We start from the raw sequence: 54,003 nt of genomic DNA on the forward strand, positions 1-54,003 counted from the left end.
GGCGCCGCCCCCCCGCCCCCCCGCCGTGCCCGCGCGTCGCGCCCGGAGGCGCCCGTGCGCGCCGCGGCCTGGGCGGCTGCCTGGGATGACCGCTCGCTGACGAACGACCACCTGGACGCCGAGATCGCCGGGTTCCGCGCGGGCGGGCGTCGCGACCTGATCTCCGATTTCGACGCGGAGTACTTCTCCCGCATCCGCGACGCGTGGAGCGAGCGGAGCATCGAGCTGGCGCAGCGCCTCGTGATCGGGCTGTTCCCGGCCGGTGACACGCTTGACCCCGTCGACGCGTGGCTCGACGCGAACGCGGGCGCCCCGGCGGCGCTGCGTCGCCTCGTGGTGGAGCAGCGCGACCACCTGGCGCGCGATCTCCGGGTCCGCGCCGGCCAGGCCTAGATCGGCTCGACGGTCATCCCCATGACCGTGCGCACGATCCACGGGTGCGCGCGGTCGTCGTCGATGTGGCGCATGCCGAGCTTCTCGGCGACCCGGCGGGACGCGGTGTTGTCGGGGTGGATGATCGCGGTCAGCAGCGTCGGCGCGAGCTCGCGCGCGACGAGCTCGACGCAGGCGCGTGCGGCCTCCGTGGCGTAGCCGCGCCCCTGGAGCTCCGCGCGCACGTGGTAGCCGACCTCGAGCACGGGTTGCCCGTTCGACGACTGCCACGTGAGGCCGCAGTCGCCAACGAACGCGCCGTCGTGGGTCTCCAGGGTCCACAGGCCGTGCCCGTCCTGCGCGTAGCGCTCGCGCATGCGGACGATCCACGCGGCGCTCTCGGCGCGGGTCTTCGGCGCGGGATAGTAGGTCATCACCGCGGGGTCGCCGAGGAGCGCGGCGAGGTCGTCGAGGTCGTCGTCGATCATCTCGCGGAACACGAGCCGCTCCGTGGGGCGGGGCAGGAGCCGTCGCGGGGCCGACCGCGGTGGGGTGCTCACAGGTCGAGCGTGTCGCCGGGGTCGAGCACGAAGAACTCGCCGCCGTTCTGTTCCGTCGCCCACTGCAGCCGCTGCCGGTGCATGTTCCTGCCGATCACGGACAGCGTCATGTCGTGCGTGCCGAACGCCCGGCGCGGCTTGACGGCGAGCACGTAGTCCATCGCCTCGCCGATCTTGAGCCACGGGCCGCCGAGCGGTGCGGCCAGGGTCTGCACGTCCACGCCGTCCGGCACCGCGTACGAGTCGCCGGGGTAGTAGAGCTCGTCGTTCACGAGCACGCCGACGTTGTCGATGGTCGGGATCGAGGAGTGGATCACGGCGTGGGTGCCGCCGAAGAACCGCAGTGTGAACGGTCCGACCTCGATCGTGTCGCCGGGCGAGACCACCGTGATGTCGTAGCCGTCTGCCGCCCGGGCGACCCCATCCGGGCCGTAGACGGGGGTGCCGGGCGCGGCACGGAGGATCCGGTCCAGCTGCTCCGGCGTCCAGTGGTCGGGGTGCTCGTGGGTCAGCACGACCCCCACGAGTCCGCTGAGGTCGTCGGGCGGCGTGGTGAAGGAGCCGGGATCGATCAGGAGGGTCTGACCGTTGAGGTCGAGACGGAGGGCGGCATGTTCGAACTTGGAGACGCGCATGACACGAGTCAACCGCTCCGTGGCGGTCGCGGCAATCACCGCGACGGCGCGCCACGCCCGGGAGTCGCGCGGACGCGGTGCCGATTTGGCGCGCAGAGAACGGCCGTGCCATACTTGAACGGTTGTCGCGGGACGGAAACGCTCCGCCAGACGGCCCCATCGTATAGCGGCCTAGTACGCCGCCCTCTCACGGCGGTAACGCGGGTTCGAATCCCGCTGGGGTCACACAACACGACGAAAGCCCTCCGGTTTGCCCGGAGGGCTTTCGTCGTCTGCGGCAGGTGCTCATCCCGCGGGTCGCAGCGACAGGATGCGGAAAGCCGCCGTGCGAAGGGGGACGATCATGAGCGCCATCATCGCCCCGCCGAACACCGCGAACGGCACCCAGACCGCGGTCGCCGAGGCGAGCGCCCCGAATCCGGCCATCGCCGCCGGCATCAGGCAGTCATCGCCGAGGCGGGTGAGCGCGCCCATCCGTCCGAGGTAAGCGGTGTCGACCGTCGCGGAGAACGTCGCGCTCAGCAGCACCGAGGCGAACCCTGCGGTGGCGCCGATCACGAACGCCGCCGCTCCCACCGTCCAGGCCGGTCCCACGCCCAACGCCGCGATCCCCGCCCCCTGCACGACCAGCGCCCAGAATCCGCCGTAGGCCTCGCGCCGCGGACGCCACTTCGCGACTGAGACCGCCCCGAGCGCGGCGCCGAGGCCCAGCAGCGCCTCGAACAGTCCGACGGCCTGAGCGCCCCAGCCCTCGTCGTGCGCACGCAGCGCCAGCCCGATGCCCACGGCCGGCCCCACGGCGAGGTTCAACCCCGACAGCGCGATCACCAGGGTGCGCGTGGTGCGGTTCGCCGCCAGGTGCGCGAAGCCGGAGCCGATGCCGTGCAGAGCCGACTGCCGGGCGGCACGCGCCAGGCGGAACCGGGGGCGCAGCCAGAGGGCGAGGAACGCCAGGACGACCGTGAACGTGAGCGCGTTGACCGAGGCGCTGCCCACCAGCCCGGTGTGCGCGACCACCAGGCCACCGGCGGCGGCACCGCCCATCGTCCCGAGCCGAGAGGCCGTCTGCGCGGCGGCCCCGTACGACGGCAGGTCGGACGTGCGCACGAGCTGCCGGGCGATGGTGCCCGCCGACGGCTCGTAGAACGCATCGCACACGCCGAACGCGACCGCGGCGAACACCAGCACGGCGACGGTGGGGGGCGTCGCCAGCACCCACAGGGCGACGGCGACGAGAACGGCCACGCGGGCCACGGTGAACAGCAGCATCACGCGGCGGGCGTCCACGCGGTCCGCGAGCACCCCGCCGAACAGCAGGATCAGTGCCCGGGGGAGGGTCCCGGCGGCGACGATGAGCCCGGCGACCGCGGGGGACGCGATCTGCACCGCCGTCCACGCCAGGGCGATGGTCCACAGCGCATCCCCTGCGTCGGAGAGGGCCTTCACGCCGATCCAGGCATGGACCAGGCGGTCGCGCCGGAACGGCGGAAGCGGCGCGAGCTCGACCGGCTCCTCGACCGCGGTCATCAGGGCTCCGTGGGGAACGCGTGGGCGAACACGAAAACCGGCACGCGCTCCTGGCCGTCGTCCAGTGCGATGCCGCCCTGCCACTCGCGGATGGTCTGCAGCAGCCGCGCCGAGAGGTCCCGCAGCTCGTCGGGGGAGGCCCACGCGGTGGTCTCGGTGTTGGATGCGTCGTACCCGGCATAGGCGGGGTCGTCCCGGTGCCGGTGCCAGCGCTGGAGCCGGTCGATCTGCATGCGGATGCCCTGGCGTTGCGCCTCGCGGGCGAGCAGCGCATCGGCGGGGGAGTCGGCGAAGTCGTCCACCGACCAGGTGAGCCCTCGTCGGGCCACCCGCCACCAGCTGGTGCGGCGGTCGTCCGACTCATCGGGCGCGCGTTCGACGACGCCCGCGCGTTCGAGCATGCGCAGGTGATGGCTGATGCTGCCGACCTGACTGTCGAGGGCGCGCGCGAGCGTGGTCACCTGGCACGTGCCGTAGAGCAGGAGGTAGTCGTAGATGCGGCGGCGCAGCGGGTGATGCACGGCGGTGATCACGGAGATGTCTTCCACGGGCATCACGCTAGGGCGGGGTCCCCGGGTGCACAAGAGTTCTTGTATACCCCGGAAAATCAGGTTTGCGAGTCGGGTCCCTCTCGCCGTCAGCCCTCGTCGCCCGTGCGCGCGGCCGGTGCCTCGGAGCGGTTCCGGCGGGTGCGACGCGACCGACGGATCAGCCAGACCACGAGCACGACCACCGCGGCGACCGCCAGCCAGGGGAGCAGGAAGCCCACCGCGATGACCAGTGCGTTCAGCGACACGACGAGGCCGTTCCACCCCGCGAGGAGACCGTCGCCGAAACCAGCGGGGTCGGCCGTGCTCGGCGCGGTGGCCTTCGTCAGCTGCACCTGCAGCGACGACATCGCCACCTGATCGTCGAGGGCAGCGAGCTGCTGCTCGTACGACTCCAGCTGCGCTTGCCGGTCGGTGAGAGCCACCTCGGCCTCGATGAGCTCCGACACGCTGCCCGACTGCGCCATGAGCTGCGTGAGCCGTTCGACCGACGCCCTGGTCGAGTCGACGCGTGCCCGCAGGTCGATCGCGGTCGACGTCACATCCTGCTTCGACGTGGAGGACGACAGCACCTCGCCGGTGTCGCCGAGCGCCGCGATCACGGCGGTGAGGTCGGTGGAGGGAACGCGGATGCTGATCCAGCCGTACGCGGAGTCGGCGGGCGCGGGCGCGCGGGTGTCGTCCGCCGCGAGCGCCTTGCCCACCTCGGTGCTCTCGACGTAGCCGCCGTGCTCCTCGGCCAGCGCGGCGATGGCGTCCGCCGCGTCGGGGATGCTCTTCACCTGTACCGTGGCCTGCGCGGTCGCGATGATGTCGCGGCCGGCGTCCGCCGTGGCGGCCCCCGGCAGCGCCACTCCGGGCAGCATCCCGCCGCTCGTGTCGGAGCGCGCGCCGTCGCCGGGCACCGAGCCGGGCGGGACCGCGGTGGTGCCCTCCGGCGCGGAGTCGGTCGACGATTCGGTCACCGCGTCGCCCGGGAGGCTCAGTCCCTCGACCGTCGACACCGCGGAGCCCCCGACGCTGTGCAGGATCGGCGGGGTGACGAGCACGCCGATCACGAACGCGGCGGCGATCCCGCCTCCGGTGAGCCAGGCGCGGCGGCGCCGACGGGCCTTCCCCTCCGCCGGCCGCGCCGGAGCGCGCTCCTCGGCGATCTCGGCGAACACCGCGTGCTCGATGCGGGCGATGGCCTCGTCCGACAGCTCGGGGAGCTGCTCGGCGGGAGTCTGTGCGTTCATGCGTCTCTCACTTCCCTCACGGCGCCGCGCAACTGCGTGCGCACTCGCGAGAGACGGTTCCGGACGACGGCGTGCGTGACCCCGAGCTCCTCCGCTGCGGCCTGATAGGCGTAGCCCTCCGCCGCGCACAGCCGGAAGATCTCCCGGTCGAGCTCGCTCAGCGTGCCCACCTCGGCAGCGATCCGCGCGGCGAGCGCGGCCGTGATGACCTGCTCCTCCACGCTGACCGTGCTCGCCAGATCCTCGTCGACCGCGTCCGCCGTGTGCGCCCGGTCGCGGCGACGCTGGCGCAGGCGGTTCGCCGCCTGGAACCGGCAGATCGTCGCGAGCCAGGGCAGGATCGACTCGCCCTGCAGCTCCAGGCCGGGGAGCTTGCGCCACGCGACCACGAACGTCTCCTGGGTCACGTCCTCGGCATCGGCGGGGGAGGCGAGGATGCCCTGCGCGATCCAGTACACGGGCCGCACATGGGCCCGGTAAAGCTCGCGGAAGGCGCCCTCGTCGCCGGCTGCGGCCTGGGCCGCCCACCTCTGATCAGTCGTCTGGGAAGGCATCGGGGTTCCGTTCGGTGTCTCTCACCGGTGAGTGTCACGATCGGGCCCATCGTCTCAGACCCGGATTCCCGACGCGATCGCTCACGCCGCAGGCCGGATGCTCCGGTAGCATGGCTCCGGCGAGAGGGAGTATCCCGGACCCGCGCGTAACGTCATCACGAGCACCGACACCGCTGCTCCGGGCGCGCGACGCACTTCGGTGCGGGGGAGAGACTTTCGGACATCACCGACCCCTCGCGAAAGGTGCAGTGCGCCGTTGGACATCCCCGTCTGGTTCGAGATCACCTCGATGGTCGTGCTCACGATCATCCTGATCGGCGACCTCCTGCTCATCCGGCTGCGGCCGCACATCCCCTCGACGAAGGAGTCGACCCTCTGGGTGGTGTTCTACGTCGGGCTCGCGCTGCTGTTCGCGGTGCTGCTGGGAAACGTCGGCGGCTGGCAGAACGCGGGCGACTTCATCACGGGCTGGGCGCTCGAATACAGTCTCTCGGTCGACAACCTGTTCGTGTTCGTGCTGATCATGGCGCAGTTCGCCGTGCCGCGTCGGCTGCAGCAGCAGGTGCTGATGGTCGGCATCATCATTGCGCTGATCCTGCGCGGACTGTTCATCCTGGTCGGCGTCGCGGTGATCGAGAACTTCTCGCCGATCTTCTACGTGTTCGGCGCCTTCCTGGTCTACACCGCGATCCGCCAGGCCATGCCGGAGGGCGACCACGAGGACGAGGTCAAGCGCGAGAACTTCATCGTGCGACTGCTGCGTCGCCGCATCGACATCAGCGAGACGTACGACGGCTCGAAGATCCGCACGACCGTCGACGGGAAGCGCATGTGGACGCCCATGGTGATCGTGTTCATCACGATCGGCGTGACCGACCTCATCTTCGCGATCGACTCGATCCCGGCGATCTTCGAGATCACCACGAACGGCTTCCTCGTGTTCGCCGCGAACATCTTCGCGCTGATGGGGCTGCGGCAGCTGTACTTCCTCCTCGGCGATCTGCTCGACCGCCTGCGGTACCTCCACTACGGCATCGCCGTGATCCTCGGCTTCATCGGCATCAAGCTGATCCTGCACGCGCTGCACGTGAACGAGCTGCCGTTCATCAATGGCGGACAGCACGTGGAGTGGGTGCCCGACATCGACAACATGGTGTCCCTGGGCGTCATCCTCGTGTCGATGACGGTCGCCACGGTGGCCAGCCTCGTGGCGTCCTCGCGGGAGAAGCGCGCGGAGCGGCGCAGCGCCCCCGTCGGGGACTGAGCGGCCGGGAGGCCCGTCAGAACGACCGCAGGTTCGCCTGCAGCCCGCCGTCGGCGTACTCGCGCCGGAGCAGCCCGCGTCGACGCAGGATCGGCACGAGCTCGTCGAGGGTGCGGTGCAGGGTGACGGGGTGGAAGTCTCCCCACAGCAGCACGCCGTCGTTGCCCCAGTCGCCGAGCTCCTCGACGAGGTCGGCGAACTCGTCCGCGGTGCCCACGAATCCCGTCCGGTCGGAGAGGCGTCCCGCTCGCGCGAGAGCGGTGAGGTGAGCGCGCAGCGGGGCGTCCTCGCCGCGGTCCCCGACGAGCCGCTGGATGCTGCCGCGCGACACGTGGGCACCGAAGATCGACAGGTCGAGCGGTCGGTCGAGGTCGAGCGCGGTGAGGTCGGTCTCCAGGTCGCTCGACTGCTTGCGGGCGATCTGGTGCAGCGCGGCGTCGTCGGGACGCGCGGAGGCGGCGACGATGCGGTCGGCCTCGTCTCTCGATGACGTGATCACGGGCTGGATGGCGAACAGGATCGTGATGTCCTCGGGGCGTCGGCCCTTCGCGACCGCGGCCTCGTGCACTCTCGCGCGATAGTCGCGCACCGACTTCTCGTGCAGCGGGGCGAGCGCGAGCTGCACGTCCGAGTTCGCTCCCGCGAAGCCCAGGCCGCGTCCGGAGCCCCCGGGCGAGACGATCGCGGGCTCCCCGTCCGTGAAGGGCAGGGCGTTCAGCGGTCCGTCGAACGCGTAGTGGCGGCCGCGATGCGCGACGGGTCGCAGCCGACTGCCGTCGGCGTACACGTCGGTGGCGCGGTCGGCGACGAGCGCCCCGTCGTCCCAGCTGTGCCACAGCGACCGGATGCCGTCGAGCCACTCCTCGGCGCGGTCGTACGCCTCGTCGTGCCCGAGCTGCGGGGCGTCGGAGAAGTGCCGCGCGCTCCCGGTGTCAGTGACCACGTTGAGGCCGAGCCGATGGCCGCTCAGGTGGTGCAGCGTGGCGAACTGCCGCGCGGACGTGTACGGCAGCGATGCGGCGGGGTTGACGGTGGGGACCACGCCGAGGTGCCGCGTGGCCTGGAAGAGGTACGGCGCGAGCAGCAGCGGGTCGTGCTTCGGGCCGCCGAACGCGTGGCGCACCCGGAGGTCGATGGTCTCGGGCGAGCCGAGCGAGGGGCTGTCCTCGATGATCACGAGGTCGAATCCCGCCTGCTCGAGCGTGCGGGCGGCCTCCTGGTACACCTCGGGCCGTGTCCAGTCGTAGTCCCAGTCGAGGGACGGGTAGCCCCACCCCTGCGGGCCGAAGCCGCGGGCGAGGAACCAGCCGAAGTGCTGCGGCCGGGTCATGCCACCGTCTCCCGCACCGACTCGAGCACGCGTGCCAGGTCGGCCACGAGGTCGTCGACGTCTTCGATGCCGATCGAGAGGCGCAGCGTCCCCGGTGCGACGCCGAGCACGCGGCGCTCCTCGTCCGTGCGCTGCGCGTGGCTCGTGGTGCCCGGGTGCAGCACGAGCGAGCGCACGTCGCCGATGTGGGTCATGTGCGTGAACACCTCGACCTCCTCCACGAAACGACGCGCGGCGGGGAGGCCGCCGCGCAGCGTGACGGTGAAGATCGAGCCGAAGCCGCCGTCCAGGTAGCGTCGTGCGGTCGCATGGTGCGGGTGGGTCGGGAGGCCGGCGTAGTCCACGCTCTCAACGGCGTCGTGCGCGGCGAGCCAGCGCGCGACGGCGAGCGCGTTGCGCGACTGCCGCTCGACCCGCAGCCCCAGCGTCTCCGTGCCCTGCCCGATGAGGAAGGCGTTGAGCGGGGAGGGGGAGGCGCCGAAGCGCGGCGCGACCGACTCCCGCACGTACGCGATGCGGGCGTTGCCGCCGTGGCGGGCGTACACGCTCGGCAGTCCGCCGCGGCCGGGGAGCACGAGGTGCGGGGCGTTGTGTCCGGCGCGGTCGGCGTCGAAACGGCCGTCGTCGACGATCACGCCGCCGAGCACGGAGCCGTGCCCGGCGAGGAACTTGGAGGCGGAATGCACGACGATCGCTGCGCCGTGCTCGAGCGGGCGCAGCAGGGCGGGAGTGGGGAGGGTGTTGTCCACGATCAGCGGGATCGCGGACTCGTCGCCGATCGCGCTCACTGCGGCGACGTCGAGCACGTCGTTGCGGGCGTTCGCGAGCGATTCGGCGAACAGCGCGCGGGTGGTGGGACGGATGGCCTCGCGCCAGGCGTCTGGATCGGCGATGTCGTCGACGAACGTGGTCTCGATGCCGAGGCGGGCCAGGTTGTCGAGGAAGAGCCCCCGGGTGCCCTCGTAGATGTGGGTCGACGACACGATGTGGTCGCCGGCTCCGACGACCGACAGCACCGCGGCGGTCACAGCGGCCTGACCGCTCGCCACGAGCACCGCGTCCGCCCCCGACTCGAGCGAGGCGAGCTGGCGCTCGACCGCGCGCACCGTCGGGTTCCCGGTGCGGGTGTAGCCGAATCCCGTCCCCGTGCCGAAGTGGTCGGCGGCGTGGTCGAAGTCGTCGAACTCGAAGCCGGCCGTGAGGTAGATCGGGGTCGCGCGCGACGCAGCGGTCTCGCGACGGCGTGCGGCGTGGACGGCACGGGTGGCGAAGCGGGCGGTGTCGACGGTCATGCGGGGCCTCTCGATCGGGCGGGTGAGCAACAGAGTGTCACGGCGCGTCGCGGCGTGTCCGAGCGGTGGTAACCTGACGTCATGCGGACCGTGCTCCTTCTTAGCGGCCGCGGCGAGACCTCGATCTGAGCCCCTCCTCGTCGCGGAGTCCATCGTGGGCCGAACCGCCAGCCACAGGAGACACGCCATGACCAGCCCCGATTCCGGAGCCCCTTCCGCACGCCGCAGGACCCTCGCCGAGAAGGTCTGGGACGACCATCTCGTCGTGAAGGGCGAAGACGGCCAGCCCGACCTCATCTACATCGACCTGCACCTCGTGCACGAGGTCACCAGCCCGCAGGCCTTCGACGGTCTGCGCAGCGAGGGCCGCCCACTGCGCCGCCTCGACCTGACGATCGCGACCGAGGACCACAACACCCCGACGTGGGAGATCGACAAGCCGATCGCCGACCTCACCAGTCGCACGCAGATCGAGACGCTGCGCCGCAACGCCGCCGAGTTCGGGGTGCGCCTGCACTCGCTGGGCGATGCCGAGCAGGGCATCGTGCACGTGGTGGGGCCGCAGCTGGGCCTGACGATGCCCGGCATCACGGTGGTGTGCGGCGACTCGCACACCTCGACCCACGGCGCGTTCGGCGCGATGGCGTTCGGCATCGGCACGAGCGAGGTCGAGCACGTCATGGCGACGCAGACCCTGCCGCTCAAGCCGTTCAAGACCATGGCCATCACGGTCGAGGGCACGCTGCGCCCCGGTGTCACGGCGAAGGACATCATCCTCGCGGTGATCGCGAAGATCGGCACGGGCGGCGGTCAGGGCTATGTGCTCGAGTACCGCGGCAGCGCGATCCGCGCCCTCTCGATGGAGGGCCGCATGACGATCTGCAACATGTCGATCGAGGCCGGAGCCCGCGCGGGCATGGTGGCGCCCGACGAGACGACCTTCGCGTACCTGGAGGGGCGGCCGCACGCACCGAAGGGCCAGGACTGGGAGGACGCGGTCGCGTACTGGCGCACGCTGCCGACCGACGAGGGTGCCGAGTTCGACGCGGAGGTCTTCATCGACGCGAACGAGCTCGAGCCGTTCGTGACGTGGGGTACGAACCCGGGACAGGGGAGCTCCCTCTCCGCCGCGGTGCCGGACCCCGCGCAGATCGCCGACCCGAACGAGCGCGCTGCCGCCGAGCGCGCGCTGGAGTACATGGATCTGACGCCCGGCACTCCGCTCAAGGAGGTTCCGGTCGACGCGGTGTTCATGGGCTCCTGCACCAACAGCCGGATCGAGGATCTGCGCGCGTTCGCGTCGATCATCCAGGGCAAGAAGAAGGCCGACGGCGTGCGCGTGATGGTCGTGCCCGGCTCCGCGCGCGTGCGGCTGGAGGCCGAGGCCGAGGGCCTGGACAAGGTCATCACCGACTTCGGTGCCGAATGGCGCTTCGCCGGTTGCTCGATGTGCCTGGGGATGAACCCCGACCAGCTCGCCCCCGGGGAGCGGTGCGCGTCCACCTCGAACCGCAACTTCGAGGGGCGACAGGGCAAGGGCGGTCGGACGCACCTCGTGTCGCCGCTCGTGGCGGCGGCCACGGCGATCCGCGGCACCCTGTCCAGCCCGAGCGACCTGACGGAAGAGGCCTGACCCATGGAGAAGTTCACGACCCACACGGGCATCGCCGCTCCGCTGAAGCGGTCGAACGTCGACACCGACCAGATCATCCCCGCGGTGTTCCTCAAGCGCGTCACCAAGACCGGCTTCGAGGACGCGCTGTTCCACGGATGGCGGCAGGACCCGGAGTTCGTGCTCAACCAGCCCGTGTACCAGGGCGCGTCGATCCTCGTCGCCGGTCCCGACTTCGGTACCGGCTCGAGCCGGGAGCACGCCGTGTGGGCGCTGCGCGACTTCGGCTTCAAGGTCGTGCTCAGCCCGCGGTTCGCCGACATCTTCCGCGGCAACTCCGGTAAGCAGGGCCTGCTCGCCGCGACGATCTCGGGGGACGACCTCGAGCGGTTCTGGGCCGAGATCGAGCGGAATCCCGGGGCGCAGATGACCGTCGACCTCGAGGCGCGCACCGCGTCGGTCGGCGGCATCCAGGCCGACATCGGCATCGACGATTACACTAGATGGCGGCTCCTCGAAGGGCTCGACGACATCGGGCTCACGCTGCGCAACGAAGACAAGATCGCGCAGTTCGAGGCCCGTCGCGAGTCGTGGCGGCCGCGGACCCTCCCCGTTCAGTGAGACGGAGGGGGCGGGGGAGCCAGGGGTAACCCCGCCCCCGATGAACGAAGTGAGGCCCCAATGACGACACCCGTGCGCGACGCTCTTCCCGACGACGTCCCTGCGCTCACCGGAGACGTCCTCGCCATCCGAGGAGGCCGACCGCTGCGTGGCCGGGTCGACGTCAAGGGCGCGAAGAACCTCGCCACCAAGGCGATGGTGGCCTCGCTCCTGGGAGAGACGACGAGCGTCCTGCGCGACGTGCCGGCGATCAGCGATGTGGCCGTGGTCCGCTCCCTTCTCGAGGTGCACGGTGTCCGGGTGTCGGAGGGCGATGAGCCGGGCTCGCTCGTGTTCGACCCGAGCGACGTGGAGTCGGCGCACTTCGAGGAGATCGACGCCCACGCGGGCGCGTCCCGCATCCCGATCCTGTTCTGCGGGCCCCTGCTGCACCGGCTGGGCCAGGCGTTCATCCCCGACCTCGGCGGCTGCCGCATCGGCGATCGCCCGATCGACTTCCACCTGGACGCGCTGCGCAAGTTCGGCGCGATCGTCGAGAAGCTGCCGAGCGGCATCCGCCTCTCGACCGGCGGCACCCGCCTGCACGGCGCCAACATCCACCTGCCGTACCCGAGCGTCGGGGCGACCGAGCAGGTACTGCTGACGGCGGTGCGCGCCGAGGGCGTCACGGAGCTGCGCAACGCCGCGATCGAGCCCGAGATCATGGACCTGATCGCCGTGCTGCAGAAGATGGGCGCGATCATCTCCTACGAGCCGAACCGCGTGATCCTCATCGAGGGCGTCGAGAAGCTCCGCGGCTACGACCACCGGTCGATCTTCGACCGTAACGAGGCGGCCTCGTGGGCGTCGGCCGCTCTGGCGACGGACGGCGAGATCTTCGTCGGCGGCGCCAAGCAGCAGGAGATGCTGACGTTCCTCAACGTGTTCCGCAAGGCGGGCGGCTGGTTCGACATCCAGGAGGACGGCATCCTGTTCCGGCGCGACGGCGACATTAAGCCGGTCGTGATCGAGACCGACGTGCACCCCGGCTTCATGACCGACTGGCAGCAGCCCCTCGTGGTCGCGCTGACCCAGGCGCACGGCCGCTCGGTCGTGCACGAGACCGTGTACGAGAACCGCATGGGCTTCACGGAGGCCCTCGTGAAGATGGGCGCCGACATCGTCGTGCACCCGCGCGGGCTGCAGGACGGCCCTCGCCGCGTGCCGCGCCGTGACCTGGAGCAGGCCGCCGTCATCACCGGCCCGACGCCGCTGCACGGCGCCGACATCGTCGTGCCCGACCTGCGCGGCGGCTACAGCCACGTGATCGCGGCGCTCACGGCTTCCGGCGAGTCGAAGGTGTCGGGCGTCGACATCCTGGCCCGCGGGTACGAGAAGTTCCTCGCCAAGCTCGACGCGCTCGGCGCCGACTTCGACGTCCTCCGGTGAGCCCGATGGCTTCCCGGTCGCCGGAGAAGACGCGTCCGAGTCTGTTCTGGCCGCTCGCGGCGATCGTCATCCCGCTCGTGTCGCTGCTCGCCAAGATCCGTGTCACCGGTGGTGAGAAGCTGCCGCGCGACGGCGCGTTCGTGCTCGCCCCGAACCACTACTCCGAGTTCGACCCGCTGATCGTCGCGGTCGCCGTGTGGCGCATCGGCCGAGCCCCGCGGTTCATGGCGAAGGAGAGCCTGTTCCGTGTCCCCGTGCTCGGATGGGTGCTGCGTCGCACGGGCATGGTGCCGGTCGCGCGGACGTCGTCGGCGACCGCGGCCAAGCAGACCATGGCGCAGTCGGCGGAGCTCGTCGAGCACGGCCGCGGCGTGATCGTGTACCCGGAGGGCACGCTCACGCGCGACCCGGATCTGTGGCCGATGCGCGGCAAGTCCGGCGCGGTCCGCCTCGCCCTCGCCGACGGGATCCCGCTGATCCCGATGGCGCAGTGGGGTACTCAGGAGATCATGGGTCGCTATCAGAAGGGCCTGAGCCTGTGGCCGCTGCGCAAGCCGGTCCGCGTGCTGGTGGGCGACCCGATCGACGTCGAGGATCTGCGCGGGCGTGCGACCGAGCCCGCCGCGCTGACGGAGGCGACGAGCCGTCTGATGAACGCGATCACGGCGCTGCTCGAGGAGCTGCGCGAGGAGAAGGCGCCAGCGGAGCGGTGGAACCCCGCGAGCCACGGCCAGAAGGAGACCGGTCGACTTGACTCCTAAGAGGAACACACCAGCGGGACCGCGGGTCGCCGTGATCGGCGCGGGCAGCTGGGGCACCACGTTCGGGAAGATCCTGGCCGATGGCGGAGCGCAGGTCACGATGTGGGCCCGCCGCGCCGAGCTGGCGCACGAGATCGACGAGGCCAAGCGCAACTCGCGCTACCTGCCGGGCATCAACCTCCCGCGAACCATGGCGGCCACGCACGAGCTCTCCTCGGCGCTCGACGGGGCGGAGCAGGTGTACCTGTCGGTGCCGAGCCAATCGCTGCGCGAGAACCTCAAGGCGCTGCGACCGCTGATCGCGTCCGGCGATGCCCGGATCGTCAGCCTCATGAAGGGCGTCGAGCGGGGCACGGGTCTGCGCATGAGTCAGGTGATCGAACAGGAGCTGCGCTGCGACCCGGAGCGCATCGCGGTGGCGTCCGGCCCCAACCTGGCGCTGGAGATCGCGCGCGAGCAGCCCACCGCGGCCGTCATCTCGTCGCTGAGCCAGGAGACGGCGGAGGTCGTGGCACGGGCCGCGCGCAACGGCTACTTCCGCACGTTCGTGAACACCGACGTGATCGGCACCGAGTTCGGCGGGGTGCTGAAGAACCTCATCGCCGTCGCGATCGGCATCGTCGACGGCGTCGGCTACGGCGAGAACACCAAGGCCTCGATCATCACGCGTGGCCTGGTCGAGATGACCGACTTCGCGGTCGCGAACGGCGCGCAGCCGGAGACGCTGCAGGGGCTCGCGGGGCTCGGCGACCTGATCGCGACGTGCCAGTCGCCGCTGAGCCGGAACAACACGGCCGGGCGGCTGCTCGGACAGGGCTATTCGTTCCAGGACGTCGTGAAGCAGATGCAGCAGACCGCGGAGGGGCTGGCCTCGGTCGCCCCCGTGCTGCAGCTCGCCCGCGAGGCCGGCGTCGACATGCCGATCGTCGAGCAGGTGAAGATGGTGCTCGACGGCAAGATGGATCCCCGGGATATCGCCCCGCATCTCACGACGGACGACGACACCCCGCAGGGGGAGAGGACCAACCATGGACAAGCAGACGGTGGTGGTGCTCTTCGGAGGGCGCTCCAGCGAGCATTCGATCAGTTCCGCAACGGCGGGGGGAGTGCTCGGCGCGATTGACCGCGACCGCTACGCGGTGATCCCGGTGGGGATCACGCGCGAGGGCGCCTTCGTGCTGGAGGACGACGACCCGGCGAAGTTCCCGCTCGATGCGGCGCACCTGCCCGAAGTGGTCGACAATGGCACGCGCATCCTGTGGCCGGAGCCGGGCGGCGACCGCACGCTCCGCGTGGTGCACCCTGGCGGCGCCGTCGACGGCCTCGGCGAGATCGACGTGGTGCTGCCCATCCTGCACGGACCGCACGGCGAGGACGGCACGATCCAGGGGTACTTCGACACGCTCGAGGTGCCGTACGCGGGCGGTGGCGTGCTCGATTCGGCGCTGTGCATGGACAAGCACTTCATGAAGATCGCCCTGCAGGCCGCGGGCATCCCGGTCGCGCCGTGGGTCACGGTGCGGCGCGCGGCGTGGGACGGCGACCCGTCGTCGGTACGCGAGCAGGCGGCCGGTCTGGGCCTCCCGGTGTTCGTGAAGCCCGCACGGGCGGGCTCGAGCGTGGGGGTGTCGAAGGTGAGCGCCCCGGAGGAGCTCGATGCGGCTCTCGCTGTGGCGTTCGCGGAAGACGACAAGGTCCTCATCGAGTCGGGGGTCACCGGGCGCGAGATCGAGGTCGCGGTGCTGGAGGCGGCGGAGGGTGTCCGCGCCTCGCTCCCGGGCGAGATCGTCCTCACGTCGCGCGGCTTCTACGACTTCGAGGGCAAGTACCTCGGCGGCGACGGGGTCGACGTCGTGTGCCCGGCGGAGCTGAGCGACGCGGAGGTGTCGGCGGTGCAGGAGGCCGGGGTCCGCGCGTTCGAGGCGGTGGACGGCCGGGGCCTCGCCAGGGTCGACATGTTCCTCACGCCGTCGGGCGAGCTCGTGGTGAACGAGCTGAACACGATGCCCGGGTTCACGCCGATCTCGATGTTCCCCAAGTGCTGGGTGGCCTCCGGGCTGAGCTACCGCGACCTGATCACGGAGCTGGTGGAGGCGGGTCTGCGCCGCTGACCCGGGTTCTCCGCGGCGCTCAGCCCGCGGGGAACTCCACGCGGTCCGTGCACTGGGCGGTCGCGGGCGCCAGGCCGGACTGGATGCTCGACGAGAGGGTGTTCACGATCGACTGGAAGTCGATCTGCTCGCCGCGGCGGATGATGACCTCCACCGCGGGCTCGCGCCCGTAGGTGACGAGGCGCTGCCGCTCCTCCTCCTGATCGAGCACCAGCCAGTCGACGCCGCCGAGCGTCGTGCAGACGAGCGCCGATGGCGCGGGGGGCTCCACGCCGCAGCGCAGCATGATCGTGGGGTCGCCCCAGGCGCCCGTGGCCTGCGCGTCGGTCCACACCCGGTCGAACCCGTCGACGCTGTCGGGGAGCAGCACGGAGACGGAGGCGCAGCCCGGATCGTTGGCGTCGTCCGCGGCTTCCAGGTGGACGGTGGTCGAGCATCCGGTGACGACGGCGGCGAGGGCGATCGCCCCGGCGACGGCGGCGAGACGACGAGAACGGGGCATGCATCCAGGCTACCTTTGACGACATGCACTCCCGACCCGATGCCGACGACCCGCGCCTGGCAGAGCTCTCGGAGGGACGCATCCTGCGGTCGATCCTGAGCCGCACGACACCGGGGGCGCACACGCTCCTCGGGCCGGGTGATGATGCGGCCGTGATCGCGGCGCCGTCGGGCTCGGTCGTCGCGACGACGGACACGCTGGTGCACGGTCCCGACTTCCGACTGGCGTGGTCCAGCGGGCATGATCTCGGCTGGAAGGCCGCGGCCGTGAACCTCGCGGACGTCGCGGCGATGGGGGCGCGTCCGACCGCGCTGCTGGTGGCCCTGGCGGTGCCGCGCGATCTGCGGTTGTCGTTCGTGGAACGGCTGGCCGACGGATTCCGCGATGCGTGCGCGGCCCTGGCGCCGGGGTGTGCGGTGGTGGGCGGCGACCTGACGGTGTCCGATGTGCTGACGGTGGCGGTGACCGCTCTCGGTGACCTGGAAGGGCGCCCTCCCGTCACGCGGGCGGGTGCGCGACCCGGTGACGTGGTCGCGGTCGCCGGCGAGCTCGGTCACGCCGCGCATGGGCTCGCGATCTTGTTCGGGCGCTTCCGCGACGGGGACGCGCCGATTCCGGTCGACCCGTCCCTGCTCGGACCAGGGGAGAGCGCGGCGGTGGCCGCGCAGCTGCGTCCGTCGCCGCCGATCGGGCTGGGCGTGGTGGCCGCGGCGGCCGGGGCGACCGCGATGATGGACGTCTCCGACGGGCTGGCGCTCGACGCGCGGCGGATGGCGGATGCCTCGGGGGTGACGATCGCGCTGGAGCGCGCCGAGCTCGGTGACTTCCCGGAGCGGGCGCTGGCGGGCGGGGAGGATCATGCGCTGCTGGCGAGCTTCCCGGACGGGATCCTGCCGCCGGGGTTCCGGGCGATCGGCACCGTGAGGGAGCGCGCGGACGAGAACCTGCTCTGCGACGACCTCCCGGTCGACGTCAGCGGCTGGGACCCCTATCGCGACTGGGACTCCGTGGCGGGCTGATCCTGTTCCGCAGGCGCGGCCTCGCCCGCGCGTTCGCACCACCAGAGCGCGGTGTCGCCATAGGTCTTCTCGCGGAACACGTGCAGTCCCGCCGCCTCGACGTCCGGAGGGGTGGAGCGGCGGGCACGTTCGACGATCAGCACCGCGTCGTCGCTCAGGAGCGGCGCGAGGGCGATCAGGTCCGCGGTCATGGCGGCGTCATCGAGGTCGTACGGCGGGTCCGTGAACACGAGGTCGTAGGGCCCCGTGGCGCGGGCCAGGTAGGAGCGGACGCTCGCTTCGTGCACCCGTGCCGGCGGCCGGCCGCTCGCCCTGGCCACGGCTCCCGCGTTACGGCGCACGACGGCCGCGGCGGGGCGACCCCGCTCGACCAGGTCGGCGGTCGACGCTCCGCGGCTGAGCGCCTCGAGCCCGAGGGCCCCTGAGCCGGCGTACAGGTCGAGGACCCGCGCGCCGTCGATCGCTTCGAGCGACTCGAGCGCGGCGAACAGGGACTCCCGCACGCGATCGCTCGTGGGCCGCGTCCCCGCCCCAGGAACCTCGAGACGGATGCCGCGCGCGCGGCCTGCGATGATCCTGGTCACCCGTTCACGATACGACAGGGGGCGACGACGTCGTGTCGGTCGCGTTCTCTAGACTCGGAGCATGTCGCTCACGCTCGGATCCTCGCTGGAGGAGGCCTTCGGCGCGGCGTCGGCCAAGACGCTGGGTCGCGCCTTCGGCATGAAGACCGTGGGCGATCTGCTCGGCCACTACCCGCGGCGCTATGCGGATCCGGGTGAGCTCACGCCGATCCGCGATCTCCCGATCGGCGAGACGGTCACGATCGTCGCCGAGGTGCTGTCGTCGAGCTTCCGTCGTATGCGCAACCGACCCGGCGCGATGGTGGACGTGGTGATCGGCGACGGGGTGGGCCGCATGTCCTTGACCTTCTTCGCGAAGAACATCGGTGCGGCCGAGTGGCGGTCGAACGATCTCGCGGTCGGCCGACGCGGGGTCTTCTCCGGCAAAGTGGGCGAGTTCAACGGCGTCACGCAGTTCGCGCATCCCGAGTACGAGCTGTTCGATGATGAGGATGCGGCGCGCCGTCGGGCCGACGCGCGGGCGGCGGTGCCCATTCCCATCTACCCGGCGACGTCGGCGATCCAGACGTGGCAGATCGCCCGCCTGGTCGGCCGCGTGCTGGACGGGCTGACCGAGGTGCCTGAGCCGCTGCCCGAAGAGGTGCGTCGCGGCGAAGAACTGCTCACGGCGCGGGAGGCGCTCGAGCGCATCCACCGCCCCCGCACGCGCAGCGACATCGACCCCGCGGTGCGCACCCTCCGCATGCACGAGGCGCTGACCCTGCAGACGGCGCTGCTGCAGCAGCGCCAGGCGTTGCGCGCCCTGGCGGCCACCTCGCGCCCGGCTCACCCCGGTGGGCTCCTCGAACGGTTCGACGCTGCGCTGCCGTACACCCTGACCCCCGACCAGGAGACCGTGGGCGCGCAGATCGCGCACGACCTGGTCGGTGCGTGGCCGATGAACCGACTGGTGCAGGGCGAGGTCGGCTCGGGAAAGACCCTCGTCGCGCTGCGCGCCATGCTGCAGGTGGCCGAGAGCGGGGGACAGGCGGCCCTGATCGCCCCGACCGAGGTCCTCGCGGCCCAGCACCTGCGCTCCATCACGAAGATGCTGGGCCCGCAGCTCGCCCCGCTGCTGATGCCGACGCTGCTCACGGGTCAGCTCCCCGCGGCCGAGCGGCGTAGGGCTGCGCTCCGGGTCGCCTCCGGGCAGTCGCTCATCGTGGTCGGGACGCACGCGCTGCTGGGGGAGAAGACCACGTTCGCCGATCTCGGGCTCGTCGTTGTCGACGAGCAGCACCGCTTCGGTGTGGAGCAGCGGGAGGCGCTGCGCGCGAAAGGATCCAGTCCGCACGCGCTCGTCCTCACCGCGACACCGATCCCGCGCACGGTCGCGATGACGGTCTTCGGCGACCTCGACACCTCGGTCATCCGCACGATGCCCGCCGGTCGCGCCGGCATCGAGTCGTACGTCGCTCCGCTGGCCGAGCACCCCGGCTGGTTCAACCGCGTGTGGGAGCGGGCGGCGGAGGAGATCGCGCAGGGTCGACAGGTGTTCGCGGTATGCGCGGCGATCGACACGGCGGCGAAGACGGCGGAGGCGGGCGAGCAGGAGCTTTTGGCGCCGGAGGGCGGGAAGGGGCCGCGCTGGGGCGTCGTGCAGCTCGACGAGGCGCTGGCCACGCATCCGACGCTCGGCGGCCTCCGGCGCGCGGTGCTGCACGGGCGCATGCCGTCGGAGGAGAAGGATGCGGTGATGCAGTCCTTCGCCCGCGGCGACATCGACCTGCTGCTGGCGACGACCGTGATCGAGGTCGGGGTCGACGTGCCCAACGCCTCGACCATGATCGTGCTCGATGCCGACCGCTTCGGGGTGTCGCAGCTCCATCAGCTGCGCGGACGTGTGGGTCGTGGCGGCGTGCCGGGGTTGTGCCTGCTGGTCACCGAGGCCGAGGAAGGCTCCGTCGCGCGGGAGCGGGTCGATGCGGTCGCTGCGACCCTGGATGGGTTCGCCCTGGCCGAGGTCGATCTGGAGCTGCGGGGGGAGGGCGACGTGCTCGGTGCCGCGCAGGCGGGCGTGCGCTCGTCGCTCAAGCTGCTCAGGGTCGTGAAGGATGCGGCGCTGATCACCCGCGCGAGGGAGCTGGCGGAGGGGATCCTGTCCGACGACCCGGAACTCGCGCGCCACCCCGGTCTTCGCGACGCCATCGGTCGCCGCGTGACCGACGAGGACCGCGCGGCGCTGGCGAAGAACTGACGCCGTTCGGCCGTGCCCTAGGCTGGATGCATGAGCAGCAGGATCGCCGTCGTCCCGGGTTCGTTCGATCCGCCGACCCTGGGTCACCTCGATGTGATCCGCCGCGCGGCCGCCCTGTACGACGAGCTGCACGTGCTGGTGGTGCACAACCCCGGCAAGGAGGCGATGCTGCCGATCGCGCAGCGGCTGTCCCTGCTCGAGCGCTCGATCGCCGAGGACGGCATGCAGGGCAACATCGTGATCGGCTCCTGGAGCATGGGTCTCCTCGTCGACTACGCGCGCGACGTGAACGCGGGCGTGCTGGTGAAGGGCATCCGCTCGCAGGTCGATGTCGCGTACGAGTCGCCGATGGCGATCGTGAACCGTCACCTGGCCGACATCGAGACCGTCTTCCTGCTGCCCGATCCCGCGCACGCCATGGTGTCGAGCTCGCTCGTGCGCCAGGTCGCGTCGCTGGGGGGAGACATCGCGCCGTTCGTTCCGCCGGCCGTCGCGTCGTTCCTCGACACCGGTGCGCGCGGCCTCTGAGGCCGCCCGTCCGGCCCGGTCGCAGGGAGACCCCGGTAGCATTGAGGGGTGCGTTCCCGACTCAACAGCCCCTTCGTGCTCCCCGTCCGTGACATCGTCCGGCGTCCGGGGGAGATGCGCGAGCACACCTTCACGGTGACGCTCCCCGAGCAGTGGGGGGAGGGCATCGTGACCTTCGAGTCAGGCTCCGAGCTGGATCTCGACGTGCGTCTGGAGTCGGTTCACGAGGGCATTCTCGTGTCCGGTTCCGCGGATGGAGAGTACGTCGGCGTCTGCGGACGCTGCCTCACCGACATCTCCGAGCCTGTCGAAGTCGAGTTCCAGGAGCTTTTCGCGTATCCTGGTGAGGAAGAAACTGACTTCGAGGTTCAAGACGACCACGTGGATCTTGAAACTCTCGTCAGGGATGCGGCCGTATTGTCGCTTCCATTTCAGCCGGTGTGTCAGCCGGATTGCCTCGGGCTCGACCCGGTCACAGGCGAGAGGCTGACCGAGAGCACCGGGACGGAGCAGGCCGCTCCCATCGATCCTCGATGGAGTGCGCTCCAGCAGATCACAGACCAAGACGGCACGGCAGAGAGCCGTGCCGCCGAGAAAGAAGAGAGCTAGTCATGGCTGGTAACCCCCCGAAGCGCAAGGTCTCCCGTTCGAACACCCGCTCGCGTCGCGCGCAGTGGAAGGCGGAGGCTCCGGCGCTCGTCAAGACCGTCGAGAACGGCAAGGTCGTCTACAGCCGTCCGCACCAGGCGAAGGTCGTCACCGACTCGCAGGGCACCGAGCTCTTCCTGGAGTACAAGGGCCGCAAGGTCGCCGACGTCTGAGTCGCGTACCGTGACGGAGGTCCCCGGGGGGACGAGACCTCTCCCAGCAAAGCTCCGCGTCGACATCGACGCGGAGCTTCTGGAGTTGGCGCTCACCCATCGCTCCTACGCCTACGAGCACGGCGGCATCCCGCACAACGAGCGCCTGGAGTTCCTCGGCGACTCGGTGCTGGGGCAGGCGGTGACGGTGATGCTGTTCACCACGCACCCCGACCTCGACGAGGGCGAACTGGCCAAGCGGCGGGCAAGCGTCGTCTCGACCGTGGCCCTGGCCGAGGTGGCCCGCGGTATCGACCTCGGAAGTCATCTCTTGCTGGGTCGCGGTGAGGAGCAGACGGGCGGTCGCGACAAGGACTCCATCCTGGCCGACACCATGGAGGCCGTGATCGGCGCCACCTACCTCTCCGCGGGGCCGGAGGCGGCGACCGAGCTGGTGCTGCGATTGACCGAGCCGCTGCTGGCGGATCCGGAGCGCTACGGCGCCGCGATGGACCCGAAGACCAGCCTGCAGGAGCTTGCCGCCCGGGTGGGTGCTACGCCGCCGCAGTACTCGGTCGAGGCGAGCGGACCGGATCACGACCGTCGCTTCACGGCCACGGTCGCCGTCGGAGACGTCGAGATGACCGGCACCGGAAGCAGCAAGAAGACCGCGGAGATGGCGGCCGCGCTCAGCGCCTGGCGCGTGCTCAACGAGCGTGCCTGAGCTTCCCGAGGTCGAGGTCGTCCGCGCGGGCCTCGCCCCGGCCGCGGTCGGCGCGACGATCACGGCCGTGAGCGTCTTCGACGAGCGCGCCCTCACCAGGCACACGGCGGGTGCTGCCGACTTCGTGCAGCGCCTCGAGGGGCGTGCCTTCACGGCGGCGATGCGTCGCGGCAAGTTCCTGTGGCTTCCCCTCGATGACGACGGGGAGTCGGCGCTGATCGCGCACCTCGGGATGAGCGGACAGCTGCTGCTGCGGGCTCCCGACGCTCCGTCCGAGCGCCATGAACGCGTGCGCCTCGGGATCGAGCATCCCGTTCACGGTGAGCTCGCGGTCGTATTCGCGGATCAGCGCACGTTCGGCTCCCTCGCCGTCGATGCCTTGGTGGAGGACGGGCCCTCGCGCGTACCGACGCAGGTGGCGCACATCGCGCGCGATCCGATGGACCCGTTCTTCGACGACGACGCCTTCCGACTGGCTCTCGCTCGCCGGCACAGCGCGGTCAAGCGGGTGCTGCTCGACCAGGGCGTCGTGAGCGGTATCGGCAACATCTATGCCGACGAGTCGCTGTGGGCCGCGCGTATCCACCCCGAGACGCCGGCCGATCGACTCTCGACTCCGGCCGTGCACCGTCTGCTCACCGAGGTCCGCACCGTGTTGGCGAAAGCCCTCGCCGAGGGCGGGACCAGCTTCGATGCGCAGTACGTCAACGTGAACGGCCAGGCGGGGTACTTCGCCCACTCCCTCAATGCCTACGGCCGCGGCGGGGAGCCGTGTCCGCGGTGCGGCGGCGCCATTCGGCGGGTGTCGTTCATGAACCGGTCATCCCACTTCTGCCCGACCTGCCAGCGCCGCCGCTGAGGTCACACCGGCTGGAAGGCTCGCCCGAGGAGCGGCCGCGTCGCCCAGGTGCTCGCCCACACCAGCCCGATCCCGGTGACGAGAACCACGGCGATGGTGGCGATCGAGACGGGCGCCGTGATCAGTGCGATTCCGAGCAGGGGAAACACGAGGAACGCGGCGCAGAGGGCGGAGCCGAGGGAGGTCACGAGCACCGGGGCGACGATGGAGCGTCGGCGGGCGCGATCGATCATCTCCATCGGCATCCCCAGCTGGTGCAGGCTTCGGTGGAGATCTCTCTGATCGATCACGTCCGCAGCCTGATTGACGCCCACGGATGCCGCCACCATGAGGAACGATCCGATCAGGGTGATGATGAGTCCGGTGCGGATGTCGGCGGCGAGCGTCGCGTCGGCCCCGGATGCACCAGGACCGTCGATCTCCGCCATGAGCGCGACACCGGTCCCCGCGAAGACGGCCATGAAGCTCGCCATCGCGATGCCACCGACCTGACGCCACGCAGCTTTCGGCGCATCCAGGACGATGCGGGCCGAGAGCATGCGGTCGGGCTCCTGTGCCCGGCGCAGGCTCGTGCGTGCCCAGATCGACAGTGCCCAGGGGCCGACCAGGTTCAGCACGGCGAGCGCCGCGGCGTAGAGGCCGCACAGCACGATGACGGCGATCATCCCGCCGGCGATGGCGGGAACCGCCTTGATGAGCACGAAGGCGATCGCCAATCCCCCCACGGCGATCACCGCACGGATCCAGTGCATCTTGGTGACGACGGCGCGAGTGCGCACTCCCAGCGGCGAGATCACCACGCGGCGCAGACCGATGGAGGCACTCACCACGGCCAGCAGCAGCACCACGGCGACCACGAGGAGGATCGGAACGGGCGGCAGGAGCACAGCATCGAACCCGAGCGGTGCGCCGCGGAACGGGATCAAGCCGATGAGCGGACTGATCGCGAGGTGACCCGCCACCCCGATCGCGGCGCCGACGGCTGCCACGAGCAGCGACTCGGCCACGGTGGCGACCGTCACCCCCGCGGGTGTGACACCGAGCAGGCGGAGTGTCGACAGCCTCTCGTCGCGACGGCGCGCTGACAGTCGGGCGGCCGCACCACCGAGGGACATGAGCGGCACGACGAGAAGAACGAGAGCGATGCCAGCGAGTGCCCGGTAGAGGGCAGCACTGTCATCGGACCACCGCCAGAACGACTGCGCACCGCCGATCACCGTGAGGACCAGGGTGGTGACGATGCCGAAGGCGACGACAGGGAGCACGAGGACGCTGTTCTCTCCGCGGGCCGGCCGCAGGAGGAGCGTCAGCACGCCGGCGTTCATGCGTCCACCGCCGAGGAGACGACGCGCCCGTCGCGCACGGCGACCGTACGGGTGCAGCGTGCCGCGACGTCGGCGTCGTGCGTGACCACCACCAGCGTGCGTCCCTGGCCGGTGGTCGACCACAGCAGTGCATCCATCACCTCTGCGGAGGTGTGCGAGTCGAGCGCGCCGGTCGGCTCGTCCGCGAAGACGATCTCCGCCCCCGTGGCCTGCGCGCGCGCGATCGCGACACGTTGCGCCTGACCGCCGGAGAGTTCGCCGATGCGTCGATCCTCCATTCCCGCCAGTCCGAGCGCGGCAAGCCAGGAGGCGGCGTGCGGGATGGCATCCTTCTTCGCCACGCCGTTGATCATGGAGGCCAGGGCCACATTCTCGACCGCGGTGAGCTCGGGGATGAGGAGTCCCTGCTGGAACACGAAGCCGAATCGTTCGCGACGCAGGCGCGAGCGCGCGGATTCCCCGAGTGCGGTGACCTCGACGGGCCCGCCGGCGGACGGGTGGAACGTGACGCTGCCGGCGTCGGGGGCCGTGATGCCCGCGAGCACGTGCAGCAGAGTGGTCTTGCCCGATCCGGAGGCGCCCATGATGGCCACGGCTTCTCCGCGCTGCACGGCGAGGTCGATGCCGGCGAGGGCGCGCGTGGCCCCGAAGGTCTTGGTGAGAGCATGAGCTTCGATCACGAATGCGTTCATGATTCCAGCCTTCCCGCGCGCGGCCCCCACGTCGTCGGCCGTCCGGATGACCGTCCCGGAGCGGAGTCATCCAGGAGGATGACTCCGCTCCCGCGGGATCAGAGCTTCTTCTGCCACGCTCCCGCATACGAGACCGGGCGGAACCCGATCGCCTCGTTGATGTCGAGCATCGGCCGGTTCTCCTCCGCGTTGAAGGTGGAGACCACGGTGGCATCCGGCACGAGCTCACGCCAGCGGAGCAGGTTCGCGCACTTCACGATCATGCCCAGACGATGCCCGCGGTGGTCCTTGGACACCAGGGTGCCGAACTGATGCGTGACGCCGGTGCGCTCCGCTCCGATGACCAGCTCGTTGTACGCGACGATGTCGCCGGTGGGTACGTGCTCCACGGCGACGACGGACACCGTCTGCCCGGCGCCCGTCAACCGCGCATCTCGCCGGGCCACCCGGTCGGCGTCCCAGACCTCCGCGACGAAGTCCATGTCGCCGCTCGGAGCGTCCGTCGACAGCCGCGCCAGCACCGCCGCGTACCCGGAGCGGAGCTCGGGCGGTGTGGGCAGCAGCCACTCCACCACGCGGTAGTCGGGTCCTGCCGCCTGCGTGGCCTCGGCCAGAGCGGCCTTCAGAGGAGCGGGGTCCGCGCGCAGGTCGAATTCACTGTTGCGCTCGACCTGCTCCAGTGTGAATCCGTGGGCGTCGACGAGGTCGCTCAGCGGCGTCGCCGGAATGCGGCCCCATCCGGTCCGAGGAACCAGCATGCGAGATGTCTCCTCCGGACGATGCAGGCTCCAGATCTGCAGCACGCTGCGCCCGCGGGCCCGTGCCTCGCTCTCGGCTCGTGCGAGGAGCGCGTCCTCGATGCCTCGGCCCCAGTGTGCGTCAGACACGAGCAGGTCGACCTCGGCAGCGTTCGCGTCCGCCTCCTGCGCGAAGGACACCGTCACCATGCCCACGATGTCGGCACCGTCGCGGGCGACGAAGCCGAGGTCGAGGGAGTCGGTGTCGTCTTGCCAGCCCGGGAGCATCTGCGCGGAATCCGGCGCGAGATCCGGGATACCGACCTGCTCGTCGCAGATCTGCCGGTTGAGTTCGCCGTACGCGCGGAAGTCGGCGGCGTCGTCAGCGTCGAGCGCGGCGGGGACGGTCAGCGGTGAGATGGTCAGTTCCGCGATGGTCATGTCGGTTCCTTCGGGGTGGCGGGCGGCTGCGGGGGAGACGGCGAAGGGCCGTCCACGGTCTCCTCCGCCCACGGACGGGGCGGAGGAGACCGATGGTGCGGTGTCGACGGCGTGCGAAGCGGTCATGCGGATCAGCGCATTCCCCGCTGCATGTCGAACATGAGCATGGCGTTCGACTCCGCTGCGGAGCGGTGACGCTGCTCTCCGACGAGGAACAGGTCGGCCGGGTCGAGGGTCAGCCCTCGGCGCGGCCGCCGCGGCCGCTGAGCCCGCTGGAGCAGCCAGAGGCCGATCCGGAGGGACAGGCGGTCCGTCAGACGGAGCTGTCGCCGTTCGTCGTCGCGGGGGAGGGGGAGGACCTCACGGTCCTCGATATCGGGCGGGTGGGTGGTGCTGCGGTACAGCGTGGTGTTCACGATGATTCCTTCGAGGTTGCGTGATGGGAGGGGGTGCGGAAGCACCGGCGCAGGCCGAGGATCCGGCCGGAGACGGTGCGGACGGTGGCGACCGCTCGGGGATGCGCTGACGCGAGAATGCGAGAGCGCGTGCCGAGGGCGGCGGGGAATCCATGACTCCGCGGTGCGGGTCAGAGGGTGGTGGCGCGGGGGAACCGGCAGGACGGATGGCCTCGGAGAGGCGTCACATCCCGGGCGACGGTTCTAGCAGATCGTGCCGAGGCGGTCGCCGGCGGTTACCGAGTACGCACGGTTCGGCGCGGTGTGCGCGGGCGCGGTGCGGCCGTTGGCCTTCGCGGTGTGCTGAGTGATCATCATCGGTAACCTCCTTTCGTGTGGCGATCCGGAGGCCAACCGTAGCGAAACTCTCAGCCGATCGTCAAGCATTTCGTGCTAGCGCCGGCGTGTCGCCGCCGGAGGAGCTCGCTCCGAGACCCGCGCGGGATCCGTGGGAATCCGCGCGATTCCGGTAGCGTAGCGACGTGATTCTCCCCCGACGAGCGGTCCCCGCATGCATCTGAAGAGCCTGACGCTCAAGGGGTTCAAGTCGTTCGCCCAGCCGACGAGCTTCGTCTTCGAGCCCGGCGTGACCTGCATCGTGGGTCCGAACGGCTCCGGCAAGTCCAACGTGGTCGACGCCCTCGCCTGGGTCATGGGGGAGCAGGGCGCGAAGACCCTCCGCGGCGGCAAGATGGAGGACGTCATCTTCGCCGGCACCTCCACGCGAGGGCCCCTCGGGCGAGCCGAGGTGCAGCTCACGATCGACAACGCCGATGGAGCACTGCCGATCGAGTACGCCGAGGTCACGATCAGCCGCACGCTGTTCCGCAACGGATCGAGCGAGTACGCGATCAACGGCGAGGGCTGCCGACTGCTCGACGTGCAGGAGCTCCTGAGCGACTCGGGTCTCGGCCGCGAGATGCATGTGATCGTGGGTCAGGGGCGCCTCGACACCGTGCTGCAGGCGTCGCCGGAGGATCGCCGTGGCTTCATCGAGGAGGCGGCGGGGATCCTCAAGCACCGACGCCGCAAGGAGAAGACCCTCCGCAAGCTCGACGCCATGGAGGCCAACCTGACGCGTCTGAGCGACCTGGCCGGTGAGATCCGGCGGCAGCTGAAGCCGCTGGGCCGTCAGGCCGAGATCGCCAGGGAGGCCCAGACGATCGCGGCCGTGGTGCGCGATGCGAAGGCCCGGCTGTTCGCGGACGACGTAGTCGCCCTGCGCACGGCCCTGGCCGACCACACCCGCACGGAGCAGGAGCGTCACACGGAGCGCCTCGTGCTGTCGGATCAGGCCGAGGCGGTGCGTGCGAGCATCGCGCGGCTCGAGAAGGACCAGAACTCCGTCGCCGTCGATGCGGCGCGCGGCGTGGCCTTCGGGCTCGAGCAGGTCCAGGAGCGCATGCGGGGGCTGTACACCCTCGCCAATCAGCGTCTCGCTCTGCTCGGCTCGGAGGAGGACGATGCCGCCGTGACCGCGGTCACGGTGACGCAGGCGACGATCGACGAGGCGAAAGACGACATCGAGACGATCTCCTCGGGGCTGGGCGATGCGCAGGATGCCGCGGTCGCGGCGAGCCGCGAGGTCGTGCACGCCAGGGCGGAGCTCGACACGCTCGACGTCGACATCGCGGAGCAGAGCGCGCTCGTGTCGGAGTACGACATGCGCCTGACGGCCCTGCGCGGTACGGCTGATGCGGCGGCGTCGGCCCTTGCCGCGGTGCGTGGTGCCGTGCTGCGCCAGGAGAATGCGCTCGAAGCGGCGAACGAACGGCGGCGGGAGGCGGCGGAGGCACTGGAGGCGATCGAGGACGCCGAGGCACCGCAGGGCACAGCCGTCGAGCACGCTGCCGCCTATGAGAGCGCGCAGCGGGCGGCGACGGCGGCGGAGGCCGAGCGCGAGACGCTGCGCGAACGGCTCCACGCCGCGGAGCGCGAGGTCGACTCGCTCACGGCGAAGGCGGCGGCGCTGAGCAGCGCGCTGTCGCTGTCCGGTGGTGCCGCCGAGATCGTGAAGGCCGGTGGCGCGGGAGTCCGCGGACTGGTCGGCGACGCGGTGCAGGTCAGGCCGGGGTTCGAGGCGGCGATCGCCGCGGTCCTCGGTCCGCTCGCGGAGGGCGTGCTGATCGACAGCGCGGACGCCGCGTTCACGCTGGCGGCCCTGGCTGCGGCGGAGCGCCGTGGGGTCGTGGATTTCGTGGTGGCGGATGCTCTGCGCCCCGAGTCGACCGCGCCTCCCGTCGACGGTGTCACGTCCGCGATCGACGTGGTGACCGCACCCGACGGCGTGCTGGGCATCCTGTCGCATGTGCTGATCGCCGAAGACCTCGATGCGGCGCGCTCGGCGCGAGCCGCTCTGGATGCGCTGTCCGACACGCGGACGACGATCGTGACGACCAGCGGCGAGGTGATCACCGCGCAGACGCTGCGCACGGGCTCCGGTGGTGAGCGGTCGCGTCTCGAGCTCGCGGCCGAGCGCGACGCGGCGACGGAGCGGCTCGCCGAGATCCAGATCGTCGTCGACTCGCTCCGGGAGGCGCGGATCGAGGCGGACGAGCAGGTGGAGGCCACACGGCGTCAGGCCAAGGACGCGTTGCGGGCGCTGCGCGAGCACGATGCCGCCCTGGCCACGCACGCCGAGCAGGTCAACCGCGTCACGGTGCGGCACGAGTCCGCCGTGGCCGAGTGCGAGCGCCTGGAGTCGGGGCTCGCGCAGGCCCAGGCTGCAGTCGCGGATGCCGAGGCGAAGGCGGAGTCGGCCCGTGCGGAGCTCGACGAGGCCGTGGCCGCGCCGCGTCCCGTGCTGGACGCGTCTGCCCGCGACGGTCTGCTCGAGGCTCTCGAGCTCGCCCGCGAGGGAGAGGTGCGCGCGCGGCTCGAGGTCGAGACGCTGCGCGAGAGGGTGCGTGCGGCGCAGGCGAGGGTCGCGACGCTCGAACGGCAGCGCGAGCAGGAGCGGGACGCCGCCGCCGAGGCCGCCCGCCGCGCAGTGATCCGTCGGGCACAGCGGGAGGCCGCCTCCGGGGTGGCAGAGGAGCTTCCGCGCATCCTCGACTCGCTGGACCGCTCGGTGACCGAGGCCCGTGTGGCTCTTGCCGAGGCGGAGGCCGCCAGAGCAGCGCAGAACGAGGAGCTGGTGGCGCTACGGAAGCAGGAGACGTCGCTGCGCGAGCGGCTCGCCGGCCTCACCGAGAGCGTGCACGGCCTGGAGCTGCAGATCCACGAGAAGAAGCTCCACCTGCACAGCCTGCTGGAGCGTGTGTCTTCCGAGCTGTCGCTCGACGAAGATATTCTCGTTGCGGAATATGGACCTGATCAGCTCGTTCCGCGCGATCCCGGAGTGGAGCCCCCTGCGGACGAACTGCTCGACGACACGGCGATCCCGTTCGATCGTCGTATCCAGCAGCGCCGGCTGGCCGAGGCCGAGCGGAAGCTCGCCCAGCTGGGCCGCGTCAATCCGCTCGCCCTGGAGGAGTTCGCCGCGCTCGAGCAGCGCCACGCCTTCCTGACGGAGCAGCTCGCCGACCTGACCCAGACCCGTCAGGATCTGCTGACGATCATCGCGGACCTCGACGAGCGGATGCAGACCATCTTCGCCAGTGCGTTCGAGGACACCAAGGAGGCGTTCGGCCAGGTCTTCCCGCTGCTGTTCCCCGGTGGGACGGGGAGCATCTCCCTGACCGACCCGGACAACATGCTCACGACCGGCATCGAGGTCTCGGTGCGGCCCGTCGGGAAGAAGATCGAGCGCCTGTCGCTGCTCTCCGGAGGGGAGCGGTCGCTGGCCGCTGTCGCGCTGCTGGTGGCGATCTTCAAGGCGCGTCCCAGCCCGTTCTACATCCTCGACGAGGTGGAGGCGGCCCTCGACGATGCGAACCTCGGCCGGCTGCTCACCGTGTTCGAGCAGCTGCGGGAGACATCTCAGCTCCTGGTGATCACGCACCAGAAGCGCACGATGGAGATCGCCGACGCGCTGTACGGCGTCTCGATGCGCCAGGACGGCGTGTCCGCTGTCGTCGGTCAGCGCGTCGGTGACCGCGCGGCCGCCGCGGCGAGCTGACCGGCGTAGCGCACCGCTACCCGTAGGCTGGGGGGATGGCAGAGAAGTCCTGGTCTCTCGGTCGCGCCCTGCGCGGCATGTTCGTCAAGCCCACGATCGATGAGACGACGTGGGAAGACCTGGAGACCGCCCTGATCACGGCCGACTTCGGGCCGGACATCAGCGAGCGCATCGTCGACGAGCTCCGCGACAAGGTCGCGAAGTACCGCACGACCGACCCCCGCGACCTCCAGCGCATGCTGCGCGAGACGCTCGAGGAGCACTTCGCGAAGTTCGACACGACGCTCAAGCTCACCGAGCGCCCGGCCGTCGTGCTCGTCGTCGGCGTCAACGGGGTCGGGAAGACCACCACGATCGGCAAGTTCACCAAGTTCCTGCGCGGCTACCAGCGCAGCGTCGTGGTGGGGGCCGCCGACACGTTCCGTGCCGCCGCCGTGGACCAGCTCGCCACGTGGGCGCAGCGCGGAGGGGCGGCGATCGTCCGCCCGCAGCACGAGGGGCAGGACCCGGCGTCTGTGGCGTTCCAGACCGTGGAGTACGCCAAGCGCGAGGGCATGGAGATCGCGATCATCGACACGGCCGGTCGTCTGCACACCAAGGGCGGGCTGATGGACGAGCTCGGCAAGATCCGCCGGGTCGTGGAGAAGCAGGCCCCGATCAGCGAGGTGCTGCTGGTTCTCGACGCGACGACGGGGCAGAACGGGGTCATGCAGGCGGAGACGTTCCTGCAGCACGCCGGCGTCACCGGGCTCGTGCTGACCAAGCTCGACGGGTCGGCCAAGGGCGGCTTCGTTCTCGCGGTTCAGGAGCGCACCGGGATCCCGGTGAAGCTGCTCGGACAGGGCGAGGGCATCGACGATCTGACCGGTTTCACCCCGCACGTGTTCGTGCAGGCGCTGGTCGGCTGACACAGGGCTACCGCCCTGAGCACGAGGCTGGTTTCATAGCGTTATGGCGATCGAACACGACTACTTCGGACTGCTGTCGTCGGGCCCCGACGGCTCGATCTTCTGGTCGGAGACCGTCGAGCTCGGTGACCAGAGCGTGACGGTCGACCTCACCGCTCCGGACCAGGACGACGTGTCCGCTGATGCCCTCGACATCGCCGCCGCGCTGATCGCGGGACTGGAGAACGTCGACGCCACGGCCCGCCGCGGCATGTTGTCCGAGGTGGATGACCGGACGAGCGAGGTGACCGAGTACATCCTTCAGCAGCAGGAGGCCTTTGGCGACGACCTGCCGGACGTGCTGGTGGACGTGTCCGGCGATGCTGCGGTGGACATCATCCGCTCGCTACGCCTGATGAGCATGACGATCCTGGCGGACGAGCATGGCGGGTCCGAGCCCTTCGCGGTGCTCGAGTACGCGCTCGACGACAGTGCGACCGACGACGTGCTGCTCGTGAACCTCGGCTCGGACGGAAGCGTGCAGTCCGTGATGAGCGCTGACTGACCCGGCGCTCACCCCGCAGATCACACGGCCTGGGCGAACCCGAGGTCGGCGCCCTCGGCGATGTGCGCGAGGTGCGGCGGGATCTCCCGCCCCTTCGAGACCATGGACTGCGCCCAGAGGCGTCCGGCACGGTACGAGGAGCGCACCAGCGGTCCGGCGAGCACCCCGAGGAAGCCGATCCGCTCCGCCTCCTCCTTGAACTCGACGAACTCGGCCGGCTTCACCCAGCGGGCGACGGGGAGGTGCCGCGGCGACGGCCGCAGGTACTGCGTGATGGTGATGATGTCGCAGCCGGCGTCGTGAAGATCCTGCAGGGCCTGCACGACCTCCTCCGGCTCCTCGCCCATGCCCAGGATCAGGTTCGACTTGGTGATGAGGCCCGCGTCGCGCGCCTGGGTCAGCACTCCCAGCGAGCGCTCGTAGCGGAAGGCCGGCCGGATGCGCTTGAAGATGCGCGGGACGGTCTCGACGTTGTGGGCGAACACCTCGGGCCGGGACTCGAACACGACGCCGAGCTGATCCGGGTCGCCGTTGAAGTCGGTGGCGAGCAGTTCGACGCCGGTGTTCGGGTTGAGGCGATGGATCTGGCGGACGGTCTCTGCGTTGAGCCAGGCGCCGCCGTCGGGAAGGTCGTCGCGGGCGACGCACGTGACGGTGGCGTAGCGGAGGTTCATGCGCACGACGCTCTCGGCGACGCGGCGTGGCTCATCGGTGTCGTAGTCCGCGGGCTTGCCGGTGTCGATCTGACAGAAGTCGCAGCGCCGAGTGCACTGGGATCCGCCGATCAGGAAGGTCGCCTCGCGGTCCTCCCAGCACTCGAAGATGTTGGGACAGCCCGCTTCCTGGCACACGGTGTGGAGGTCTTCGCTCTTCACGAGCGAGTGGAGGGCGGTGTACTCCGGCCCCATCTTGGCCTTGGTGCGGATCCACTCGGGCTTGCGCTCGATGGGGGTCTCGGCGTTGCGGATCTCGAGTCGGAGGAGCTTCCGGCCCTCGGGGGCGGCGGTCATGCGGGGACTCCCGTCCGTGCGATGTCGGTGTATTCGGCGAGGAAGGCGGCGCGGACGGCGTCCACGAGGTCCCGGGGTTCGACGACGGCACCGGAGACCTCGCTGACCGTGGTCACACCGGCGTCGGTGATGCCGCACGGGATGATGTCGCGGAACGGTGCGAGCGAGTTGGCGCAGTTGATGGCGAAGCCGTGCATGGTCACGCCCTGCTGCACGCGCACCCCGATGGCGGCGACCTTGTCCTCGGAGAGGGGGCGGCGAACCCACACCCCGCTGCGACCGGGCACCTGGTAGCCGTCGACGCCGAACGGTCGCAGGACGTCGATCAGCAGATGCTCGAGCCGGCGCACGTGCGCGACGACATCCATGGGCTCAGGGAGGCGGACGATCGGGTAGCCGACCAGCTGCCCCGGGCCGTGCCAGGTGATCTTGCCCCCGCGGTCGACATCGACCACGGGGGTGCCGTCCTGCGGTCGCTCGTGCGGCTCGGTGCGCTTGCCCGCCGTGTAGACGGCTTCGTGTTCGAGCAGGATCAGCGTGTCCGGACGCGCGCCGGAGAGCACATCGGCGTGCACGCGGCGCTGCAGGTCCCAGCCGTCGAGGTACGGCACGGGGGTCGGGGAGAACCCGGGGGTGAGGATGTCGAGCATGAAGTCTCGCCTCCGAAATAGTTGGATTGCGTCTAAGAATACGCCCTGTCGTGACGCCCGAGCGCGACTCGCCGCGCGCGGTAGCGTGAGGGTATGAACTCCACCGGCCGCGCTGGCCGCCCCAAGGCGTCGTCGCGCGAGACGCTCGCGGAGGCGGCGTGCGAGCTGTTCCTGGAGCGCGGGTACGACGCCACGTCGGTCGCCGACATCACGCAGCGCGCCGGGGTGAGCCGCTCCAGCTTCTTCAACTACTTCACCTCCAAGAGCGACGTGTTGTGGTCCGCCGTGGACGAGCGCATCGAGGAGGCCGTCGAACGCCTGCAGGGCCTCGGGCGCGAGGCGGACGGCGACGCGGTGCGCGGGATCCTGCGGGGCATCGTGCGGGACTTCGCGCCGGACCCGCTCGCGCTCGCTCTGCGCAACGCCGGCGCGATGGGACTGCAGGAGGAACTCGTCCGCGACACCGGTGTGCGCCTGGCGCGGCTGTCGGAGGCGATCGCCACCGCGGCCCGTGGCTCCGGTGTCGACGCGATCAGGGCGGACATCCTCGGCGCAGCCCTCGCGGCCGCCGTGTTCTCCGCGTTGCGCGTGTGGGCCGAGCAGGGCGCGGGGCTCGGAACCCCGCAGGCCGTGCTCGACGACGCCCTCGGCGCGATCCACGACCTCCCGTGGTCCGGCTGAGCGAGTCGTCGGCGCTCGCGTAGAATCGGGAGCACCATGGCTACCTTTGGAACGCTCTCCGACCGTCTCACCGAGACCTTCCGCAACCTCCGCACGAAGGGGAAGCTCACCGCCGCCGACGTCGACGGCACCGTGCGCGAGATCCGTCGCGCGCTGCTCGACGCGGACGTCGCTCTTGCGGTCGTCAAGGACTTCACGGCGAAGGTGCGCGAGCGCGCGCTCGGCGACGAGGTCAACAAGGCGCTGAACCCCGCCCAGCAGGTCGTGCAGATCGTGAACGAGGAGCTCGTGCAGATCCTCGGCGGGGAACAGCGTCGTCTGCAGTTCGCCAAGACGGCGCCGACCGTCATCATGCTCGCCGGGCTCCAGGGCTCCGGAAAGACGACGTTCGCCGGCAAGCTCGCGAAGCAGCTGGAGGGGGAGGGGCACACCCCGCTCCTAGTCGCCGCCGACCTGCAGCGTCCGAATGCCGTCAACCAGCTGCAGGTCGTCGCGGAGCAGGCCGGTGCGACCGTGTACGCACCCGAGCCCGGCAACGGCGTCGGCGATCCGGTCAAGGTGTCGCGCGACGGCGTGGAGCACGCCCGTCGCCAGCAGCATGACGTGGTGATCATCGACACCGCCGGACGCCTCGGTGTCGACGCCGAGCTGATGAAGCAGGCCGCCGACATCCGCAAGGCGGTCGACCCGGACGAGGTGCTGTTCGTCATCGACGCGATGATCGGTCAGGATGCGGTCAACACGGCGAAGGCCTTCCAGGAGGGCGTCGACTTCACCGGCGTCGTCCTGTCGAAGCTCGACGGTGACGCCCGCGGTGGTGCGGCGCTCTCGGTCGCCTCCGTCACCGGCCGGCCGATCATCTTCGCCTCGACCGGTGAGCGCCTCGAAGACCTCGAGCCGTTCCACCCCGACCGCATGGCGAGCCGCATCCTCGACCTCGGCGACATCCTGACCCTGATCGAGCAGGCGCAGCAGGCGTTCGACGAGGAAGAGGCGCTGAAGGTCGCCGAGAAGCTCGCCAACGAGGCCTTCACGCTGGAGGACTTCCTCGAGCAGCTGCAGCAGATGAAGAAGATGGGCTCGATGAAGAAGATGCTCGGCATGCTGCCGGGCATGGGCCAGATGAAGCAGCAGCTGGAGGACTTCGACGAGCGGGAGATCGATCGCACCGAGGCGATCATCCGCTCGATGACGCCGGGGGAGCGGCGTAACCCCAAGATCTTGAACGGGTCGCGTCGTCTGCGCATCGCCCGGGGCTCCGGCATGACCGTGACCGACGTGAACCAGCTGGTGCAGCGTTTCGACCAGGCGGCGAAGATGATGAAGACGGTCGCGCGCGGTGGCACGCCGAACATCCCCGGCATGGGTCCCGTGCCCGGCATGGGCAAGCCGGGAGCGTCGTCCAAGCGCGGCAAGAAGGGCAAGGGGTCTCAGGGACGCTCGCGCTCGGGTAACCCCGCCAAGCGGGCGGCCGAGAACGCTGGCCTGGCAGCATCCGCCTCCGCGAACGGCTCGGGCTTCGGTCTCGGCGGAGCTCCTGCGCCCACCGAGGCGGATCTCGCCGAGATCCAGAAGCTCTTCGGCAAGAGCTGATCCTCAGGCGCGTGCCGCCGGCACCGGTGGCTCCTCGCCGATCGTCGGCGTCGTCGGTGTTCGCCGTGGCCGCGCCGTCAGCTGTCCCACCACGAGCGCACCCAGAGCGAGGGCCAGTCCGACGCCCTGAACCGCGGTGAAGCTCTCCCCGAGGACGATGACGCCCAGCAGGGCGGCCACGAGCGGCGAGAGCAGGGCGAGCAGGCCGGGCGCGATCACCGGCAACTGCTGGATGCCCCGGAACCAGAGGGTGTAGGCGACGATGCCCCCGACCGTACCCAGCCAGAGGTAGCCCAGCGCTGCGGCCCCGTCGATGGACGACGGCACGCCCTCCACGGCGAGGGTCACGGGAAGCAGGAGCAGGCCGCCCGCGGTGAGCTGCCATCCGGCGTAGACCACGGGGCCGATGTCGCGCGGACGGCCCCAGCGCTTGGTGAGGATCATGCCGAGGCCCGTCGCGGTGACGCCGCCGAGCGCCGCGAGCACGCCCCAGAGGTCGAGCTGCGCCGCCGGACCGAGGACGACCAGTGCGACACCGCCCGCTCCGGTCACGGCGGCCGCGGCGGACACCGCCCTGATCCGCTCCTGGAGCACCAGGGCACCCAGCACCAGCACGATGAGCGGCTGCGCCCCCGCGACTGCGGCGGCGACCCCGCCGGGCAGCCGCTCGGCGGCGAGGAACAGCAACGGGAAGAACGCGCCGATGTTGAGCGCGCCCAGCACGAGCATCTTCGGCCACCACGTGCCGCGCGGCAGGCGACGAGCGAGAAGCACGGCCACGAGACCCGCCGGGAGCGAGCGGAGCAGCCCCGCGAACAGCGGGTGGCCAGGAGGGAGGAGCTCGGTCGTGACGAGGTAGGTCGTGCCCCACGACAGCGGGGCCAGAGCGGTCAGCAGCACGATGCGCCATCTGTTCATGGCTCCAGCGTGGGGGCTTCCCGCGCATGAGTCCAACGCGGGCTTGTCATCCTATCCATGAGGCGCGATCATGATCGGATGGATCTGCAGCAACTGCGGTACGTGGTCGCGGTCGCGGCGACCGGGAGCTTCACCCGCGCGGCGGAGCAGTGCTTCGTGACGCAGTCGGCGCTGAGCCACCAGATGGCGGCGCTCGAGCGCGAGCTCGGCCATCGGCTGTTCGCGCGATCGAGCCGCAGCGTGCGCCTCACGGAGGCGGGCGCGGCGTTCCTCGAGCATGCACGGGTCGCCGTCCGCGCCGCCGAGCAGGCGAAGGACGCCGTCGCTGCGGTTGCCGGCGAGGTGACCGGAACGCTCCGCCTCGGCGCGATCCCCACCGTGACAGCGGTCTCGGTCCCGGAGCTTCTGCGCGCGTTCCGGGAGGCGCATCCCTCGGCACGGGTGGAGCTGCGCGGTGGCAACAGCGACGAGCTCATCGCCGCGCTCCGCCGCGACGACCTCGACATCGCGCTGCTGGGCTTGCGCGGCGACCTGGAACCCGCGGGGGTCGCGTCTCGCGCGGTCCAGCATCAGCGACTGGTCGCGGTGCTGCCGCATGACCACGGGCTCGCGACGCGGCGGCGGCTCCGGCTCGCCGATCTCGCCGGGTGCGCCTTCGCGGACTTCCCCGCCGGGACATCGGGTCGGGCGCAGAGTGACGCCGCCTTCACCGCCGCAGGACTCGAGCGGGACGTGGCCTTCGAGGTCGACACCGCCCCGCTGCTTCTCGGACTCGTGAGGGCGGGGCTCGCCGTGACCCTTCTGGCCCCGGGGGTGGTCGACGGCGCAGAAGGTGTGGTCGCGGTGGCGGTGAGCGACGGGCCCGAGCGGACGGAATACGTCGCGTGGGATGCCGTGGCTCCGAGGGGCGTGGCGCGGGCGCTGCTGGCCGTCCTGGATGGGATGCGGAACCAGGAATCGGATCGCGGGTGAAACGAGAAGCGGGCCCGGGGGAGACCCCGGACCCGCTTCATCCTTCCTCGGACTACTTCACGTCCTCGTCGACCCAGTCCATCGACTTGGTGACGGCCTTGCGCCACAGCCGCAGCTGACGCTCGCGCTCGGCGTCGTCCATCGTCGGCTCCCAGCGCTTGTCCTCCTGCCAGTTGGCGGAGAGGTCGTCCAGCCCGTTCCAGAAGCCGACGGCGAGACCGGCGGCGTAGGCGGCACCGAGCGCGGTGGTCTCGGCGACGACCGGGCGCACGACCGGGACCCCGAGCACGTCGGCCTGGAACTGCATGAGCGCGTCGTTGGCCACCATGCCGCCGTCGACCTTGAGCTCGCTCAGGTCCACGCCCGCATCCGCGTTGACGGCATCGAGCACGTCGCGGGTCTGGAACGCGACAGCTTCGAGCGCTGCGCGCGCGATGTGGTTCTTGTTCGCGTAGCGGGTGAGACCCACGATCGCGCCGCGGGCGTCCGGACGCCAGTACGGCGCGAACAGACCGGAGAACGCGGGGACGATGTACACGCCGCCGTTGTCCTCGACCTGCTCCGCCAGCTTCTCGACCTCGGGCGCCGAGGAGATGATCCCCAGCTGGTCGCGGAGCCACTGGATCAGCGAGCCCGTCACGGCGATCGACCCTTCGAGCGCGTAGTGCGTCGGCTGGTCCCCGAGCTTGTACCCGACGGTCGTGAGCAGCCCGTTCTTCGAGTGGACGACTTCCTCGCCCGTGTTGAAGATCAGGAAGCAGCCCGTCCCGTAGGTGTTCTTGCTCTCGCCCTTCTGGAACGCCGCCTGACCGAACGTCGCCGCCTGCTGGTCGCCGAGGATCCCGGCGATCGGCGTCTCGCGCAGCAGCGACGAGCTCTCGGCGGTGCCGTAGACCTCGGAGGAGGAGCGGATCTCCGGCATCATCGACCGCGGCACGCCGAACACCTCGAGGATGTCGTCGCGCCACTCGAGCGTCTCCAGGTCCATGAACAGCGTGCGCGAGGCGTTGGTGACGTCGGTGGCGTGCACGCCGCCGTCCACACCGCCGGTCAGGTTCCAGAGCACCCAGCAGTCGGTCGTGCCGAACAGCAGGTCGCCCGCCTCGGCCTTCTCGCGCGCACCCTCGACGTTCTCCAGGATCCACGCGATCTTGGTGCCGGAGAAGTAGGTCGCCAGCGGCAGGCCGACGACCGGCTTGAAGCGCTCGACGCCACCGTCGGCTGCGAGACGGTCGACGATCTCCTGCGTGCGGGTGTCCTGCCACACGATCGCGTTGTACACCGGCTTGCCCGTGGTCTTGTCCCAGACCACCGCGGTCTCGCGCTGGTTGGTGATGCCGACCGCGGCGATGTCGTGCCGGGTCAGGTCGGCACGGCCGAGCGCCAGTCCGATGACCTCCTGCACGTTGCGCCAGATCTCCGCCGCATCGTGCTCGACCCAGCCGGCCTTCGGGAGGATCTGCTCGTGCTCCTTCTGGCCGGTGGCGACGATGCTGCCCTTCTTGTCGAAGATGATCGCGCGGCTCGACGTCGTGCCCTGGTCGATCGCGATGATGTAGTCAGCCATGTGTTCTCCTTTGAATTCGCTTGCGGGTAGGGATCAGCCGGCGAGGCCGAGCAGAACGGGTGCCGCGAGGGCGGCGATGACACCACCGATGAGCGGGCCGACGACCGGGACCCACGAGTAGGACCAGTCGCTCGCGCCCTTGCCCTTGATCGGGAGGATGGCGTGAGCGATGCGCGGGCCGAGGTCACGGGCGGGGTTGATGGCGTAGCCGGTCGGGCCACCGAGGGAGGCGCCGATCGCGACCACGAGCAGGGCGACCGGAAGCGCCGTGAGCGGGCCGAGGCCACCGGGGGTGCCGATCTCGATGTCGCCGTAGTCGGCGAACGCGAAGATCACGAACACCAGCACGAACGTACCGATGATCTCGGTGACGAGGTTCCAGCCGTAGGAGCGGATGGCCGGGCCGGTCGAGAACACGCCGAGCTTGTTGGCCGCTTCGGGCTCCTCGTCGAAGTGCTGCTTGTAGGCGAGCCACACGACGATCGCACCGAGGATCGCACCGAGCAGTTCCGCCCCGGTCGCGGTCAGGAACATCGCGAAGTCGATCTTGCCGGCGACGAGCAGGCCGATGCCGACGGCGGGGTTCAGGATGGCGCCCGAGTAGGCCGAGACGAGGACACCGGCGAACACCGCGAGACCCCACCCCCAGTTGACCATCAGGAAGCCGCCACCGAAGCCCTTGTTCTTCGCCAGGGCGACGTTCGCGACGACACCGCAGCCGAGCAGCACCAGCATCGCCGTGCCGACGAGCTCGGACAGGAAGTAAAGACCGAGATTGACGTCAGTCATGTCTTCATTGACCTTTCTTACGGGTCGGGGCCCCTCTGCCCCGACCCCCTATGGGGGTAGCACCGCGAGGAGGGCGGTGGTCGGACTTCCGTCAGCCGCGGGCGCGGGACGGAAGGTGGAGTCCGTGTCGTTCGTTGAGGAGGAGGCGGGTCTGCTCGACTTCGGCATCGTGCCGCTCGCGGTCCCAGCCGAGGAGGGGAGCGAGCGCCTCAGCGATCTCGTCGAGCACCTCGGCGTTGGCGCCGCCCGTGAAGGCGATGCTGGTGCGGCGCAGGATCACGTCCTCCAGCCGTGCGACCATCTCGTTCTGCACCATCCACTCGAGCTCCCGTGTGGAGATGTCGCCGCCGGCGAGGGGCGCGTCCGGCCCCTGCTCGACGTGCGCCCAGACCTCGGCCGCCCGCGTGCCGTAACGGGCCAGCAGCTGCTCGGCACGTGCTCCGGCGCCCGGCAGGTTCTCCTGGATCCAGATGCGCTTGGCCTTCTCGGTGCGCGGGAACTCGCGTCCGCCGCCGATGGCACGACCCGCGGTCGACACCGTGCGCGTGCGACCCAGGAGGTCGAGCACCTGGTTGGACAGCGATTCGCCGAGCGCGCGGAACGTGGTCCACTTGCCACCGACCAGGCTCACCAGCGGGACGGCACCCTGGCGGTCGACCTCGACCCGGTAGTCGCGCGAGACGAACCCGGGGGCCGTGTCCTCGTGGCGGGGGAGCGGGCGGATGCCAGAGAAGTTGTAGACGATCTGCTCGCGGGTCACCGAGATCGTCGGGAACACGTGGTGGATGAGGTCGAAGAAGTAGTCGATCTCCTCCTCGGTGCACACCGGGACCTCGCGCGGGTCGGCGTCGATGTCCGTGGTGCCGACGAGCACTCGGCCCTTCAGCGGATAGATCAGCACGATGCGGCCGTCGGAGTGCTCGAAGAAGATCTCGCGGCCGCGGGTGGCGTCCAGCAGCTCCGGGTGGTCCAGCACGATGTGCGAGCCCTTGGTGCCGCCCATGAAGCGGCTCTGGAGGCCGAGCTCCTCGTTGGTGAGGTCGGTCCAGGGGCCGGACGCGTTGACGATCACGTCGGCGGACACGGCGAACTCGGTGCCGCTCTCGCGGTCGCGCAGCAGCACACTGTCGCCGTCGCGACCGACCGCCTCGACGTAGTTGAGAGCCACGGCGCCGGGGTGCGCGGCGCGCCCGTCCTGCAGCACGTCGAGGGCGAGCCGCTCCGGGTCGTGCATCGAGGCGTCGTAGTACGTCGCGGTGTACTTGATGTCCGGGTCGAGCGACGGCAGTTCAGCGAGCGACTTCTTACGTCCGAGGAAGCGGTGGCGCGGCACGGTGCCGCCGTCGCGCGAGAAGGTGTCGTAGATCGTGAGGCCGACCTTGATCAGGAACGCTCCCCGCTCCTTCGGCTTGCCGCTCTTGTGGGTGAGGAAGCGGAGCGGCGCGGAGAGGATGCCCGAGAACGTCGAGTAGATCGGGATCGTGGTCTGCAGCGGCTTGACGTAGTGCGGCGCGATCTTGAGCAGACCGTTGCGCTCCTCCACCGATTCGCGGACGAGGCGGAACTCGCCGTTCTCCAGGTAGCGGATGCCCCCGTGGATCATGTGGCTGGAGGCGGCGGAGGCCCCGGACGCGAAGTCGCCGCGCTCGACCAGGAGGACATCGACCCCCTGCAACGCCAGGTCGCGGAACGTGGAGATGCCGTTGATGCCACCGCCGATGACGAGGACGGTGGTGCGTCCGGACTCGCGGACAGCGCGGACGTCCGCGCGCTCGGGGGACGCGTGTGTGGAATCGATCATCGTCGACCCTCTCTTCCTTGCTTGCCACCAGCATCGACCCGTCTGACGTGGGCGCGCAAGTCCGCTGCACATATGTGCAAGGATCGAAGGACAGGAGGAAGTCATGGCAGGTTCCGGCGCGCAATCCCGCGACAGCAAGCTGATCGCGGCGCTCACCGCCGCTCAGCTCTACTACATGCAGGACAAGACCATGGAGGTCATCGCCACGGAGCTCGGCACGTCGCGGTCCTCGGTCTCACGGCTGCTGAGCTTCGCGCGGGAGAGCGGACTCGTCGACATCCGCATCAACTCACCGCTCGAACGGCTCGGCATGCTCGAACAGCGCATCCGCGATCGCCACCGCGTCGTCGCACACGTGGTGCCGATGGCCGAGATCGTGAGCGAGGTGGAGCGGCTGGAGCGCGTCGCCCTGACAGCGGGACGACTCCTGTCTCAGTTCGTCGACTCCAACATGATCGTGGGCGTGGCGTGGGGATCGACCATCAGCGCCGTCAGCCGTGGTCTCACGCAGAAGGAGACGCACAACACCACGTTCGTGCAGCTCAACGGCGCCGGCAACACGCAGACCAGCGGTGTGGAGTACTCCAGCGACATCCTGCAGCGCTTCGGCAGTGCGTTCGGCGCGCAGGTGCAGCAGTTCCCGGTCCCGGCGTTCTTCGACGACCCCGCGACGCGAGAGGCGATGTGGCGGGAGCGCAGCACACGGCGGGTGCTCGACCTCCAGGCGAAGATGGACATCGCGGTGTTCAGCCTCGGCTCGCCAGCGGCAGAGGTCCCCAGTCGCGTCTACGTCGGCGGGTATCTGGGGCGTGAGGACTACCGGAGCCTCCGCGAGGATCACGCGATCGGCGACGTCGCGACCGTGTTCTTCCGCGCGGACGGCTCGTGGCGCGACATCCGCGTCAACGCCAGGGCGACCGGGCCGGGCCTCGACCGTCTGCGGCGCGTGCCCCGGCGGGTGTGCGTCGTGTCCGGGGTGCCGAAGCTCGCGAGCCTGCGGGCGGCGATCGCCGCGGAGCTCATCACCGACGTCGTGCTCGACGAGGGCCTCGCGCGCCGGCTCATCGAGGACTGAACCGCCGACGGGGCGTCACTCGCCGTCGATCGACGACTCCGGCCCCGAGCGGAACTCGCGGATCAGGTGCTGCACGACCGCGGCGAGGTCGCCGTCCGTCGCGTCGGCGACGGCCAACTGACGCGCATAGCTCGCGCCTCCCTCGAGGATGCCGCCGATGCTCGCGAACTCCCGCCCGCAGCCGAGCTCGACCGCGACCGGGGCGAGCTCTTCGATCTTCTCCGCCAGATGATCTCCTACGAGGCGCTGAGTTCCGATCGCGTCGACGATCACGCGCGCGTCGAGGCCGTAGCGGGCGGCGCGCCACTTGTTCTCCCGGTGGTACCAGGCGGGAAGCTCCGGAAGCGCGGCGCCCTCGTCCAGCAGCCGCGAGAAGTGCTCGACCAGCACCTGCACGAGCGCCGCGACGGCGGCCATCTCGGACAGCGTGGACAGCCCGTCGCACGCCCTCACCTCGATCGTGCCCCAGCGCGGTGCGGGGCGGATGTCCCAGCGCACCTCCGTCGCGTCGGCCATGACGCCCGTGCGGACCATGTCGTCGAGGTACCGCTCGAACTGTGCCCAGTCGCGCAGCGGCCAGGGGAGCCCAGCGGTCGGAAGCTGCTGGAACACCAGGGCGCGGTTGGAGGCGTATCCCGTGCGCTCCCCGGCCCAGAACGGGCTCGACGCCGACAGAGCCTGCAGGTGGGGGAGGTAGGCGGACAGGGCGTTGATGATCGGGAACACCTTGCGCTGGTCCTCCACGCCGACGTGCACGTGGATGCCCCAGATCATCATGTTGCGTCCCCACCACTGGGTGCGCTCGATGAGGGTGTGATACCGGGTCTTGTCCGTCACCTGCTGATCGAACCATTGCGCGAACGGGTGGCTGCCGGCGGAGAGGAGCTCGATCCCCGCCGGGTCGGTGGAGGCCCGGACCGCGGAGATGGCGTTGGCGATGTCGTCGACCGCGTGGGCCACCGAGTCGCCGATGCCGCTCGTGACCTCGATCGTGTTCGTGAGGAGCTCCCCGGTCACGGTGTGGCGTTCATCCTCGCTCTCCGCTTCCAGCGCGGCGAGGAGCTCGGGCGCGCGGCCGACCAGATCGCCGGTCGCGGGATCGGCGAGCATGATCTCCCATTCGAGACCGACGGTGGAGCGGGCCGAAGCGGCGAAGTCGAGCTGCACGACCACAGTCTGACACGGCGTCGCCGACCCGCGGCCACGCCGTGTCACCGCGTTTCGCGCGGGGCCGGTGCATCTGGCAGAATAGAGGGTCGGACGACGTGCTCGACCCTCTATCCAGCATTCGTCCTCCCTATTGAGCTTCCGCCGGGTGTGCACCCCACTCTCCAGGCGATCGGTTCGTTTCCTTCCACACCATTCAGGAGAATCGTGTCTGTCAAGATTCGTCTCAAGCGCCTGGGCAAGATCCGCGCGCCTTACTACCGCATCGTCGTCGCCGACTCGCGCACCAAGCGCGACGGTCGTGTGATCGAGGAGATCGGCAAGTACCACCCCACCGAGGAGCCCTCCTTCATCGAGGTCGACTCCGAGCGTGCGCAGTACTGGCTGTCCGTCGGCGCTCAGCCGACCGAGCAGGTCACCGCCATCCTCAAGATCACGGGCGACTGGGGCATCTTCAAGGGCGACAAGGACGCGAAGTCCACGCTCAAGGTCGCCGAGGAGAAGACGGCGTTCGAGGCCGACTCCTCGAAGAAGTCGGTCATCAAGCCGAAGGCGGAGAAGAAGGACGCTCCCGCTGAGGAGGCTCCCGCCGCTGACGCCGACGCGGAGGCCGCCGAGGCTCCCGCCGCCGACGCCGAGTAATCCATCGTGCTTGCCGCCGCGCTCGAGCACATCGTCAAGGGGATCGTCGATCACCCGGAGGATGTGCGCATCACCGAATCCACCTCGCCGCGAGGCGACCTCCTCGAGGTGCGCGTGCACCCCGACGACCGTGGACGCGTGATCGGGCGCGGCGGCCGCACGGCCAAAGCCCTGCGCACCCTCGTCAGCGCTCTCGCGGACGGGCGTCGCGTTCGTGTCGACGTCGCGGACGACTGACGTGGTGGCGAAGGACCGCAGCCAGGGCAGGAACCAGCTTCGCGTCGGACGGCTCGTCAAGGCGCACGGGCTGAAGGGCGCCCTGAAGCTGGAGCTGTACACCGACAACCCCGAGGGCCGATTCACCCCGGGGGCCGTGTTCACGTTGCAGGTGCCCGAGGCATCTCCGTGGCACGGCAAGGAGATCACCGTCCGCGAGTACCGCGTGATGAACGGGAACCCGGTCGTGTTCTTCGACGACGTCGACGACCGCACGGCCGCCGAGAGCCTCGTGCGCGCGATCCTCTGGATCGATCAGGACGAGGACGAGGTCGAGGAGAACGCCTGGTTCGACCACCAGCTGGTCGGACTCGACGTCGTCCGCGACGAGACCGTGGTCGGTCGCGTCGTCCGCGTCGATCACTTCCCCGCCCAGGACCTCCTCATCGTGAAGGCGGGCGAGCAGGAGATCATGGTGCCGTTCGTCGAGGCGATCGTGCCGACCGTCGATGTCGCGGGCGGCCGCGTCATCGTGACGCCGCCGTCCGGTCTGTTCGAGGAACTCCCCGACTCGGAGGATGCCCAGGCGGACGAGTCGACGGAGGCGGACGACGCTTCCGAATCGCGCTGATACGGTTCCCCCGTGCGCATCGATGTCGTCTCCATCTTCCCGTCGTACTTCGACGGCCTGACGCTGTCGCTGCTCGGAAAGGCGCGGCACACGGGTCTGCTCGATCTGCGCGTCCACGACCTCCGCGACTGGACGCACGACCGCCATCGCACGGTCGACGACACCCCGTACGGCGGGGGAGCGGGCATGGTCATGAAGCCGGAGCCGTGGGGGCTCGCCCTCGATGAGATCGCCGGTTCCGACGTGTCCGGCACCGAAGCTCCCACCTTCATCTTCCCGTCTCCGGCGGGGGAGGTCTTCACGCAGGCGACGGCGCGCGATCTCTCGACGCGGGGACATCTCGTGTTCGGTTGCGGCCGCTACGAGGGGATCGACGAGCGCGTCTTCGAGTACGCGTCCGGCCTGGGCGAGGTCCGGTTGATCAGCCTCGGCGACTACGTGCTGAACGGCGGCGAGGTCGCCGCGATGGCGATGATCGAGGCTGTCGGACGGCTCCTCCCCGGTGTCGTCGGCAATCCGGAGAGCCTCGTCGAGGAGTCGCACGAGGACGGGCTGCTGGAGTACCCGTCGTACACGAAGCCCTCGGTCTGGCGCGAGCGTGCGGTGCCGGAGGTGCTGCTCAGCGGCAACCACGGGGCGATCGCGGCCTGGCGCCGCGAACAGCAGATCGAACGGACTCGGCGCCGTCGGCCGGACCTCCTGCCACCGGCGGAGGCCTGAACCGACCTCCGAACGCGTGTCGCGCACATGTTAGCGTCGGAGCATGGTGGACAGGGCACTCGCGCAGTCGTTCGAGACGATCGGCGAGGAGTACGACCGTCATCGGCCGGGATTCCCCGTCGCAGCGGTCGAAGCCATCCTCCCCGCCGCGGTTCCTACGGTGCTCGACCTCGGCGCGGGGACGGGCAAGTTCACCGAGCTCCTGCTCGAGCGCGCGGATCGGGTGGTGGCCGTCGAGCCTTCCGCGCCGATGCGCGAGGTGCTTCGGTCCAAGCTGCCAACGGTCAGCGCTCTCGACGGTACGGCTGAGCGCATCCCCCTGGGCGACGGCGCCGTCGACGCGGTCTGCGTTGCGCAGGCCTTCCACTGGTTCGACCGAGACACGGCCGCGGCGGAGATCGCGCGGGTGCTGGTGCCGACGGGTGTGCTGGGTCTGCTCTGGAATCGCGCGGATCCGACGTGCGCGTGGGACGTCGCTTGTCACCGCATCGCGCACCCGGCCGTGGGCGATGCCGATGCCACGACCGCGACCGCCGTGGAGCTGCCGGGCTTCGACTTCGTCGGGCACCACGAGATCCGCTGGAAGGAACGGATCAGCCGTGCCGGCTACGTCGCCCGGTGGGCCACGGTCAGCAGCTATCTCGTCGCGAACGAGTCCGGGCGCCGCGCGATGCGTGATGCGATCGAGGCCGTGCTCGACGACAGCCCGGAGACGGCGGGCAGGGCGGCCTTCGACCTTCCGCATCTGACTGACGTCTTCCGCTACCGGCGCGCATGAGGATCTGGTCGTTGCATCCGGTGTACCTCGACCGGCAGGGCCTCGTGGCGTGCTGGCGCGAGACCCTGCTCGCTCAGGCTGTGCTCGCCGGAACGACGAAGGGCTATCGCGAGCACCCGCAGCTGGCGCGCTTCCGCGAGGCACCCGAGCCGTCGACGGCGGTGTCGGCCTATCTGCGCGGTCTTGCGGACGAGGCTGACGCGCGTGGCTACCGCTTCGATCGCTCGCGCATCCGTACCCTCGGCACCACTGTGCCGCCCCTCGAGGTCACCACCGGTCAACTCGACCTCGAGTGGCGCCATCTGCGTGCCAAGCTCGCCGCCCGAAGCCCGGACCGCCTGGCCCTGCATGCGCACACGCACCGTCCGGCGCCTCATCCGCTGTTCGTCGTGGTCGAGGGCCCCGTGGCGTCGTGGGAACGGGCGTGACGTCGCGGGTCAGTCGACGCCGAGGAAGGAACGGTCGGTGAGGATGATCGGCCCGTCATCCGTGATCGCGATGGTGTGCTCCGAATGCGCACCGCGGGAGCCGTCGACGCTGCGCAGCGTCCAGCCGTCGGGGTCGGTCACGAGCTCGTCGGTGGTCGCGAGGAACCACGGTTCGAGAGCCAGGACCAGGCCGGCGCGGAGCGGGAAGCCGCGGCCCGCTCTGCCGTCGTTCGCCACATGCGGGTCTCCGTGCATGGTGCGTCCGACGCCGTGCCCGCCGAAGTCGGTGTTGATGGAGTAGCCCTCGCCGTGGGCGACGTCGGCGATCGCAGCGGAGATGTCGCCGATGCGGTTGCCCACGACAGAGGTCTTGATCGCGGCCGTGAGAGCCCGCTCGGTGGTGTCGATCAGGCGCAGGTCCTCGTCGCGCGGCGTGCCGACCACGAACGAGACGGCGGAGTCGGCCACCCATCCGTCGACGGAGACCGCGAAGTCGAGGGTGACCAGATCGCCGTCGCGCAGGGTGTAGTCGTGGGGGAGTCCGTGCAGGACCGCGTCGTTCACGGAGGTGCAGATGACCTTGCCGAAGGGGCTCGCCCCGAAGGACGGGTGGTAGTCGATGTAGCAGGACTCCGCGCCCGCTCTGCGGATCATGTCGTGGGCGCGACGGTCGATCGCCAGAAGGTTGGTGCCCACTTTCGTCTCGTCGCGCAGGGTCGCCAGGGTCTCGGCGACGAACCGGCCTGCCGCGCGCATCTCGTCGATCTCGGCAGGGGTGCGCAGTTCGATCATGGGTGTCCTCTCGTTTCCTCCATTCTCCCTGATCGAAGCGCCCAGGGGAGCCGAGCGCTCAGAGCGAACACGCTGACCCGACGAGGGGCGATCGACGTAGCATCGGAGCATGTGGTTGCGTCAGGCGTTCTTCCGGTGGCTCCTGCCGTCTGCCTTCGTGCTCCCGCTGTGGCTCCTCGTCGGCTGGGGCGTGTTCCAGGGCGGCTGGGCCATCCTGTGGGTGTTGCTCATCGCGATGCCGTCCGTCTTCATCGGGCAGCTCCTGCTCACACTGCTCACGCGTTCGCGGCCGTCGGTCCGCGCTGAGCGTGCCGTGTCCTGGTGGGATGTCGCCGGCTTCGCGCTGTGGCACGGCCTCACCATCGCGGTGGGGTTCTTCATCGACGGCGCGTTCGGCTGGTTGCTCGCGGCGGCGATCGTCGTCGGGATCGCGCTCGTCTGGCTGCAGCTGTGGCAGCTGTGGAACGAGGCCCGTGGCAGTGGGGCGCGCATCAGAGAGACCATCACATGGTCCACGATCCCCGCCGCGGACGAGCCGACCGTGCGCGCGGAGCCCCATGAGATCATCGTCGTGCGCGAGAGTGATCCCCGGGACTGAGTGACCGTTTTGGTCGCATCTGCCATCCGTGGCAGAATGGATTCTTGTGCCGTGACCGGCTCTGCCTCAGGGGAGCCCGCGGACGCGTCAGCGCCGTTCAGCACACACCCGTTCTTGTTCCTTCCATCATCATGCATCCGACCTGTGGCGAGTGCAGAGAGAGACGATCATGCAGATCCTCGACGCCGTCGACGCGGCTTCGCTCCGTTCCGACATCCCCGAGTTCTTCCCCGGTGACACCGTCAAGGTGCACGTCAACATCACCGAGGGCAACCGCTCCCGTATCCAGGTCTTCCAGGGCGTCGTCATCGGCCGCCAGGGCGACAGCGTGCGCGAGACCTTCACGGTCCGCAAGATCAGCTTCCAGGTGGGCGTGGAGCGCACCTTCCCCGTGCACTCCCCGGTGATCGACCACATCGAGGTCGTCACGCGCGGTGACGTTCGTCGTGCGAAGCTCTACTACCTGCGCGAGCTGCGTGGCAAGAAGGCGAAGATCAAGGAGAAGCGCGACAACTGAGTCGCAGCTTCCTCACAGCACCCCGGGACACGATGTCCCGGGGTGCTTTGTCGTGCGCGGGGTGTGCGACCCTTGTTACTGCCGTGTGCCAACGGTGCTCCACTCGAGAAGGAACCAGATGACTGACTCTCCGTCCGCACGTCCGACGAGAAGGCGCCGCGGGTTCCTGGTCTTCCTCCGTGATGTGCTGGTGATCGTCCTGATCGCGGCGCTGGTGTCGTTCGTCATCAAGACGTTCGTCGTCCGCTCGTTCTACATCCCCTCGGCCTCGATGGAGCGGACGCTGCTCATCAACGACAGGATCCTCGTCGACGAGCTGACCCCACGCTGGACCGGCTACGAGCGGGGCGACGTGGTCGTGTTCAAGGACCCCGGGGGATGGCTCGACGGTCAAGTGCAGACACCGGCGCAGCCGCCTCTGATCCAGGCCGTGGATTGGGTGCTGAACTTCGTGGGTATCTCGGCGACGGACTCGCAGGACCATCTCGTCAAGCGCGTGATCGGGGTCGCGGGCGACCACGTGGTGTGCTGCAACGCGCTGGGGCAGATCACGATCAATGGTGCACCGATCGACGAGCTCGGATACCTCAACCTCCCGCAGGGCGACACCGCCGCCTCCAACGAGCCGTTCGACGTGGTCGTGCCTGAGGACTCGGTGTGGCTCCTGGGCGACAACCGCGATCGCTCGCGAGACGCGCGCGCCCACCAGGATCTCCCGAGCGGCGGCTTCGTGCCCGTCGGCAACATCGTCGGCAAGGCGTTCCTGACGACCTGGCCGCTCGATCGGTTCGGCACGATCGACGGGCATCACGAGATCTTCAACGGGGTACCGGAGTCGGAATGACCGTCGTCGCGCCCCGTCTGACGCTCGAGCGACGGCTCCTCGGCGAATGCGAGCTGATCATCGCGCTCGACGAGGTCGGTCGCGGTGCCCTCGCGGGGCCGGTCGCCGTGGGGGCCGCCGTGATGGACGCCAAGGGAGCGCGCCGGCGGGTTCCCGAGGGCCTGCGCGACTCGAAACTCGTCACGGAACGACGGCGCCCTGAGGTGGCTGCGCGCGCCGCGGCGTGGGTCCAGGCCTCCGCCGTCGGCTGGGCGACGGCGAGGGAGGTCGACGAGGTGGGGATCATGCGGGCGCTCGGTCTCGCCGCGTCGCGGGCCGTTCAGGCCGTGGTGGACCAGGGGGCCGCCCTCGAGAATGCGCTGGTGCTGCTCGATGGGAATCACGACTACGTGTCCCGCGTCCATCCCGTCCCCCTCCGTGTGCGGCCGGTGGTCAAGGCCGACCGCGACTGCGCCTCCGTGTCGGCCGCCTCCGTGATCGCCAAGGTCGCACGCGACGGGCACATGGCCGAGCTGCACCAGGGTCATAGCGGCTATCAGTGGGATCGGAACAAGGGCTACGCGAGCCCCGAGCATCGGGACGCCATCCGCGCTCTGGGCCTGTCACCGTTCCACCGGTCGTCCTGGGCGATCGCCGATGCCCCGACGCTCTTCTGAGGGCGCCCGCGGATACCGCTCCGTGCGGTCCGCCGCCATAGGATGGAGTCATCATGGATGAGGAAGCCTTCGACGACTACGACCGCGAGCTCGAGCTGGCGCTGTTCCGTGAGTACCGCGACGTCGTCTCGCAGTTCCAGTACGTGGTCGAGACCGAGCGGCGCTTCTACCTCGCCAACGAGGTCAACGTCGTGCGACGCGACACCGAGCACGACTTCTACTTCGAGATCTCCATGAGCGATGTCTGGGTCTGGGACATCTATCGCGCGGACCGCTTCGTGAAGGCCGTGCGGGTCCTCACCTTCAAGGACGTCAACGTCGAGGAACTGCAGCGACGCGAGTTCGAGCTCCCGCAGGAGCTGTCCCTCGACGGCGAGTGAACTGACGCCGTCGGAGAGGTCCCGACCCGCCGGTCGGCTGCGACTCCCCTTCTGCACCGACCGCAGGAACGAGGGTCTTCTCCGCGGCCTCCCTCGCAAAGCCCGACAGCCCCACGGCGCAGGGCGGGAGTGCGGGATCCTCTCCGCATGGCAGCGAAAGACGAGCTCGGACGAGCGGGCGAACAACGTGCGGCGGAGTACCTCCGATACCGCGGGTACACCATCCTCGACCGGAACTGGCGGTGTGCGCAGGGCGAGATCGACATCGTCGCCCGGCGGGACGGATGGCTCGCGATCGTCGAGGTGAAGACACGGCGGAGCGCCGCATTCGGGCATCCGCTCGAGGCGATCGATGCACGGAAACGCCGTCGTCTCTGGCAGCTCGCGTACGCCTGGCGGGCCGCGCACGCGGATGCGGCGGCGGGCCTGGCGCTGCGGCTCGAGGCGATCGGGATCACCGGTCCGGACGCCGCGCAGGGCGTCGTCGACCATCTCGAGGACATCGCGTGACCACCGCGCGCACCTGGTCCGTCGCCCTCAACGGTGCTGTCGGACACCTCGTCGAGGTGGAGGCCGATCTGTCCAATCAGACGCCCGAGTTCCGCATCATCGGGCTTCCGGACAAGTCGCTCGGCGAGGCCGTACAGCGAGTCCACAACGCCTGTCAGAACTCCGGGCTGGATCTCCCACGGCGCCGTCTCACCGTCAACCTGTCGCCGGCCAGTCTCCCGAAGCACGGCTCGGCCTTCGACCTCGCCGTCGCGATCGCCAGCCTCGCCACGGGCGGCACTCTGAACCAGCGAGCGGTCGGACGGACGGTACATCTCGGCGAACTCGGGCTCGACGGGAGGATCCGCCCGGTGCCCGGCGTCCTGCCGGCGGTCTTCGCCGCCGTGCGTGCGGGGTTCACCCAGGTCGTGGTGCCGCGCGGCAACGAGCCGGAGGCGCGGTTGGTTCCCGGTGTGGAAGTGCGGTCCGCGGCGTCGCTGGCCGAGGTCGCCGTCTGGCATGGCGCCGCCGTGGACGTGGACGACGTCGAGCCGGTCCTGCTTCCGGCCCCCGTCTCCCGGCGCGAGGACGAGCACGACCTCGCAGACGTCATCGGACAGGACGAGGCGGTCGAGGCCCTCATCGCAGCCGCCGCGGGCGGCCATCATCTGCTCCTCAGCGGTCCTCCTGGCGCGGGGAAGTCCATGCTCGCCGCACGTCTGCCGGGGATCCTGCCGCTGCTCGATGAGCGAGAGGCGCTGGAGGTCGCATCGATCCGGTCGCTGAGCGGCGAGTCCGTCACCGCTCTGGACCGTCGACCGCCGCTGGAGGCGCCCCACCATACGGCTTCCACCGTGGCGTTGATCGGCGGAGGATCGCGCTCTGCGAGGCCGGGAGCCGTGGCTCGTGCGCATCGCGGGGTGCTGTTCCTCGACGAGGCGGCGGAGTTCTCCCGCGTCGCGCTCGACGCGCTTCGCCAGCCGTTGGAATCGGGGGTGGTGGACGTGCACCGATCCGGCTTCACCGCGCGTTTCCCTGCCCGCTTCCAACTCCTGGCCCATTGTGTACGTCTAAACACTGTCCAGAGGGCAGGGTCGGGGGCCGCATGCGTCCTTGAGAGGCGACTAGTCCGATCTCACGGAGAGTGTCGCAGTCTCACGAAAGCTGTCGGACTGTCTCACGGGAGTATCGGAATCTCACGAAGCGCGTCGGATGAGGCGCGTCCGGTCAGGTGCGATGGCTGAGTCGTCTCCCAGCCGAAAACGATCGTTTAGGGCAGGTGAATCATCTCGTGCAGCGATGCTGCGACAGCCGGGTTGATCCCCTCGGCTGGGCTGATTCCCGCGCTCGTCGCGACGAGTCGCTCATCGCCGATGTGTGTCAGGAGATGGGCGCCGAGTTGGGAGCGCCCCGCATTGTGCTTGCATATGAACAGAGCCGTCTTGGGCTGGGTCATCTGTGGTCCTCTGTTTCTTGACTGTCTCGATTACTCAACCTGCATGATCTGTTCGCCAGGTGAAGAGCACGTGAACTCCGTCAGCAACAGTTGCATTCGGTATCGACAGATGTCAATATAGACGCATGTCGATTCAAGAAGTTGAGTTGGTCATCATCGGGTCCGGCCCCGCGGGCTACACCGCGGCCGTGTATGCAGCGCGTGCGGGTCTCGCACCTGTGGTGCTTGCCGGTTCCGTGACTGCGGGTGGCGCGCTGATGACCACGACCGAGGTCGAGAACTTCCCCGGGTTCGTCGACGGTGTGCAGGGCCCGGAGCTGATGGAGTCTATGCGCGCTCAGGCGGAGCGCTTTGGGGCCCGTATCC

General features: G+C 70.0%; 59 protein-coding genes and 1 tRNA gene (1 of these 60 only partly in view). 37 read left to right on the forward strand and 23 right to left on the reverse strand.

The window, feature by feature from the left end; all coding sequences use genetic code 11:
* Positions 1-393: ERAP1-like C-terminal domain-containing protein (locus tag DW297_RS16745; protein ID WP_205828324.1), on the forward strand; the 393-nt coding region annotated here is incomplete at its 5' end.
* Here the strand turns inward: DW297_RS16745 and DW297_RS16750 are convergent.
* Together DW297_RS16750 and DW297_RS16755 are read right to left on the reverse strand one after the other, a co-directional pair.
* Entirely contained in the window at positions 390-860 is a 471-nt protein-coding gene (locus DW297_RS16750; RefSeq protein ID WP_136034618.1) for a GNAT family N-acetyltransferase, read from the reverse strand. The genes DW297_RS16745 and DW297_RS16750 overlap by 4 nt on opposite strands.
* Positions 861-928: 68 nt before the next feature.
* Positions 929-1,567 carry an MBL fold metallo-hydrolase gene (locus tag DW297_RS16755; RefSeq protein ID WP_136034503.1) on the reverse strand — a complete coding sequence of 213 codons (639 nt, stop codon included), beginning with the start codon at positions 1,565-1,567 and terminating at the stop codon, positions 929-931.
* 152 nt (positions 1,568-1,719) lie between these two features.
* On the opposite strand from DW297_RS16755, the gene DW297_RS16760 reads away from it, so the two are divergent.
* Positions 1,720-1,792: transfer RNA gene (locus DW297_RS16760), tRNA-Glu, on the forward strand.
* Between the two features lie 60 nt (positions 1,793-1,852).
* Here the strand turns inward: DW297_RS16760 and DW297_RS16765 are convergent.
* From DW297_RS16765 to DW297_RS16780, 4 genes are all read right to left on the reverse strand, one after another.
* A complete protein-coding gene (locus DW297_RS16765; protein WP_136034505.1) occupies positions 1,853-3,094 on the reverse strand; it encodes an MFS transporter in 1,242 nt (413 codons plus the stop codon).
* Positions 3,094-3,642, reverse strand: coding sequence for an ArsR/SmtB family transcription factor (locus DW297_RS16770; protein ID WP_136034507.1), 549 nt, complete (start codon positions 3,640-3,642; stop codon positions 3,094-3,096). The genes DW297_RS16765 and DW297_RS16770 overlap by 1 nt, the downstream gene beginning before the upstream one ends.
* 89 nt (positions 3,643-3,731) lie before the next feature.
* Positions 3,732-4,880, reverse strand: coding sequence for a DUF4349 domain-containing protein (locus DW297_RS16775; RefSeq protein WP_136034510.1), 1,149 nt, complete (start codon positions 4,878-4,880; stop codon positions 3,732-3,734).
* The gene (locus DW297_RS16780) at positions 4,877-5,434 is read right to left on the reverse strand and encodes an RNA polymerase sigma factor (RefSeq protein ID WP_136034512.1); all 558 of its coding nucleotides are present in this window, start codon (positions 5,432-5,434) and stop codon (positions 4,877-4,879) included. The genes DW297_RS16775 and DW297_RS16780 overlap by 4 nt, the downstream gene beginning before the upstream one ends.
* A gap of 256 nt (positions 5,435-5,690) precedes the next feature.
* Here DW297_RS16780 and DW297_RS16785 point away from each other — a divergent pair, with 256 nt between their 5' ends.
* Positions 5,691-6,698, forward strand: a complete 1,008-nt coding sequence (locus tag DW297_RS16785; RefSeq protein ID WP_136034513.1) for a TerC/Alx family metal homeostasis membrane protein — start codon at positions 5,691-5,693, stop codon at positions 6,696-6,698.
* A 16-nt stretch (positions 6,699-6,714) separates the two neighbouring features.
* Here DW297_RS16785 and DW297_RS16790 read toward each other — a convergent pair whose 3' ends face one another.
* Positions 6,715-8,028: an LLM class flavin-dependent oxidoreductase gene (locus tag DW297_RS16790; RefSeq protein ID WP_136034515.1), complete on the reverse strand. Its 1,314-nt coding sequence runs from the start codon at positions 8,026-8,028 to the stop codon at positions 6,715-6,717.
* On the reverse strand, positions 8,025-9,320 hold the full coding sequence (locus DW297_RS16795; protein WP_136034517.1) for an O-acetylhomoserine aminocarboxypropyltransferase/cysteine synthase family protein: 1,296 nt from the start codon (positions 9,318-9,320) through the stop codon (positions 8,025-8,027). Before DW297_RS16795 ends, DW297_RS16790 begins: the two co-directional genes overlap by 4 nt.
* A gap of 187 nt (positions 9,321-9,507) precedes the next feature.
* Between DW297_RS16795 and leuC the strand changes: the two genes are divergently transcribed.
* The 6 genes from leuC to DW297_RS16825 are packed head-to-tail and all read left to right on the forward strand — an operon-like array spanning position 9,508 to position 15,853.
* Positions 9,508-10,953: a 3-isopropylmalate dehydratase large subunit gene (gene leuC, locus DW297_RS16800; RefSeq protein ID WP_136034520.1), complete on the forward strand. Its 1,446-nt coding sequence runs from the start codon at positions 9,508-9,510 to the stop codon at positions 10,951-10,953.
* A gap of 3 nt (positions 10,954-10,956) precedes the next feature.
* The gene (gene leuD / locus DW297_RS16805; RefSeq protein ID WP_136034522.1) at positions 10,957-11,553 is read left to right on the forward strand and encodes a 3-isopropylmalate dehydratase small subunit; all 597 of its coding nucleotides are present in this window, start codon (positions 10,957-10,959) and stop codon (positions 11,551-11,553) included.
* Between the two features lie 60 nt (positions 11,554-11,613).
* Positions 11,614-12,981, forward strand: a complete 1,368-nt coding sequence (gene murA, locus DW297_RS16810; protein ID WP_136034524.1) for a UDP-N-acetylglucosamine 1-carboxyvinyltransferase — start codon at positions 11,614-11,616, stop codon at positions 12,979-12,981.
* A gap of 5 nt (positions 12,982-12,986) precedes the next feature.
* On the forward strand, positions 12,987-13,742 hold the full coding sequence (locus tag DW297_RS16815) for a lysophospholipid acyltransferase family protein (RefSeq protein WP_136034526.1): 756 nt from the start codon (positions 12,987-12,989) through the stop codon (positions 13,740-13,742).
* The gene (locus DW297_RS16820; protein ID WP_136034529.1) at positions 13,732-14,865 is read left to right on the forward strand and encodes an NAD(P)H-dependent glycerol-3-phosphate dehydrogenase; all 1,134 of its coding nucleotides are present in this window, start codon (positions 13,732-13,734) and stop codon (positions 14,863-14,865) included. The genes DW297_RS16815 and DW297_RS16820 overlap by 11 nt, the downstream gene beginning before the upstream one ends.
* Entirely contained in the window at positions 14,771-15,853 is a 1,083-nt protein-coding gene (locus DW297_RS16825) for a D-alanine--D-alanine ligase family protein (protein WP_136034531.1), read from the forward strand. The genes DW297_RS16820 and DW297_RS16825 overlap by 95 nt, the downstream gene beginning before the upstream one ends.
* 19 nt (positions 15,854-15,872) lie before the next feature.
* Here DW297_RS16825 and DW297_RS16830 read toward each other — a convergent pair whose 3' ends face one another.
* Positions 15,873-16,355 carry a DUF3515 family protein gene (locus tag DW297_RS16830; RefSeq protein WP_136034534.1) on the reverse strand — a complete coding sequence of 161 codons (483 nt, stop codon included), beginning with the start codon at positions 16,353-16,355 and terminating at the stop codon, positions 15,873-15,875.
* Between the two features lie 23 nt (positions 16,356-16,378).
* Between DW297_RS16830 and thiL the strand changes: the two genes are divergently transcribed.
* Entirely contained in the window at positions 16,379-17,374 is a 996-nt protein-coding gene (gene thiL / locus DW297_RS16835; RefSeq protein WP_136034536.1) for a thiamine-phosphate kinase, read from the forward strand.
* On the opposite strand, the gene rsmD is transcribed toward thiL, so the two are convergent.
* The gene (gene rsmD, locus DW297_RS16840; protein ID WP_136034538.1) at positions 17,344-17,958 is read right to left on the reverse strand and encodes a 16S rRNA (guanine(966)-N(2))-methyltransferase RsmD; all 615 of its coding nucleotides are present in this window, start codon (positions 17,956-17,958) and stop codon (positions 17,344-17,346) included. The two genes, thiL and rsmD, sit on opposite strands and share 31 nt — an antisense overlap.
* Positions 17,959-18,019: 61 nt before the next feature.
* On the opposite strand from rsmD, the gene DW297_RS16845 reads away from it, so the two are divergent.
* The 6 genes from DW297_RS16845 (at position 18,020) to mutM (ending at position 23,105) form a co-directional block, all read left to right on the forward strand.
* Positions 18,020-20,194, forward strand: a complete 2,175-nt coding sequence (locus DW297_RS16845) for an ATP-dependent DNA helicase RecG (RefSeq protein WP_136034540.1) — start codon at positions 18,020-18,022, stop codon at positions 20,192-20,194.
* 30 nt (positions 20,195-20,224) lie between these two features.
* A complete protein-coding gene (gene coaD / locus DW297_RS16850; protein WP_136034542.1) occupies positions 20,225-20,722 on the forward strand; it encodes a pantetheine-phosphate adenylyltransferase in 498 nt (165 codons plus the stop codon).
* Between the two features lie 114 nt (positions 20,723-20,836).
* On the forward strand, positions 20,837-21,331 hold the full coding sequence (locus DW297_RS16855; RefSeq protein WP_136034620.1) for a YceD family protein: 495 nt from the start codon (positions 20,837-20,839) through the stop codon (positions 21,329-21,331).
* Positions 21,332-21,333: 2 nt separating this feature from the next.
* Complete coding sequence (gene rpmF, locus DW297_RS16860; protein WP_050721097.1) at positions 21,334-21,543, forward strand: 50S ribosomal protein L32; 210 nt, start codon at positions 21,334-21,336, stop codon at positions 21,541-21,543.
* A 10-nt stretch (positions 21,544-21,553) separates the two neighbouring features.
* On the forward strand, positions 21,554-22,246 hold the full coding sequence (rnc, locus tag DW297_RS16865) for a ribonuclease III (RefSeq protein WP_136034544.1): 693 nt from the start codon (positions 21,554-21,556) through the stop codon (positions 22,244-22,246).
* Positions 22,239-23,105 (forward strand): bifunctional DNA-formamidopyrimidine glycosylase/DNA-(apurinic or apyrimidinic site) lyase, encoded by an 867-nt coding sequence (gene mutM / locus DW297_RS16870; protein ID WP_136034546.1) that lies wholly within the window; start codon positions 22,239-22,241, stop codon positions 23,103-23,105. The genes rnc and mutM overlap by 8 nt, the downstream gene beginning before the upstream one ends.
* Before the next feature lie 2 nt (positions 23,106-23,107).
* Here the strand turns inward: mutM and DW297_RS16875 are convergent, their stop codons facing one another.
* The 4 genes from DW297_RS16875 to DW297_RS16890 all read right to left on the reverse strand — a co-directional run bounded on the left by DW297_RS16875 (position 23,108) and on the right by DW297_RS16890 (position 26,716).
* Positions 23,108-24,430 (reverse strand): FtsX-like permease family protein, encoded by a 1,323-nt coding sequence (locus tag DW297_RS16875; protein WP_136034547.1) that lies wholly within the window; start codon positions 24,428-24,430, stop codon positions 23,108-23,110.
* Positions 24,427-25,122: an ABC transporter ATP-binding protein gene (locus DW297_RS16880; protein ID WP_136034550.1), complete on the reverse strand. Its 696-nt coding sequence runs from the start codon at positions 25,120-25,122 to the stop codon at positions 24,427-24,429. Before DW297_RS16880 ends, DW297_RS16875 begins: the two co-directional genes overlap by 4 nt.
* A gap of 98 nt (positions 25,123-25,220) precedes the next feature.
* Entirely contained in the window at positions 25,221-26,300 is a 1,080-nt protein-coding gene (locus DW297_RS16885) for a GNAT family N-acetyltransferase (protein ID WP_136034552.1), read from the reverse strand.
* A 131-nt stretch (positions 26,301-26,431) separates the two neighbouring features.
* Positions 26,432-26,716, reverse strand: coding sequence for a hypothetical protein (locus tag DW297_RS16890; protein WP_136034554.1), 285 nt, complete (start codon positions 26,714-26,716; stop codon positions 26,432-26,434).
* Between the two features lie 550 nt (positions 26,717-27,266).
* On the opposite strand from DW297_RS16890, the gene smc reads away from it, so the two are divergent.
* Genes smc through DW297_RS16905 form a run of 3 tightly spaced genes read left to right on the forward strand, consistent with a single transcriptional unit; the run spans position 27,267 to position 32,267 of the window.
* Positions 27,267-30,815 (forward strand): chromosome segregation protein SMC, encoded by a 3,549-nt coding sequence (gene smc / locus DW297_RS16895; RefSeq protein WP_136034556.1) that lies wholly within the window; start codon positions 27,267-27,269, stop codon positions 30,813-30,815.
* Positions 30,816-30,850: 35 nt separating this feature from the next.
* Complete coding sequence (gene ftsY / locus DW297_RS16900) at positions 30,851-31,723, forward strand: signal recognition particle-docking protein FtsY (protein ID WP_136034558.1); 873 nt, start codon at positions 30,851-30,853, stop codon at positions 31,721-31,723.
* Between the two features lie 43 nt (positions 31,724-31,766).
* Positions 31,767-32,267: a DUF2004 domain-containing protein gene (locus DW297_RS16905; protein WP_136034560.1), complete on the forward strand. Its 501-nt coding sequence runs from the start codon at positions 31,767-31,769 to the stop codon at positions 32,265-32,267.
* Positions 32,268-32,287: 20 nt separating this feature from the next.
* On the opposite strand, the gene lipA is transcribed toward DW297_RS16905, so the two are convergent.
* Both lipA and lipB read right to left on the reverse strand, forming a co-directional pair.
* Positions 32,288-33,277 carry a lipoyl synthase gene (lipA, locus tag DW297_RS16910; RefSeq protein WP_136034562.1) on the reverse strand — a complete coding sequence of 330 codons (990 nt, stop codon included), beginning with the start codon at positions 33,275-33,277 and terminating at the stop codon, positions 32,288-32,290.
* Positions 33,274-33,927: a lipoyl(octanoyl) transferase LipB gene (lipB, locus tag DW297_RS16915; protein WP_136034564.1), complete on the reverse strand. Its 654-nt coding sequence runs from the start codon at positions 33,925-33,927 to the stop codon at positions 33,274-33,276. The genes lipA and lipB overlap by 4 nt, the downstream gene beginning before the upstream one ends.
* A 93-nt stretch (positions 33,928-34,020) precedes the next feature.
* Between lipB and DW297_RS16920 the strand changes: the two genes are divergently transcribed.
* Both DW297_RS16920 and ffh read left to right on the forward strand, forming a co-directional pair.
* Complete coding sequence (locus DW297_RS16920; RefSeq protein WP_136034566.1) at positions 34,021-34,608, forward strand: TetR/AcrR family transcriptional regulator; 588 nt, start codon at positions 34,021-34,023, stop codon at positions 34,606-34,608.
* Positions 34,609-34,644: 36 nt separating this feature from the next.
* The gene (gene ffh / locus DW297_RS16925) at positions 34,645-36,201 is read left to right on the forward strand and encodes a signal recognition particle protein (protein WP_136034568.1); all 1,557 of its coding nucleotides are present in this window, start codon (positions 34,645-34,647) and stop codon (positions 36,199-36,201) included.
* A gap of 3 nt (positions 36,202-36,204) precedes the next feature.
* On the opposite strand, the gene DW297_RS16930 is transcribed toward ffh, so the two are convergent.
* On the reverse strand, positions 36,205-37,119 hold the full coding sequence (locus DW297_RS16930; RefSeq protein WP_136034570.1) for an EamA family transporter: 915 nt from the start codon (positions 37,117-37,119) through the stop codon (positions 36,205-36,207).
* Positions 37,120-37,197: 78 nt separating this feature from the next.
* Between DW297_RS16930 and DW297_RS16935 the strand changes: the two genes are divergently transcribed.
* Entirely contained in the window at positions 37,198-38,091 is an 894-nt protein-coding gene (locus DW297_RS16935; RefSeq protein WP_136034572.1) for a LysR substrate-binding domain-containing protein, read from the forward strand.
* A 52-nt stretch (positions 38,092-38,143) separates the two neighbouring features.
* On the opposite strand, the gene glpK is transcribed toward DW297_RS16935, so the two are convergent.
* The 3 genes from glpK to DW297_RS16950 all read right to left on the reverse strand — a co-directional run bounded on the left by glpK (position 38,144) and on the right by DW297_RS16950 (position 42,248).
* Positions 38,144-39,658 carry a glycerol kinase GlpK gene (gene glpK / locus DW297_RS16940; RefSeq protein ID WP_136034574.1) on the reverse strand — a complete coding sequence of 505 codons (1,515 nt, stop codon included), beginning with the start codon at positions 39,656-39,658 and terminating at the stop codon, positions 38,144-38,146.
* 33 nt (positions 39,659-39,691) lie between these two features.
* Positions 39,692-40,447: an MIP/aquaporin family protein gene (locus DW297_RS16945; RefSeq protein WP_136034578.1), complete on the reverse strand. Its 756-nt coding sequence runs from the start codon at positions 40,445-40,447 to the stop codon at positions 39,692-39,694.
* A gap of 91 nt (positions 40,448-40,538) precedes the next feature.
* Positions 40,539-42,248, reverse strand: coding sequence for a glycerol-3-phosphate dehydrogenase/oxidase (locus DW297_RS16950; protein WP_136034580.1), 1,710 nt, complete (start codon positions 42,246-42,248; stop codon positions 40,539-40,541).
* A gap of 103 nt (positions 42,249-42,351) precedes the next feature.
* Here DW297_RS16950 and DW297_RS16955 point away from each other — a divergent pair, with 103 nt between their 5' ends.
* The gene (locus DW297_RS16955; RefSeq protein ID WP_136034582.1) at positions 42,352-43,323 is read left to right on the forward strand and encodes a sugar-binding transcriptional regulator; all 972 of its coding nucleotides are present in this window, start codon (positions 42,352-42,354) and stop codon (positions 43,321-43,323) included.
* Between the two features lie 15 nt (positions 43,324-43,338).
* On the opposite strand, the gene DW297_RS16960 is transcribed toward DW297_RS16955, so the two are convergent.
* On the reverse strand, positions 43,339-44,490 hold the full coding sequence (locus DW297_RS16960) for a glutamate--cysteine ligase (protein WP_136034584.1): 1,152 nt from the start codon (positions 44,488-44,490) through the stop codon (positions 43,339-43,341).
* A 207-nt stretch (positions 44,491-44,697) separates the two neighbouring features.
* Here DW297_RS16960 and rpsP point away from each other — a divergent pair, with 207 nt between their 5' ends.
* From rpsP to DW297_RS16990, 6 genes are read left to right on the forward strand one after another with little or no spacing between them, the layout of a single operon-like run.
* On the forward strand, positions 44,698-45,132 hold the full coding sequence (rpsP, locus tag DW297_RS16965; RefSeq protein WP_136034586.1) for a 30S ribosomal protein S16: 435 nt from the start codon (positions 44,698-44,700) through the stop codon (positions 45,130-45,132).
* 6 nt (positions 45,133-45,138) lie between these two features.
* Positions 45,139-45,369: an RNA-binding protein gene (locus DW297_RS16970; RefSeq protein WP_136034588.1), complete on the forward strand. Its 231-nt coding sequence runs from the start codon at positions 45,139-45,141 to the stop codon at positions 45,367-45,369.
* Position 45,370: 1 nt separating this feature from the next.
* Positions 45,371-45,979, forward strand: a complete 609-nt coding sequence (gene rimM, locus DW297_RS16975; RefSeq protein WP_136034591.1) for a ribosome maturation factor RimM — start codon at positions 45,371-45,373, stop codon at positions 45,977-45,979.
* A gap of 12 nt (positions 45,980-45,991) precedes the next feature.
* Positions 45,992-46,699 (forward strand): tRNA (guanosine(37)-N1)-methyltransferase TrmD, encoded by a 708-nt coding sequence (gene trmD / locus DW297_RS16980; RefSeq protein ID WP_136034593.1) that lies wholly within the window; start codon positions 45,992-45,994, stop codon positions 46,697-46,699.
* A 43-nt stretch (positions 46,700-46,742) separates the two neighbouring features.
* The gene (locus tag DW297_RS16985; protein ID WP_136034596.1) at positions 46,743-47,477 is read left to right on the forward strand and encodes a class I SAM-dependent methyltransferase; all 735 of its coding nucleotides are present in this window, start codon (positions 46,743-46,745) and stop codon (positions 47,475-47,477) included.
* Positions 47,474-47,905 (forward strand): pyrimidine dimer DNA glycosylase/endonuclease V, encoded by a 432-nt coding sequence (locus DW297_RS16990; protein ID WP_136034598.1) that lies wholly within the window; start codon positions 47,474-47,476, stop codon positions 47,903-47,905. Before DW297_RS16985 ends, DW297_RS16990 begins: the two co-directional genes overlap by 4 nt.
* Positions 47,906-47,914: 9 nt before the next feature.
* Here DW297_RS16990 and map read toward each other — a convergent pair whose 3' ends face one another.
* Complete coding sequence (map, locus tag DW297_RS16995) at positions 47,915-48,697, reverse strand: type I methionyl aminopeptidase (RefSeq protein WP_136034600.1); 783 nt, start codon at positions 48,695-48,697, stop codon at positions 47,915-47,917.
* Between the two features lie 109 nt (positions 48,698-48,806).
* On the opposite strand from map, the gene DW297_RS17000 reads away from it, so the two are divergent.
* The 7 genes from DW297_RS17000 (at position 48,807) to DW297_RS17030 (ending at position 53,425) form a co-directional block, all read left to right on the forward strand.
* Complete coding sequence (locus DW297_RS17000; protein ID WP_136034602.1) at positions 48,807-49,295, forward strand: MFS transporter permease; 489 nt, start codon at positions 48,807-48,809, stop codon at positions 49,293-49,295.
* Between the two features lie 169 nt (positions 49,296-49,464).
* The gene (gene rplS / locus DW297_RS17005; RefSeq protein ID WP_136034604.1) at positions 49,465-49,812 is read left to right on the forward strand and encodes a 50S ribosomal protein L19; all 348 of its coding nucleotides are present in this window, start codon (positions 49,465-49,467) and stop codon (positions 49,810-49,812) included.
* A gap of 118 nt (positions 49,813-49,930) precedes the next feature.
* Complete coding sequence (gene lepB, locus DW297_RS17010; RefSeq protein WP_136034606.1) at positions 49,931-50,656, forward strand: signal peptidase I; 726 nt, start codon at positions 49,931-49,933, stop codon at positions 50,654-50,656.
* Positions 50,653-51,312 carry a ribonuclease HII gene (locus DW297_RS17015; RefSeq protein ID WP_136034608.1) on the forward strand — a complete coding sequence of 220 codons (660 nt, stop codon included), beginning with the start codon at positions 50,653-50,655 and terminating at the stop codon, positions 51,310-51,312. The genes lepB and DW297_RS17015 overlap by 4 nt, the downstream gene beginning before the upstream one ends.
* A 53-nt stretch (positions 51,313-51,365) precedes the next feature.
* Positions 51,366-51,692: a DUF2469 family protein gene (locus tag DW297_RS17020; RefSeq protein ID WP_017204525.1), complete on the forward strand. Its 327-nt coding sequence runs from the start codon at positions 51,366-51,368 to the stop codon at positions 51,690-51,692.
* 147 nt (positions 51,693-51,839) lie between these two features.
* On the forward strand, positions 51,840-52,202 hold the full coding sequence (locus tag DW297_RS17025; protein ID WP_136034610.1) for a YraN family protein: 363 nt from the start codon (positions 51,840-51,842) through the stop codon (positions 52,200-52,202).
* A complete protein-coding gene (locus DW297_RS17030) occupies positions 52,199-53,425 on the forward strand; it encodes a YifB family Mg chelatase-like AAA ATPase (protein WP_136034612.1) in 1,227 nt (408 codons plus the stop codon). The genes DW297_RS17025 and DW297_RS17030 overlap by 4 nt, the downstream gene beginning before the upstream one ends.
* A gap of 26 nt (positions 53,426-53,451) precedes the next feature.
* On the opposite strand, the gene DW297_RS17035 is transcribed toward DW297_RS17030, so the two are convergent.
* Positions 53,452-53,637 (reverse strand): arsenate-mycothiol transferase ArsC, encoded by a 186-nt coding sequence (locus DW297_RS17035; protein WP_051671005.1) that lies wholly within the window; start codon positions 53,635-53,637, stop codon positions 53,452-53,454.
* A gap of 125 nt (positions 53,638-53,762) precedes the next feature.
* Between DW297_RS17035 and trxB the strand changes: the two genes are divergently transcribed.
* Positions 53,763-54,003, forward strand: the 5' end (the start) of a protein-coding gene (trxB, locus tag DW297_RS17040) for a thioredoxin-disulfide reductase (RefSeq protein ID WP_029259117.1). 737 nt of this gene lie beyond the right edge of the window; only the first 241 of its 978 coding nucleotides appear in the window; its start codon is at positions 53,763-53,765; its stop codon lies beyond the right edge, outside the window.

The organism is Microbacterium sp. PF5 (genome assembly GCF_004794315.1).
Classification (GTDB): Bacteria; Actinomycetota; Actinomycetes; order Actinomycetales; family Microbacteriaceae; genus Microbacterium; species Microbacterium sufflavum.

What these genes read in the sequence shown, in the direction of transcription:
- DW297_RS16750 (WP_136034618.1), bottom strand. Translation starts at nt 860, where the DNA reads ATGATCGACGACGACCTCGACGACCTCGCCGCGCTCCTCGGCGACCCC.
- DW297_RS16755 (WP_136034503.1), bottom strand. Translation starts at nt 1,567, where the DNA reads ATGCGCGTCTCCAAGTTCGAACATGCCGCCCTCCGTCTCGACCTCAAC.
- DW297_RS16765 (WP_136034505.1), bottom strand. Translation starts at nt 3,094, where the DNA reads ATGACCGCGGTCGAGGAGCCGGTCGAGCTCGCGCCGCTTCCGCCGTTC.
- DW297_RS16775 (WP_136034510.1), bottom strand. Translation starts at nt 4,880, where the DNA reads ATGAACGCACAGACTCCCGCCGAGCAGCTCCCCGAGCTGTCGGACGAG.
- DW297_RS16780 (WP_136034512.1), bottom strand. Translation starts at nt 5,434, where the DNA reads ATGCCTTCCCAGACGACTGATCAGAGGTGGGCGGCCCAGGCCGCAGCC.
- DW297_RS16790 (WP_136034515.1), bottom strand. Translation starts at nt 8,028, where the DNA reads ATGACCCGGCCGCAGCACTTCGGCTGGTTCCTCGCCCGCGGCTTCGGC.
- DW297_RS16795 (WP_136034517.1), bottom strand. Translation starts at nt 9,320, where the DNA reads ATGACCGTCGACACCGCCCGCTTCGCCACCCGTGCCGTCCACGCCGCA.
- leuC (WP_136034520.1), top strand. Translation starts at nt 9,508, where the DNA reads ATGACCAGCCCCGATTCCGGAGCCCCTTCCGCACGCCGCAGGACCCTC.
- leuD (WP_136034522.1), top strand. Translation starts at nt 10,957, where the DNA reads ATGGAGAAGTTCACGACCCACACGGGCATCGCCGCTCCGCTGAAGCGG.
- murA (WP_136034524.1), top strand. Translation starts at nt 11,614, where the DNA reads ATGACGACACCCGTGCGCGACGCTCTTCCCGACGACGTCCCTGCGCTC.
- DW297_RS16815 (WP_136034526.1), top strand. Translation starts at nt 12,987, where the DNA reads ATGGCTTCCCGGTCGCCGGAGAAGACGCGTCCGAGTCTGTTCTGGCCG.
- DW297_RS16825 (WP_136034531.1), top strand. Translation starts at nt 14,771, where the DNA reads ATGGACAAGCAGACGGTGGTGGTGCTCTTCGGAGGGCGCTCCAGCGAG.
- DW297_RS16830 (WP_136034534.1), bottom strand. Translation starts at nt 16,355, where the DNA reads ATGCCCCGTTCTCGTCGTCTCGCCGCCGTCGCCGGGGCGATCGCCCTC.
- thiL (WP_136034536.1), top strand. Translation starts at nt 16,379, where the DNA reads ATGCACTCCCGACCCGATGCCGACGACCCGCGCCTGGCAGAGCTCTCG.
- DW297_RS16845 (WP_136034540.1), top strand. Translation starts at nt 18,020, where the DNA reads ATGTCGCTCACGCTCGGATCCTCGCTGGAGGAGGCCTTCGGCGCGGCG.
- coaD (WP_136034542.1), top strand. Translation starts at nt 20,225, where the DNA reads ATGAGCAGCAGGATCGCCGTCGTCCCGGGTTCGTTCGATCCGCCGACC.
- DW297_RS16855 (WP_136034620.1), top strand. Translation starts at nt 20,837, where the DNA reads ATGCGCGAGCACACCTTCACGGTGACGCTCCCCGAGCAGTGGGGGGAG.
- rpmF (WP_050721097.1), top strand. Translation starts at nt 21,334, where the DNA reads ATGGCTGGTAACCCCCCGAAGCGCAAGGTCTCCCGTTCGAACACCCGC.
- DW297_RS16875 (WP_136034547.1), bottom strand. Translation starts at nt 24,430, where the DNA reads ATGAACGCCGGCGTGCTGACGCTCCTCCTGCGGCCGGCCCGCGGAGAG.
- DW297_RS16880 (WP_136034550.1), bottom strand. Translation starts at nt 25,122, where the DNA reads ATGAACGCATTCGTGATCGAAGCTCATGCTCTCACCAAGACCTTCGGG.
- DW297_RS16885 (WP_136034552.1), bottom strand. Translation starts at nt 26,300, where the DNA reads ATGACCATCGCGGAACTGACCATCTCACCGCTGACCGTCCCCGCCGCG.
- smc (WP_136034556.1), top strand. Translation starts at nt 27,267, where the DNA reads ATGCATCTGAAGAGCCTGACGCTCAAGGGGTTCAAGTCGTTCGCCCAG.
- ftsY (WP_136034558.1), top strand. Translation starts at nt 30,851, where the DNA reads ATGGCAGAGAAGTCCTGGTCTCTCGGTCGCGCCCTGCGCGGCATGTTC.
- DW297_RS16905 (WP_136034560.1), top strand. Translation starts at nt 31,767, where the DNA reads ATGGCGATCGAACACGACTACTTCGGACTGCTGTCGTCGGGCCCCGAC.
- lipA (WP_136034562.1), bottom strand. Translation starts at nt 33,277, where the DNA reads ATGACCGCCGCCCCCGAGGGCCGGAAGCTCCTCCGACTCGAGATCCGC.
- lipB (WP_136034564.1), bottom strand. Translation starts at nt 33,927, where the DNA reads ATGCTCGACATCCTCACCCCCGGGTTCTCCCCGACCCCCGTGCCGTAC.
- DW297_RS16920 (WP_136034566.1), top strand. Translation starts at nt 34,021, where the DNA reads ATGAACTCCACCGGCCGCGCTGGCCGCCCCAAGGCGTCGTCGCGCGAG.
- ffh (WP_136034568.1), top strand. Translation starts at nt 34,645, where the DNA reads ATGGCTACCTTTGGAACGCTCTCCGACCGTCTCACCGAGACCTTCCGC.
- DW297_RS16930 (WP_136034570.1), bottom strand. Translation starts at nt 37,119, where the DNA reads ATGAACAGATGGCGCATCGTGCTGCTGACCGCTCTGGCCCCGCTGTCG.
- DW297_RS16935 (WP_136034572.1), top strand. Translation starts at nt 37,198, where the DNA reads ATGGATCTGCAGCAACTGCGGTACGTGGTCGCGGTCGCGGCGACCGGG.
- glpK (WP_136034574.1), bottom strand. Translation starts at nt 39,658, where the DNA reads ATGGCTGACTACATCATCGCGATCGACCAGGGCACGACGTCGAGCCGC.
- DW297_RS16945 (WP_136034578.1), bottom strand. Translation starts at nt 40,447, where the DNA reads ATGACTGACGTCAATCTCGGTCTTTACTTCCTGTCCGAGCTCGTCGGC.
- DW297_RS16950 (WP_136034580.1), bottom strand. Translation starts at nt 42,248, where the DNA reads ATGATCGATTCCACACACGCGTCCCCCGAGCGCGCGGACGTCCGCGCT.
- DW297_RS16955 (WP_136034582.1), top strand. Translation starts at nt 42,352, where the DNA reads ATGGCAGGTTCCGGCGCGCAATCCCGCGACAGCAAGCTGATCGCGGCG.
- DW297_RS16985 (WP_136034596.1), top strand. Translation starts at nt 46,743, where the DNA reads ATGGTGGACAGGGCACTCGCGCAGTCGTTCGAGACGATCGGCGAGGAG.
- DW297_RS16990 (WP_136034598.1), top strand. Translation starts at nt 47,474, where the DNA reads ATGAGGATCTGGTCGTTGCATCCGGTGTACCTCGACCGGCAGGGCCTC.
- map (WP_136034600.1), bottom strand. Translation starts at nt 48,697, where the DNA reads ATGATCGAACTGCGCACCCCTGCCGAGATCGACGAGATGCGCGCGGCA.
- DW297_RS17000 (WP_136034602.1), top strand. Translation starts at nt 48,807, where the DNA reads ATGTGGTTGCGTCAGGCGTTCTTCCGGTGGCTCCTGCCGTCTGCCTTC.
- rplS (WP_136034604.1), top strand. Translation starts at nt 49,465, where the DNA reads ATGCAGATCCTCGACGCCGTCGACGCGGCTTCGCTCCGTTCCGACATC.
- lepB (WP_136034606.1), top strand. Translation starts at nt 49,931, where the DNA reads ATGACTGACTCTCCGTCCGCACGTCCGACGAGAAGGCGCCGCGGGTTC.
- DW297_RS17015 (WP_136034608.1), top strand. Translation starts at nt 50,653, where the DNA reads ATGACCGTCGTCGCGCCCCGTCTGACGCTCGAGCGACGGCTCCTCGGC.
- DW297_RS17020 (WP_017204525.1), top strand. Translation starts at nt 51,366, where the DNA reads ATGGATGAGGAAGCCTTCGACGACTACGACCGCGAGCTCGAGCTGGCG.
- DW297_RS17025 (WP_136034610.1), top strand. Translation starts at nt 51,840, where the DNA reads ATGGCAGCGAAAGACGAGCTCGGACGAGCGGGCGAACAACGTGCGGCG.
- DW297_RS17035 (WP_051671005.1), bottom strand. Translation starts at nt 53,637, where the DNA reads ATGACCCAGCCCAAGACGGCTCTGTTCATATGCAAGCACAATGCGGGG.